54 protein-coding genes (2 of these 54 running past the window's edge) are annotated in these 55,098 nt (G+C 68.9%); 26 read left to right on the top strand and 28 right to left on the bottom strand.

The window, feature by feature from the left end; all coding sequences use genetic code 11:
- The 4 genes from ABL840_RS02365 to ABL840_RS02350 form a co-directional block, all read right to left on the bottom strand.
- On the bottom strand, positions 1-736 hold the 5' portion of the coding sequence (locus ABL840_RS02365) for an amino acid ABC transporter substrate-binding protein (RefSeq protein WP_093301359.1). The gene continues 167 nt to the left of window position 1, outside the view; the window shows 736 of its 903 coding nt (coding positions 1-736); its start codon is at positions 734-736; its stop codon lies off the left edge, out of view.
- Between the two features lie 100 nt (positions 737-836).
- A complete protein-coding gene (locus ABL840_RS02360; RefSeq protein WP_093301357.1) occupies positions 837-2,375 on the bottom strand; it encodes an aldehyde dehydrogenase family protein in 1,539 nt (512 codons plus the stop codon).
- 162 nt (positions 2,376-2,537) lie between these two features.
- A complete protein-coding gene (locus ABL840_RS02355) occupies positions 2,538-2,957 on the bottom strand; it encodes an MAPEG family protein (RefSeq protein WP_093301356.1) in 420 nt (139 codons plus the stop codon).
- 14 nt (positions 2,958-2,971) lie between these two features.
- The gene (locus ABL840_RS02350; RefSeq protein WP_093301354.1) at positions 2,972-3,841 is read right to left on the bottom strand and encodes an IclR family transcriptional regulator; all 870 of its coding nucleotides are present in this window, start codon (positions 3,839-3,841) and stop codon (positions 2,972-2,974) included.
- A 218-nt stretch (positions 3,842-4,059) separates the two neighbouring features.
- Between ABL840_RS02350 and ABL840_RS02345 the strand changes: the two genes are divergently transcribed.
- Genes ABL840_RS02345 through ABL840_RS02315 form a run of 7 tightly spaced genes read left to right on the top strand, consistent with a single transcriptional unit; the run spans position 4,060 to position 10,750 of the window.
- The gene (locus ABL840_RS02345; RefSeq protein WP_093301353.1) at positions 4,060-5,133 is read left to right on the top strand and encodes an ABC transporter ATP-binding protein; all 1,074 of its coding nucleotides are present in this window, start codon (positions 4,060-4,062) and stop codon (positions 5,131-5,133) included.
- Entirely contained in the window at positions 5,130-5,990 is an 861-nt protein-coding gene (locus ABL840_RS02340) for an ABC transporter permease (protein WP_093301351.1), read from the top strand. Before ABL840_RS02345 ends, ABL840_RS02340 begins: the two co-directional genes overlap by 4 nt.
- A gap of 4 nt (positions 5,991-5,994) precedes the next feature.
- Positions 5,995-6,789, top strand: coding sequence for an ABC transporter permease (locus tag ABL840_RS02335; RefSeq protein WP_093206933.1), 795 nt, complete (start codon positions 5,995-5,997; stop codon positions 6,787-6,789).
- 12 nt (positions 6,790-6,801) lie between these two features.
- Positions 6,802-7,101: a (2Fe-2S)-binding protein gene (locus tag ABL840_RS02330; protein ID WP_093301349.1), complete on the top strand. Its 300-nt coding sequence runs from the start codon at positions 6,802-6,804 to the stop codon at positions 7,099-7,101.
- Complete coding sequence (locus tag ABL840_RS02325) at positions 7,098-8,501, top strand: NAD(P)/FAD-dependent oxidoreductase (RefSeq protein ID WP_093301348.1); 1,404 nt, start codon at positions 7,098-7,100, stop codon at positions 8,499-8,501. Before ABL840_RS02330 ends, ABL840_RS02325 begins: the two co-directional genes overlap by 4 nt.
- Positions 8,498-9,679 carry an NAD(P)/FAD-dependent oxidoreductase gene (locus tag ABL840_RS02320; RefSeq protein WP_093301346.1) on the top strand — a complete coding sequence of 394 codons (1,182 nt, stop codon included), beginning with the start codon at positions 8,498-8,500 and terminating at the stop codon, positions 9,677-9,679. The genes ABL840_RS02325 and ABL840_RS02320 overlap by 4 nt, the downstream gene beginning before the upstream one ends.
- Positions 9,680-9,700: 21 nt before the next feature.
- Positions 9,701-10,750: an ABC transporter substrate-binding protein gene (locus ABL840_RS02315; RefSeq protein WP_418116178.1), complete on the top strand. Its 1,050-nt coding sequence runs from the start codon at positions 9,701-9,703 to the stop codon at positions 10,748-10,750.
- Positions 10,751-10,757: 7 nt separating this feature from the next.
- On the opposite strand, the gene tet is transcribed toward ABL840_RS02315, so the two are convergent.
- The gene (gene tet, locus ABL840_RS02310) at positions 10,758-11,969 is read right to left on the bottom strand and encodes a Tet(A)/Tet(B)/Tet(C) family tetracycline efflux MFS transporter (protein ID WP_093301343.1); all 1,212 of its coding nucleotides are present in this window, start codon (positions 11,967-11,969) and stop codon (positions 10,758-10,760) included.
- An 89-nt stretch (positions 11,970-12,058) separates the two neighbouring features.
- Here tet and tetR point away from each other — a divergent pair, with 89 nt between their 5' ends.
- Positions 12,059-12,751, top strand: a complete 693-nt coding sequence (gene tetR / locus ABL840_RS02305) for a tetracycline resistance transcriptional repressor TetR (RefSeq protein ID WP_093301342.1) — start codon at positions 12,059-12,061, stop codon at positions 12,749-12,751.
- Here the strand turns inward: tetR and ABL840_RS02300 are convergent.
- Together ABL840_RS02300 and ABL840_RS02295 are read right to left on the bottom strand one after the other, a co-directional pair.
- Complete coding sequence (locus ABL840_RS02300) at positions 12,699-14,324, bottom strand: GMC family oxidoreductase (RefSeq protein WP_093206921.1); 1,626 nt, start codon at positions 14,322-14,324, stop codon at positions 12,699-12,701. The genes tetR and ABL840_RS02300 overlap by 53 nt on opposite strands.
- A gap of 79 nt (positions 14,325-14,403) precedes the next feature.
- Complete coding sequence (locus tag ABL840_RS02295) at positions 14,404-15,912, bottom strand: CoA-acylating methylmalonate-semialdehyde dehydrogenase (RefSeq protein WP_093301340.1); 1,509 nt, start codon at positions 15,910-15,912, stop codon at positions 14,404-14,406.
- 119 nt (positions 15,913-16,031) lie between these two features.
- On the opposite strand from ABL840_RS02295, the gene ABL840_RS02290 reads away from it, so the two are divergent.
- From ABL840_RS02290 to ABL840_RS02265, 6 genes are all read left to right on the top strand, one after another.
- The gene (locus tag ABL840_RS02290) at positions 16,032-16,964 is read left to right on the top strand and encodes a LysR family transcriptional regulator (RefSeq protein ID WP_093301339.1); all 933 of its coding nucleotides are present in this window, start codon (positions 16,032-16,034) and stop codon (positions 16,962-16,964) included.
- Between the two features lie 133 nt (positions 16,965-17,097).
- Entirely contained in the window at positions 17,098-18,264 is a 1,167-nt protein-coding gene (locus tag ABL840_RS02285; protein ID WP_093301337.1) for an MlaE family ABC transporter permease, read from the top strand.
- 12 nt (positions 18,265-18,276) lie between these two features.
- Complete coding sequence (locus ABL840_RS02280; protein ID WP_093206914.1) at positions 18,277-19,119, top strand: ABC transporter ATP-binding protein; 843 nt, start codon at positions 18,277-18,279, stop codon at positions 19,117-19,119.
- A 16-nt stretch (positions 19,120-19,135) separates the two neighbouring features.
- Positions 19,136-20,095 (top strand): MlaD family protein, encoded by a 960-nt coding sequence (locus ABL840_RS02275; protein WP_093301336.1) that lies wholly within the window; start codon positions 19,136-19,138, stop codon positions 20,093-20,095.
- Between the two features lie 26 nt (positions 20,096-20,121).
- Positions 20,122-20,799, top strand: coding sequence for an ABC-type transport auxiliary lipoprotein family protein (locus ABL840_RS02270; protein WP_093301334.1), 678 nt, complete (start codon positions 20,122-20,124; stop codon positions 20,797-20,799).
- A 37-nt stretch (positions 20,800-20,836) separates the two neighbouring features.
- Positions 20,837-21,058 (top strand): hypothetical protein, encoded by a 222-nt coding sequence (locus ABL840_RS02265; protein WP_093301333.1) that lies wholly within the window; start codon positions 20,837-20,839, stop codon positions 21,056-21,058.
- A gap of 6 nt (positions 21,059-21,064) precedes the next feature.
- On the opposite strand, the gene ABL840_RS02260 is transcribed toward ABL840_RS02265, so the two are convergent.
- On the bottom strand, positions 21,065-21,835 hold the full coding sequence (locus ABL840_RS02260; protein ID WP_093301331.1) for an SIR2 family NAD-dependent protein deacylase: 771 nt from the start codon (positions 21,833-21,835) through the stop codon (positions 21,065-21,067).
- The gene (locus ABL840_RS02255; RefSeq protein WP_093301330.1) at positions 21,832-22,704 is read right to left on the bottom strand and encodes an IclR family transcriptional regulator; all 873 of its coding nucleotides are present in this window, start codon (positions 22,702-22,704) and stop codon (positions 21,832-21,834) included. The genes ABL840_RS02260 and ABL840_RS02255 overlap by 4 nt, the downstream gene beginning before the upstream one ends.
- 146 nt (positions 22,705-22,850) lie before the next feature.
- Here ABL840_RS02255 and ABL840_RS02250 point away from each other — a divergent pair, with 146 nt between their 5' ends.
- The 6 genes from ABL840_RS02250 (at position 22,851) to fahA (ending at position 29,558) form a co-directional block, all read left to right on the top strand.
- Positions 22,851-23,810 (top strand): MBL fold metallo-hydrolase, encoded by a 960-nt coding sequence (locus tag ABL840_RS02250; protein WP_093301328.1) that lies wholly within the window; start codon positions 22,851-22,853, stop codon positions 23,808-23,810.
- 137 nt (positions 23,811-23,947) lie between these two features.
- Positions 23,948-25,585, top strand: coding sequence for an FAD-dependent oxidoreductase (locus tag ABL840_RS02245; protein WP_093301327.1), 1,638 nt, complete (start codon positions 23,948-23,950; stop codon positions 25,583-25,585).
- Positions 25,586-25,590: 5 nt separating this feature from the next.
- Positions 25,591-25,800 (top strand): DUF2783 domain-containing protein, encoded by a 210-nt coding sequence (locus tag ABL840_RS02240; protein WP_093206988.1) that lies wholly within the window; start codon positions 25,591-25,593, stop codon positions 25,798-25,800.
- A gap of 64 nt (positions 25,801-25,864) precedes the next feature.
- Complete coding sequence (hmgA, locus tag ABL840_RS02235) at positions 25,865-27,178, top strand: homogentisate 1,2-dioxygenase (RefSeq protein ID WP_093206903.1); 1,314 nt, start codon at positions 25,865-25,867, stop codon at positions 27,176-27,178.
- A complete protein-coding gene (locus tag ABL840_RS02230) occupies positions 27,175-28,149 on the top strand; it encodes a Bug family tripartite tricarboxylate transporter substrate binding protein (protein ID WP_093206901.1) in 975 nt (324 codons plus the stop codon). Before hmgA ends, ABL840_RS02230 begins: the two co-directional genes overlap by 4 nt.
- Before the next feature lie 143 nt (positions 28,150-28,292).
- Positions 28,293-29,558 (top strand): fumarylacetoacetase, encoded by a 1,266-nt coding sequence (gene fahA / locus ABL840_RS02225; protein ID WP_093206900.1) that lies wholly within the window; start codon positions 28,293-28,295, stop codon positions 29,556-29,558.
- Between the two features lie 133 nt (positions 29,559-29,691).
- On the opposite strand, the gene mrdA is transcribed toward fahA, so the two are convergent.
- The 4 genes from mrdA to ABL840_RS02205 form a co-directional block, all read right to left on the bottom strand.
- Positions 29,692-31,662, bottom strand: a complete 1,971-nt coding sequence (gene mrdA, locus ABL840_RS02220; RefSeq protein WP_093206898.1) for a penicillin-binding protein 2 — start codon at positions 31,660-31,662, stop codon at positions 29,692-29,694.
- A 55-nt stretch (positions 31,663-31,717) separates the two neighbouring features.
- Complete coding sequence (gene mreD / locus ABL840_RS02215; protein WP_093206897.1) at positions 31,718-32,239, bottom strand: rod shape-determining protein MreD; 522 nt, start codon at positions 32,237-32,239, stop codon at positions 31,718-31,720.
- On the bottom strand, positions 32,236-33,195 hold the full coding sequence (gene mreC, locus ABL840_RS02210) for a rod shape-determining protein MreC (protein WP_093206895.1): 960 nt from the start codon (positions 33,193-33,195) through the stop codon (positions 32,236-32,238). The genes mreD and mreC overlap by 4 nt, the downstream gene beginning before the upstream one ends.
- Positions 33,196-33,281: 86 nt before the next feature.
- Positions 33,282-34,325: a rod shape-determining protein gene (locus ABL840_RS02205; protein ID WP_007833435.1), complete on the bottom strand. Its 1,044-nt coding sequence runs from the start codon at positions 34,323-34,325 to the stop codon at positions 33,282-33,284.
- A gap of 215 nt (positions 34,326-34,540) precedes the next feature.
- Here ABL840_RS02205 and gatC point away from each other — a divergent pair, with 215 nt between their 5' ends.
- From gatC to gatB, 3 genes are read left to right on the top strand one after another with little or no spacing between them, the layout of a single operon-like run.
- A complete protein-coding gene (gene gatC / locus ABL840_RS02200) occupies positions 34,541-34,840 on the top strand; it encodes an Asp-tRNA(Asn)/Glu-tRNA(Gln) amidotransferase subunit GatC (protein ID WP_093206894.1) in 300 nt (99 codons plus the stop codon).
- Complete coding sequence (gene gatA, locus ABL840_RS02195; RefSeq protein WP_093301325.1) at positions 34,840-36,354, top strand: Asp-tRNA(Asn)/Glu-tRNA(Gln) amidotransferase subunit GatA; 1,515 nt, start codon at positions 34,840-34,842, stop codon at positions 36,352-36,354. Before gatC ends, gatA begins: the two co-directional genes overlap by 1 nt.
- A 1-nt stretch (position 36,355) precedes the next feature.
- Positions 36,356-37,846 (top strand): Asp-tRNA(Asn)/Glu-tRNA(Gln) amidotransferase subunit GatB, encoded by a 1,491-nt coding sequence (gene gatB, locus ABL840_RS02190; RefSeq protein ID WP_093301323.1) that lies wholly within the window; start codon positions 36,356-36,358, stop codon positions 37,844-37,846.
- Positions 37,847-37,949: 103 nt separating this feature from the next.
- On the opposite strand, the gene ABL840_RS02185 is transcribed toward gatB, so the two are convergent.
- Complete coding sequence (locus ABL840_RS02185; protein ID WP_176947455.1) at positions 37,950-38,648, bottom strand: DUF4124 domain-containing protein; 699 nt, start codon at positions 38,646-38,648, stop codon at positions 37,950-37,952.
- A gap of 19 nt (positions 38,649-38,667) precedes the next feature.
- A complete protein-coding gene (gene pyrE, locus ABL840_RS02180; RefSeq protein ID WP_093206889.1) occupies positions 38,668-39,354 on the bottom strand; it encodes an orotate phosphoribosyltransferase in 687 nt (228 codons plus the stop codon).
- A 12-nt stretch (positions 39,355-39,366) separates the two neighbouring features.
- Between pyrE and ABL840_RS02175 the strand changes: the two genes are divergently transcribed.
- Positions 39,367-40,170 (top strand): exodeoxyribonuclease III, encoded by an 804-nt coding sequence (locus tag ABL840_RS02175; protein WP_093206888.1) that lies wholly within the window; start codon positions 39,367-39,369, stop codon positions 40,168-40,170.
- Positions 40,171-40,191: 21 nt separating this feature from the next.
- Here the strand turns inward: ABL840_RS02175 and ABL840_RS02170 are convergent, their stop codons facing one another.
- The gene (locus tag ABL840_RS02170) at positions 40,192-41,097 is read right to left on the bottom strand and encodes a LysR family transcriptional regulator (RefSeq protein ID WP_093301322.1); all 906 of its coding nucleotides are present in this window, start codon (positions 41,095-41,097) and stop codon (positions 40,192-40,194) included.
- Positions 41,098-41,199: 102 nt separating this feature from the next.
- Between ABL840_RS02170 and ABL840_RS02165 the strand changes: the two genes are divergently transcribed.
- Positions 41,200-42,438 carry a flavin-dependent oxidoreductase gene (locus ABL840_RS02165; RefSeq protein WP_093301321.1) on the top strand — a complete coding sequence of 413 codons (1,239 nt, stop codon included), beginning with the start codon at positions 41,200-41,202 and terminating at the stop codon, positions 42,436-42,438.
- 44 nt (positions 42,439-42,482) lie between these two features.
- The gene (locus ABL840_RS02160) at positions 42,483-43,460 is read left to right on the top strand and encodes a Bug family tripartite tricarboxylate transporter substrate binding protein (protein WP_093301319.1); all 978 of its coding nucleotides are present in this window, start codon (positions 42,483-42,485) and stop codon (positions 43,458-43,460) included.
- 41 nt (positions 43,461-43,501) lie between these two features.
- Here the strand turns inward: ABL840_RS02160 and ABL840_RS02155 are convergent, their stop codons facing one another.
- The 12 genes from ABL840_RS02155 to atzF all read right to left on the bottom strand — a co-directional run.
- Positions 43,502-44,248: a GntR family transcriptional regulator gene (locus ABL840_RS02155; protein WP_093206882.1), complete on the bottom strand. Its 747-nt coding sequence runs from the start codon at positions 44,246-44,248 to the stop codon at positions 43,502-43,504.
- Between the two features lie 38 nt (positions 44,249-44,286).
- Positions 44,287-44,958, bottom strand: coding sequence for a cysteine hydrolase family protein (locus ABL840_RS02150; protein ID WP_093301318.1), 672 nt, complete (start codon positions 44,956-44,958; stop codon positions 44,287-44,289).
- A 92-nt stretch (positions 44,959-45,050) separates the two neighbouring features.
- Positions 45,051-46,640, bottom strand: a complete 1,590-nt coding sequence (locus ABL840_RS02145; protein ID WP_093301316.1) for an ABC transporter ATP-binding protein — start codon at positions 46,638-46,640, stop codon at positions 45,051-45,053.
- A 5-nt stretch (positions 46,641-46,645) separates the two neighbouring features.
- The gene (locus tag ABL840_RS02140) at positions 46,646-47,338 is read right to left on the bottom strand and encodes a cysteine hydrolase family protein (RefSeq protein ID WP_093206877.1); all 693 of its coding nucleotides are present in this window, start codon (positions 47,336-47,338) and stop codon (positions 46,646-46,648) included.
- A 5-nt stretch (positions 47,339-47,343) separates the two neighbouring features.
- Complete coding sequence (locus tag ABL840_RS02135) at positions 47,344-48,267, bottom strand: ABC transporter permease (protein WP_093301315.1); 924 nt, start codon at positions 48,265-48,267, stop codon at positions 47,344-47,346.
- Positions 48,264-49,331, bottom strand: coding sequence for an ABC transporter permease (locus tag ABL840_RS02130; RefSeq protein ID WP_418116177.1), 1,068 nt, complete (start codon positions 49,329-49,331; stop codon positions 48,264-48,266). Before ABL840_RS02130 ends, ABL840_RS02135 begins: the two co-directional genes overlap by 4 nt.
- Before the next feature lie 19 nt (positions 49,332-49,350).
- Positions 49,351-50,475, bottom strand: a complete 1,125-nt coding sequence (locus ABL840_RS02125; protein ID WP_093301312.1) for a BMP family ABC transporter substrate-binding protein — start codon at positions 50,473-50,475, stop codon at positions 49,351-49,353.
- A gap of 53 nt (positions 50,476-50,528) precedes the next feature.
- Positions 50,529-50,915, bottom strand: a complete 387-nt coding sequence (gene hpxZ / locus ABL840_RS02120; protein WP_093301310.1) for an oxalurate catabolism protein HpxZ — start codon at positions 50,913-50,915, stop codon at positions 50,529-50,531.
- Complete coding sequence (locus ABL840_RS02115; protein WP_093301309.1) at positions 50,912-51,745, bottom strand: ABC transporter ATP-binding protein; 834 nt, start codon at positions 51,743-51,745, stop codon at positions 50,912-50,914. Before ABL840_RS02115 ends, hpxZ begins: the two co-directional genes overlap by 4 nt.
- Before the next feature lie 123 nt (positions 51,746-51,868).
- On the bottom strand, positions 51,869-52,696 hold the full coding sequence (locus ABL840_RS02110) for an ABC transporter permease (protein ID WP_093301307.1): 828 nt from the start codon (positions 52,694-52,696) through the stop codon (positions 51,869-51,871).
- A gap of 5 nt (positions 52,697-52,701) precedes the next feature.
- Positions 52,702-53,709, bottom strand: coding sequence for an ABC transporter substrate-binding protein (locus ABL840_RS02105; protein WP_093301306.1), 1,008 nt, complete (start codon positions 53,707-53,709; stop codon positions 52,702-52,704).
- Between the two features lie 12 nt (positions 53,710-53,721).
- Positions 53,722-55,098, bottom strand: the 3' portion of a protein-coding gene (gene atzF, locus ABL840_RS02100; protein WP_093301305.1) for an allophanate hydrolase. 360 nt of this gene lie beyond the right edge of the window; only the last 1,377 of its 1,737 coding nucleotides appear in the window; the start codon falls outside the window, past its right edge; it ends in the stop codon at positions 53,722-53,724.

Genomic DNA, 55,098 nt, shown 5'->3' with positions numbered 1-55,098 from the left:
AGTCGTCCACCGCGGCCTTGAAGGCCGGGTCGTCCTTGCGGAACAGCAGCGCGATCGGCTCCGAGCCCAGCGGCTCGCCCACGATGCGATAGGCCGACGGGTTCTTGGAGTTCGCGATGATCCCGGCCAGCAGGTTGTCGTCGAGCACGAAGGCATCGGCGCGGCCCGACTCCATCAGCAGAAAGCTTTCCAGGTGGTCCTTGCCTAGCATGGTGTTGTACGAGACGTTCTGCGCGCGCTCGCGCTTGCGCAGCAGCTGCACCGCCGTGGTGCCGGTGGAGGCCGACACATTGCGGCCCGCGAGCTGGTCGAGGTTGGTGATGCCCGAGTCGACCTTGGTCGCCATGCGCACCTCGCTCACGTAGGTGGTGAGCGCGAAGGCCACCTGCTGCTGGCGCGCCGTGTTGTTGGTGGTGGGGCCGCAGCCGATGTCGAGCGTACCGTTCTGCACCAGCGGAATGGTGTTCTGCGCGGTCACGGCCATGTACTCGAGCTTCGCCTGCGGAGCGATGTCCTTCAGCACGCGCTCGCACAGCTCGACGTGGTAGCCCACGTACTTCTCGCCCGCGCCCAGCATGTAGGCCATGGGCGGCGAGGCTTCGCGCACGCCGAGCACCACCTTGCCGCTGGACTTGATCTTGTCGAGCGTGCCGCCGGCGGCGGTCTGGGCCGTGGCGCCGAGCGAAAGTGCCAGCAGCGCGGCTGCGGCAGCGATGGCCTTGAAGGAAATCCTCATTTTTTCTGTCTCCTGGTTGTGGTTCTGGTTGCGATGAATGCATGCGGCTGCCCGCCTGGCGCGCGAAGCGGCAGGCCTGGACAGTCCGCAAAGCGATCGGTCAGTCGCCGATGTCGAAGGTCACGCCCTGCGCCAGCGGCAAGGCGGTCGAGTAGTTGATGGTGTTGGTGGCGCGGCGCATGTACGCCTTCCAGCTGTCGGAGCCGGCTTCGCGTCCGCCGCCGGTTTCCTTCTCGCCGCCGAAGGCACCGCCGATCTCGGCACCGCTCGGGCCGATGTTGACGTTGGCGATGCCGCAGTCCGAACCCGAGCTCGACATGAAGCGCTCGGCCTCGCGCATGTTCAGCGTGAAGATCGACGACGACAGGCCCGCGCCCACCGCGTTGTGCTGTTCGATGGCCTCGTCGAGCGAGCTGTAGCGCACCACGTACAGGATGGGCGCGAAGGTCTCGCGCAGCACCGGGCCTTCATGCGACTTCAGCTCCACCAGCGCGGGACGCACGTAGTAGGCGTCGTTCGTGCCGATGCCTTCCACGCGCTGGCCGCCGTGCACCTTGGCGCCGGCCTCGCGGCTTTCGCCGAGCGCCTTCTGCATGCCGTCGAAGGCGGCGCGGTCGATCAGCGGGCCGACCAGCGTGCCGGCCTCGCGCGGGTCGCCGACCCGCACGTTGCCGTAGACCTTGGCGAGCTTGGGCACCAGCTGGTCGTACACGCTGTCGTGCACGAAGAGGCGGCGCAGCGTGGTGCAGCGCTGGCCGGCCGTGCCCATGGCGGCGAAGGCGATGCCGCGCAGCGCGAGGTCGAGGTCGGCCGAGGGCGTGACGATGGCGGCGTTGTTGCCGCCGAGCTCCAGAATCGCGCGGGCAAAGCGCGCGGCCAGCTTCGGCCCCACCTGGCGGCCCATGGCGGTCGAGCCGGTGGCCGAGAGAACCGGCACGCGGTGGTCGTCCACCAGCAGCTCGCCGATGTCGCGCTGGCCCAGCAGCAGCCCCAGCAGGCCTTCGGGCGCGTCGCCGAAGCGCTCGATGGCGCGCTGCGCGATGGCGTGCACGGCCAGCGCGGTCAGCGGCGTCTTCTCGGAGGGCTTCCACACCACCGGGTCGCCGCACACCAGCGCCAGCGCGGCGTTCCACGACCACACGGCCACCGGGAAGTTGAAGGCAGAGATCACGCCGCACACGCCCAGCGGATGCCAGGTTTCCATCATGCGGTGCTCGGCGCGCTCGGTGGCCAGCGTGAGGCCGTAGATCTGGCGCGAGAGGCCGACCGCGAAGTCGCAGATGTCGATCATTTCCTGCACCTCGCCCGCGCCTTCGGACGGGATCTTGCCGGCCTCCAGCGTGACGAGGCGGCCCAGGTCGCCCTTGGCGGCGCGCAGCTCCTCGCCCAGCAGGCGCACCAGCTCGCCGCGGCGCGGAGCCGGCACGTTGCGCCAGGCCTTGAAGGCCTCGTGCGCGCGGCCGATCACCGCCGTCGCCTCGGCCGGCGAGGTCTGCGGCACCTGCGCCACCACCTCGCCGCTGACCGGCGAACGCACCGTCAGCTCGCCGCCGGTGTGGGCGCTGCGGGGCACGCCGAGGCGCTGCAGCAACTGTTCGATTTCGGTGGCGACGGAAACGGGGGATTGGGATTCGGACATGGACGCGCTCCGGGAGGCAGATGAAAGAGAAAGGGAACGGGAAGGCAACGAGGGCCGAGGGGCGTAATCCGGCCAATATCAGCGAATCCCGCCCGATTGCCTAATGAAAATATGGAAGGACCTGATGCGTTTCAGGAAGGATCTCGAGCCGTTGACGTGCGCCTAGCGCACCAACCGGGTCGCCGCCAGGATCCACAGCATCACCAGCACCACGTTGCTCGCCGCGAACAGGCCCAGCCGATGCAGCACGTGGTTGTAGGTCAGGTGCACCGCGCTGTGCAGCGCCCGCAGCCCGACGTAGGCCCAGGCCAGCCACACCGCCGCGGGCGTCGCCTGCGCCGCCACGTAGAAGAGCAGGCACACCACGTAGAACAGCACAGGCAGCTCCAGCAGGTTCATGTAGTTGCGGTTGGGCAGACGCACCGCGTCCGGCACCGCGTCCGACTCGCCCAGCCTGAAATCGGCCGCCCGGATTTCGCGGCGCAGCACGGCGCGAACGCGCGTGAAGGGAATGAGCAGCAGCACCATGCCGGTGAGGGCCGCGAGGGCGAAGACGGGGTAGAGGATCGAGGGGTTGTTCATGGTCGGCTCCTTGTTCAGCCCGGCCCCGGCGCCTCGGGCAACGGAATCTTCTGCCCCGCCGGCGACCCCGCCAGGCTCTGCGCGGGCCGCCTCAGCGTCGCATCGAAGGGATTGATCTTCGGCCCGATGGTCGCGGCCTCCCGTTTCAGCAGTTCGACCACCGTCGGCATGCGGTCCGCATTAAGCCGGTCGGCAATCGTGCCCACGCTCAGCGCGGCCACTGCGCGGCCTTCGCGGTCGAGGATCGGCACGGCCACGCCGGCCATGCCTTCGAGCAGGCCGGTGTTGCGCCCCGCGAAGCCGGCCTGGCGCACGCGCTCGATCTCGGTGCGCAGGTAGACCTCGTCGTACACGCCGTACTCGCGCACGCGCGGCAGGTTGAAGCGGATCACCTCCTCGCGCTCGGCCTCGGGCAGGAAGGCGAGGATCGCGAGCGCGCCCTGCCCCACGCCCAGCGCGATGCGCCCGCCGATGTCGCCGGTGAATGAGCGGATGGGGAACGGCCCCTCGCTCCGGTCGAGGCACACGGCGTCGAAGCCGCTGCGCGCGAGCAGGAAGATGCTGTCGCCCAGGCTGGCGCACAGGCGCAGCAGCACGGGCCGGCAGATGGAGCGCAGGTCGCCCGGGTTGCCCGCGCTCGCGGCCAGCGCGAAGAAATCGATGCTCAGGCGGTAGAGCTTGCTGCGCTCGTCCTGTTCGACCATGCCCTCGGCCATGAGCGACTGCAGCAAACGGTGCGTGGTGGCCTGCGTTAGGCCCACCGAACGAGCGATCTGGGTCACGCGGCCACCCTCGGCCTGCACCGCGCCGAGCGCGCGAATCACCGAAAAGACGCGCGGCACGCCGCTGCTGCTGACGGCGGGTGCCACCGAAGTGCTCTCCATACCTTCCTCCTGCGGAATTCGATTTGGCTGATTCGGCCATCATATTCCGTTAAACGGAATAATTTAAAGAAATATTCTGATTAGTGGAATACCCGAGGCAATCTGGCGCAATCGTTGCAATAGAGTGAATCAAGAACAGCAAGCTGTCCATGGCCTGCACCAAGCCGAGGCAAGGTGCCCGAAGCCATCTTTTTCGCCCCCGAAGAAAGGCCCGTTCCATGTCATTCCTACGGCTCACCGACGTGACCAAGTTCTATGGCGCCACCCGCGCGGTGTCCGCCATGAATCTCTCGGTGGAAAAGGGCGAGTTCGTCTCGCTGCTCGGCCCCTCGGGCTGCGGCAAGACGACCACGCTGCAGATGATCGCGGGCTTCGAGGCCGTGAGCAGCGGCCGCATCGAGCTCGCGGGCAAGGACATCACGCACGCCAAGGCCAACACGCGCGGGCTGGGCATCGTGTTCCAGACCTACGCCCTCTTCCCGCACATGACGGTGGCCGACAACGTGAGCTTCGGCCTCGAGATGCGCAAGATGCCCAAGGCCGAGCGCACCGAGCGCGTGAAGCAGGCGCTGGCGCTTGTGCACCTCGACCGGCACGCCGGGCGCTACCCGCGCGAGCTCTCCGGCGGCCAGCGGCAGCGCGTGGCGCTGGCGCGCGCACTGGTGATCGAGCCGCCGGTGCTGCTGCTGGACGAGCCGCTGTCCAACCTCGACGCCAAGCTGCGCGAGGAGATGCAGTTCGAGCTGCGCCAGATCCAGCGCAAGGTCGGCACCACCACGGTGATGGTCACGCACGACCAGAGCGAGGCGATGTCGATCAGCGACCGCGTGGTGGTGATGGAAGGCGGATGCGCCACGCAGATCGACCACCCGCAGCGCGTGTACGAGCACCCGAGCACGCGCTTCATCTCCACCTTCGTGGGCAAGGCCAACCTGCTGGACTGCCGCGTGTCCGGCAGCGGCGCGGAACGCACCTGCGTGGAGGTCGGCACGCTCTCGCTCGACGTGGACGACACGGGCTTCAGCGTCGACGCCGCCGCGCTGCTGAGCGTGCGGCCCGAGAAGCTGCAGCTGGTGGCGCCGGGCCGGGGCCGCATCGACGGCGAGGTGCTGGAGCGCTTCTTCCTCGGCAGCCAGTGGCTCTACCGCGTGGCGACTTCGGTGGGCGAGCTCACGGTGCTGAGCCCCAACGACGGGCGCGAGGCCCTCGCGGAAGGCAGCCGCACCGGCATCGACTGGCCCGCGCACTGCATGCGGCTGCTGCCGGCGGAAGAAAAGGCCGTTGCAGCATGAGCGCCTCGAAGAGCAAGGCCGCCCCGTGGTGGCTCTCCGGCCCCGCGCTGCTGCTGTTCACGGTACTGCTCGTGGTGCCGCTCGGTCTCACCGCCGTGCTGTCGTTCAACGCCTACGACCCGGCCACGGGGCCGAAGGCGGGCGAGTTCACGCTCGCGCATTACGCGCTGGTGTTCTCCGACTCGTATTACCTCGGCATCTTCTGGCGCACCTTCTGGGTCTCCGCGCTGGTCACGCTGATCTGCGTGCTGATCGGCGCGCCCGAGGCCTATGTGCTCAGCCGCATGCGCAACCCGTGGCGCTCGGCGCTGCTGCTGGTGGTGCTGGCGCCGCTGCTGGTGTCGGTGGTGGTGCGGGCCTTCGGCTGGAGCATGCTGCTGGGCCCCGAGGGCGCGGTGAACGGGCTGCTGCAGCTGCTGGGCATCGGCCCGGTGAAGATCCTCTACACCAACGCGGCAGTGGTCATCGCGCTGGTGCACGTGATGCTGCCCTTCATGGTGATCCCGGTGTGGACCTCGCTGCAGAAGCTCGACCCCGGCGTGGAGAACGCGGCCCTCTCGCTCAATGCCACGCCCTTCACCACGCTGCGGCGCATCGTGCTGCCGCAGGTGATGCCGGGCATTCTCTCGGGCAGCCTGATCGTGTTCGGCCTGGCCGCGAGTTCGTTCGCCATTCCGGGTCTGCTGGGCGGACGGCGGCTGAAGATGGTCGCGACCATCGTCTACGACGAATACCTGAGCGAGCTCAACTGGCCGCTGGGCGCTGCCGTGGCGCTGGTGCTGCTGGTGGCCAACCTCGCGGTGATGCTGAGCTACAACCGGCTTGTAGAGGGCCGCTACAAGAAGGCACTGGGGTGAACCGATGAACAAGAACGGCCCCATCGCCCTTGCGTTCAACGCGCTCGTCATCGTCTTCATGCTGGCACCGCTGGTGGTGGTGTGCGTGGTGGCGTTCACGCCCGAGAACACGCTGACCATTCCGACCACGCACTTCTCGCTGCGCTGGTTCGAGGCAGTGTTCGCGCACCCCGACTTCATGCAGTCGTTCTGGAACAGCCTGTGGCTCGCGCTGAGCTCGGCCACCATCGCGACGCTGCTCGCGGTGCCGGCCGGCATGGCGATCACGCGCTACGAGTTCCCGGGGCGCAATTTCCTCAACGGCCTGTTCCTCTCGCCGCTGATCGTGCCGCACCTGGTGCTGGGCGTGGCGCTGCTGCGCCTGTTCTCGCTGGTGGGCGGCACGGGCAGCTTCGGCTGGCTGGTACTGGCGCACGCGCTCATCGTCACGCCCTACACGCTGCGGCTGGTGGTGGCGGCGCTGGTGGGCTTCGACCGCAGCGCCGAGCAGGCCGCGCTCTCGCTGGGCGCGAGCCAGGCCACGGTGTTCCGCCGCATCACGCTGCCGATGATCCTGCCGGGCGTGACGGGCGGCTGGATGCTGTCGTTCATCAACAGCTTCGACGAAGTGACGATGTCGATCTTCGTCACCTCGCCGAGCACGGTCACGCTGCCGGTGCGCATGTACATGTATGCGACGGAGTCCATCGACCCGCTGATGGCCGCCGTGTCGGCGCTGATGGTGGCGGTGACGGCCTTCGCGATGGTGCTGCTCGACCGCGTGTACGGGCTCGACCGCGTCCTGGTGGGGCGCAGATAGATGAAGACGACCATGACCGCACACGCATTGCTTCACCGCGTGGCCGAGAAGACCGGCCGCGAGGCGGTGCCCTTCACGCTCGACGGCGTGCCCACGAGCGCGCTGGCCGGCGACACCGTGCTGACCGCCGTGCTCACGCAGTGCGGCCAGCTGCGCCGCAACGAGTTCAGCGGCCTGCCGCGCGCGGGCTTCTGCATGATGGGCGCCTGCCAGGACTGCTGGATCTCCACCAGCGAGGGCGAGCGCTTCCGCGCCTGCTCGACCTTCATCGCACCGGGCATGGAACTGCTCACGGGAAGGAACGACGCATGACGGCGCCGAATGAAGTCCGCCCCGTGATCGTCGGTGCCGGTCCGGCCGGCGTGCGTGCGGCGCAGGCGCTGGTGGCGCATGGCCTGCGGCCCGTGGTGATCGACGAGGCACCGCGCGCCGGCGGCCAGATCTACCGCCGCCCGCCCGCGCGCCTTGCGCAGCGGACCGCGCGAACGCTCTACGGCTTCGAGTCGAAGCGCGCCGACGCGGTGCACGCGGCCTTCGACGCGCTGCGGGGCAGCATCGAGCACCACCCCGACAGCCTCGCGTGGAACGCACAGGACAAGGTGCTCGACGTGATGCACAACCCCACGCTCGGCAACCGCCGCGTACCCTACAGCCATCTCATCGTGGCAACGGGCGCCACCGACCGCGTGCTGCCCGTTCCGGGCTGGACGCTGCCGGGTGTCTACACGCTGGGCGGCGCGCAGGTCGCGCTCAAGTTCCAGGGCTGCGCCATCGGGCGCCACGTGGTGTTCATGGGCACGGGGCCGCTGCTGTACCTGGTGGCCTATCAATATGCGAAGGCCGGCGTGGACGTGGCCGCGGTGCTCGACACCGCGCGCCTCGCCGACCAGATCGCCGCCGCGCCCGCAATGCTGGCGCAGCCCGCCGTGCTCGCCAAGGGCATGTACTACGTGGGCTGGCTGCGCGCGCACGGCATCGCGCTGCACGGCGGCGTGCGTCCGCTGCGGGTGCTCGGCGACGAGCAGCAGGGCCGCGTCACCGGCGTGGCCTGGCTCGACGGCGAGACGGAGCGCACGATCGATTGCGATGCGGTGGGCTTCGGCTACGCGCTGCGCTCCGAGACGCAACTGGCCGACCTGCTCGGCTGCCGCTTCGACTACGCGCCGCTGCACCGCGCGCACCTGCCGGTGCTCGACGCGGCGGGGCGCTCCAGCGTGGAGGGCGTGTACCTCGCAGGGGACGGCGCCGGCATCATGGGCGCGGATGCGGCCGAATGGGCGGGCGAGCGCGCGGCGCTGGCGCTGCTGCAGGACGCGGGCATCGCCATCGACGCGGCGCGCGCATCCGTGCTCGAACGCAAGCTCGACAAGCTCGCCGGCTTCCGCCAGGGCCTCGAACGCGCCTTCCCCGTGCCTCAGGACTGGGCGGAGAACGCAAGCGACGACCTCGTCATCTGCCGCTGCGAGAACGTCACCGCCGGCACGCTGCGCCAGACCATCGCCAGCACCGGCGCCGACGAGATGAACCGCCTCAAGGCCTTGTCGCGCGTCGGCATGGGCCGCTGCCAGGGCCGCATGTGCGGCGCGGCCGCTGCCGAAATCCTCGCGCACGCGACGCGGCAGCCGCTGCAGCAGGTCGGCCGGCTGCGCGGGCAGGCGCCGATCAAGCCGATTCCGATCAGGCTCGTGCCGGTCGAAGGGAGCGGCGCATGAGTTCGATCAAAAAGCTGCGAACCGATGTCGCCATCGTCGGCGGCGGCATCGTCGGTTCTTCCGCCGCGCTGGCCCTGCGCCGCATGGGCATCGGCGTGGTGCTGCTGGAGCGCGACCTCTGCGGCTCGCGTTCCAGCGGCGTGAACTACGGCGGCGTGCGCCGCCAGGGCCGGCCGGTGAGCCAGCTGCCGCTGGCGCAGCGCGCACACCGCATCTGGGGCGAGCTGGCCGCGCTGCTGGGCACCGACGGCGAATACATCCGTTCGGGCCATTTCAAGATCGCGCGCAGCGAATCAGACATGGCCTCGCTCGAACGCTACCGCGCGCTGAGCAGCGACTTCGACCTGGGCCTGGAGCTGATCTCCGGCGCGCGGCTTCGCGAGCAATGCCCGTGGCTAGGCACGCGCGCAGTGGGCGGCTCGCTGTGCGCGGAAGACGGGCAGGCCAATCCGCGCCTGGTGTCGCCGGCCTTCGCACTCGCGGCGCAGCGTGCCGGCGCGCAGGTCTTCGAGCGCCACAAGGTCGACGAGGTGGCGCACGACGGTGCCATGTTCATGGTGCGCAGCGGCAATGCACTCGAAGTGCAGGCGCCGGTGCTGCTCAACTGCGCGGGCGCCTGGGCCGGCGCCATTGCCGGCCAGTTCGGCGAGACGCCGCCGATGTTTGCGCGCAGCCCGCTGATGGCAGTGACCGAGCCGGTGCCGCATTTCATGAAATGGAGCCTCGGCGTGGAAGGCGGCGGCATCTACTGCCGGCAGGTCGAGCGCGGCAACGTGGTGCTGGGAGGCGGAACGGGCATCACGCTCGACGCCGAACGCTCGCGCGCCGAGCGCGAGGGCATCGCCGCGCTGGCGGTGCAGGCCATCGAGCTGCTGCCCGCGCTGCGCCACGCCCACATCATCCGCACCTGGGGCGGCACCGAGGGCTACCTGCCCGACCGCGAACCGGTGCTGGGCCCGAGCCGCACCACGCCCGGCCTGTTCCACGGCTTCGGCTTCGCGGGCGCGGGCTTCCAGATCGGCCCTGCCGCCGGCGAGGTGCTTGCCGAGCTCGCGCGCGACGGCCGCACCGACACGCCCATCGACGCCTTCGCCATCGAGCGCTTCGACGACGAGCAGGCGAAAGCGAAAGCGCAGGCCCCAAAGCCCCTCACCCTCACTCCCGCATCCCCCACCTGAACTTGAATGGAGAGCATCGCCATGTCCCCGAAGTCCACGATCAGAACCCTCCCGCTCCTGGCCGCGCTGCTCGCGGCCGCCGGCATCGCCGGTGCGCAGACCAAGACCCTCTACATCGGCATGAACGGCGGCACGATGGAGAAGGCGTACACGCAGTACGTCTTCCCCGCCTTCGAGAAGGCCTACGGCGCGAAGGTGGTGGTGGTGCCCGGCACCTCGTCCGACATCCTCGCGAAGGCCCAGGCCAACAAGGACAGGCCGCAGATGCACGTGATGTTCCTCGACGACGGCGTGATGGTGCGCGCCATCGGCATGGGCCTGTGCCAGAAGCAGAAGCCCAGCCAGTCGCTCTCCGAGATCTACCCGGCCGCACGCTTCAAGGACGACATGGCCAGCGGCGTGAGCCTGGGCATGACGGGCCTGGCCTACAACGCGAAGATGTTCAAGGAGAAGGGCTGGGCCGCGCCCACCTCGTGGATGGACCTGGCCGACCCGAAGTACAAGGGCAAGGTGGTGTTCCAGTCGATGTCGTCGTCTTCCTTCGGGCTGCACGGCTTCCTGATGTTCAACCGCATCCAGGGCGGCAACGACAAGAACGTGGAGCCCGGCTTCAAGGCCTGGCCCACCTCCATCGGGCCGAACGTGCTGGAATACATCCCGAGCTCGGCCAAGCTCTCCGAGATGGTTCAGACCGGCGAGGCGGCCATCTTCCCGCTCACGCCCACGGCCGTGGCGGCGATGAAGAGCAAGGGCATCCCGGTGGAATACGCGCCGCCCAAGGAAGGCGCGGTGGTGCTCATGGTCGGCCAGTGCGTGATCGCCAACAACACCGAGCCCGAGCTGTCGCAGAAGCTCGCCGAGTTTTTGCTGAGCCCGCTGGCGCAGGCCAACGTGCTGCAGTACGGCGCCCAGATCCCGACCAACCCGAAGGCGCCGGTGGTGGGCGACGGCGTGGCGCAGGTGGCGGACATCAACAGGTGGATGAAGACCGCCGTGACCATCGACTGGGAAAGCATCAACGCGAACCGCCCGGCTTGGAACGCGCGCTGGAACAAGACGATAGAGAAGTGATGCTTCTTCAGCCGCGCGCTTCGCGCCTGCGCAGCAGCACCGGCATGCACAGCAGGTAGACCACCGCACCCGCCAGCCACACGATGCCGGGAAAGCGCACGCGGAAGGCGAAGTAGAGCTGGCTGATGAGCAGCGGCCCGAACACCGAGGCCAGGCTGGACAGGCTCGCGAGCACGCCCTGCAGCCGCCCCTGCTCGGCTTCGCCCACGCGGGCCGAGAGCATCGACTGCAGCGCGGGCGCGCCGATGCCGCCCGTGCACAGGAGCGGCAGCAGCGCGAGCGCCATCCAGCCCCGCGTGGCGAAGGCAAGCAGCGCGTAGGCGGTGCAGTCGGCCGCGGTGCCGATGGCGAGGGCGGCGCGCTCGCCCCATCGCTCGACCAGCGGGCCCGCCACGAAGCCCTGCATCAGCGCCTGGATCAGGCCGAAGACCGCGAGCGAGACGCCGACCATGGTGCCGTTCCAGGCGAACTTGTCCTCGCCGTAGAGCACCCAGGTCGTGCCGGCGACCTCGCCCACCAGCATCAGCACCGTGAACACGCCGAGGATGGGAAGCAGCGCGGGAAAGCTCTTGGCCCAGCGCAGCGGCGCGAGCGGATGCAGCACGCCGCGGTCGAAAGGCTGCGAAGCGAGCTTCGCGGGGCGCGACTCGCGCAGCAGCAGCAAGGCCGCGAGGAAGGTCAGGCCGTTGAGCACGGCGGCGGCGATGAAGGGCAGCCGCACGCCGTGGTCGCCGAGCACGCCGCCGAGCGCCGGCCCCGCGATGAAGCCGATGCCGAAGCAGGCGCCCATGCGGCCGAACCAGCGCGCGCGCTGGTTCTCGGGCGTGAGGTCGGCGATGGCGGCCGAGGCCACCGCCATGTTCGCGCCCGTCATGCCGGCGATCGCGCGGCCCACGAACAGCAGCCACAGCGAGGGCGCGAAGGCCATGAAGAGCGCGTCGACGGCAGCGCCCGCCACCGACACCAGCAGCACCGAGCGGCGGCCGAAGCGGTCGCTGAGCGCGCCGAGCACGGGCGCGCAGAGGAACTGCATCAGCGCATAGAGCGAGAGAAAGGCGCCGAAGCGCCAGCCGAGGTCGCCGGTGTGGCCGACCTCGCGCAGCAGGCTCGGCACGATGGGCATGACCAGGCTGATGCCAACGGCGTCGAGCGTGACGATCGCCAGGATCACGGCATGCGCGTGGCGACCGCCGGCGAATGGGGTGGATGTGGAAGACATGTTGGAATTTATCGTTGATAAGTAATTATCAGCGATAAATTTCAGGCCGTGAAGTACCCTCCCGGCTCGATACCGGCAAGCACACCCGAATGAAACTGGACCGCGAAGTGATCCTCGAGACAGCCCTCACGCTGCTCGACGAGGTCGGCATGGACAAGCTCAGCACCCGGCTGCTGGCCGAACGGCTCGGCGTGCAGCAGCCGGCGCTGTACTGGCATTTCAAGAACAAGCGGGCGCTGCTCGACGCGATGAACAGCGAGATCCTGCGCCGCACCCACGAGCGCAAGCTGCCGCTGCCCGACGAGTCGTGGGAGACCTTCCTGCGCGAGAACGCGCGCAGCTTCCGGCGCGCACTGCTGGCGCGGCGCGATGGCGCGCGCCTGCACGCCGGCACCGAGCCCGATCCGGGCGACCTGGAGATGGTGGAGGCGCAGCTGGCGGCGGTGGTCAGCCGCGGCGTGCCGGCGCCGCAGGCGATGACGCTTTTGATCGCGCTGGGCCGCTACACCGTGGGCTGCGTGCTCGAGGAACAGGCGGCGCCGCCCGACGCCGAGGCGCGGCAGCAGGCGCTCGATGCCTCGGCCGCCTCGCGCCCCCTGCTGGCCGAGGCCTTCGCGCGCTACCGCGAGGCCGGCCCGGATGCGATGTTCGAGATCGGCGTCGACCTGATGATCGAGGGCGCGAAGGCGCGCCTCGAAAGCCAGGCCGAGGACGCCAAGGGCGCCAAGGCTAGGCCGCGCCGCGGATCCAGCCGGCCGCCTTCTCCGCCATCATCAACGTAGGGCTGTTGGTGTTGCCGCTGGTGATGGTGGGCATTGCGCCCGCATCCACCACGCGCAGGCCCTGAATGCCGCGCACGCGCAGCCGCGAATCGAGCACGGCGCCCGGGTCGTTGTCGGCGCCCATCTTCGTGGTGCCCACCGGGTGGAAGATGGTGGTGGCGATGTCGCCGGCCAGGCGCGCCAGTTCCTCGTCGGTCTGGTACTGCACGCCGGGCTTCCATTCCTGCGGCTTGAACTTGGCGAGCGCGGGCTGCGCGGCGATGTTGCGCGTGACGCGCAGCGAATCCGCCGCCACCTTGCGGTCCTCGTCGGTGCTCAGGTAGTTGGGCGCGATGGCCGGCGCGTCCTCGAAGCGCTTGCTCTTGATGCGCACCGAGCCCCGGCTCGTCGGGTTGAGGTTGCACACGCTCGCGGTGAAGGCCGGAAAGCTGTGCAGCGGATCGCCGAAGGCATCGAGCGACAGCGGCTGCACGTGGTACTGCAGGTTGGGCCATTCGCGATCGGGCGAACTGCGCGTGAAGGCACCGAGCTGCGACGGCGCCATGCTCATCGGGCCGCTGCGCTTGAGCAGGTACTCGAGGCCGATCTTCGCCTTGCCGACCATCGAGGAGGCCATCACGTTGAGCGTGGGCGCGCCCTCGATCTTGTAGACAGCGCGGATCTGCAGGTGGTCCTGCAGGTTCGCGCCGACGCCGGGCGCGTCGAGCACCACGTCGATGCCGTGCTGGCGCAGCAGTTCAGCCGGGCCGATGCCCGAGAGCTGCAGGATCTGCGGCGAACCGATGGCGCCCGCGCTCAGCACCACCTCGCGCGTGGCCTGCGCGGTGACCATCTCGCTGCCGTTCCATACCTCCGCGCCGGTGCAGCGGCGCGTGCCGTCGGGCAGCGTCTCGAACAGCAGGCGCGAGACCTGCGCGCCGGTCCAGAGCTCGAAGTTGGGCCTGCCGTAGCAGGTCGGACGCAGGAAGGCCTTGGCGGTGTTCCAGCGCCAGCCGTTCTTCTGGTTGACCTGGAAGTAGCCCACGCCCTCGTTGTTGCCACGATTGAAATCGGCCGTGTGCGGCACGCCGGCCTGCGAAGCGGCTTCGGCGAACGCGTCGAGGATGTCCCAGCGCAGGCGCTGCTTCTCGATGCGCCACTCGCCGCCCGCGCCGTGCATCTCGTCGGCGCCGAGGTAGAAGTCCTCGTGCTTCTTGAAGGCCGGCAGCACGCTCTGCCAGCGCCAGTCGTCGTCACCCGTGAGGTCGGCCCAGTGCTCGTAGTCGCGCGACTGGCCGCGCATGTAGATCATGCCGTTGATGCTGGAGCAGCCGCCCAGCGTCTTGCCGCGCGGATAGCGCAGCACGCGGCCGTTGAGGCCGGCGTCGGGCTCGGTGCTGTAGAGCCAGTCAGTGCGCGGATTGCCGATGCAGTACAGGTAGCCGACCGGGATGTGGATCCAGTGGTAGTCGTCCTTGCGGCCCGCCTCGATGAGCAGCACGCGCTTGCTCTTGTCGGCGCTGAGCCGGTTGGCCATGAGCGAGCCGGCGGTGCCGGCGCCGATGATGATGTAGTCGAATTGGGTGTCGCTCATGGCGTCTTGCCTTGTCTCTCTTTTTTGTTCGACGGAATTCCCGGGCGGAATCGCGGCGCCCCTCGCGCCGCGCCCGATGCTACTTGGCTGTCGGCATGACGAACTCGGCGCCCTTGCCGATGCTCTCGGGCCAGCGCTGCATGACCGACTTCTGCTTGGTATAGAAGCGCACGCCCTCTTCGCCATAAGCGTGCATGTCGCCGAACAGCGAACGCTTCCAGCCGCCGAAGCCGTGCCAGGCCATGGGCACCGGAATCGGCACGTTGATGCCGACCATGCCCACCTGGATGCGGCGGCTGAACTCGCGCGCCACGTTGCCGTCGCGGGTGAAGCAGCTCACGCCGTTGCCGAACTCGTGCGCGTTGACGAGGTCGATCGCGTCCTTGAAGTTGGCCACGCGCACGCAGCTGAGCACCGGGCCGAAGATCTCTTCCTTGTAGATGCGCATCTCGGGCGTGACGTGGTCGAACAGCGTGCCGCCCATCCAGAAGCCGTCGCCGCAGCCTTCGCCGGCGGCGTTGCCGTCGAACTTGCGACCGTCGACCAGCAGCTTCGCGCCTTCCTTCTCGCCCTGGGCGATGTAGCCGGTGATGCGCTCGTGCGCGGCGCGGGTGACGATCGGGCCCATCTCGGCCGCGAGGTTCTCGCCGTTCAGCACCTTCAGCGTCTTCGTGCGTTCGATGAGCTTGGGAATGATCTTGTCGGCCACGTCGCCCACCAGCACCGCCACGCTGATGGCCATGCAGCGTTCGCCGGCCGAGCCGTAGCCGGCGCCGATCAGCGCGTCGACCGTCTGGTCGATGTCGGCGTCGGGCAGCACCACCATGTGGTTCTTCGCGCCGCCCAGGGCCTGCACGCGCTTGCCGTTGCGGGCGCCGGTCTCGTAGATGTAGTTGGCGATGGGCGTGGAGCCGACGAAGCTGACGGCCTTGACGTCGGGGTGCTCCAGCAGAGCGTCGACGGCCGCCTTGTCGCCCTGCACCACGTTGAACACGCCATCGGGCAGGCCGGCTTCCTTCAGCAGCTCGGCCATGCGCAGCGAGGGCGTCGGGTCGGTCGGGCTAGGCTTGAGCACGAAGGTGTTGCCCGCGGCGATGGCCACCGGGAACATCCACATCGGCACCATCACCGGGAAGTTGAAGGGCGTGATGCCCGCGACCACGCCCAGAGGCTGGCGCAGCGTCCAGTTGTCGATGCCGGTGCTCACCTGGTCGGTGAAGTCGCCCTTGAGCAGCTGGGGAATGCCGCAGGCGAATTCGACGATATCGATGCCGCGGCTGACTTCGCCCTGCGCGTCGGTGAAGACCTTGCCGTGCTCGGCGGTGATCATGTGGGCCAGCTCGTCCTTGTGCTCGTTGAGCAGCTGCAGGAACTTGAACATGACGCGCGCGCGGCGGATCGGCGGGGTGTCGGCCCAGGCCGGGAACGCGGCCTGCGCGGCGGCGACGGCGGCGCCGACCTGGTCGGCATTCGCCAGGCCGGCCTTGCCGGTGACTGCGCCGGTGGCGGGGTTGGTCACGTCCTGCGTGCGGCCGGAGGTGTTGGCGACGAGCTTGCCGCCGATGAAGTGGTCGATGGAAGTAGGCATGGGGAGGGCTCTGGAAGGAGGTTCGCTGACGAAGGAGTGCGGCCAGTTTAGGCAGCGTGTTGTTCCTCGCCTAGTCACGAAGACTGAACTTATTGTTCAGAATAGCGAACAATCGAACCATGAAACCCCAAAATATCGAGTCGCTCTGGACGCACCTGCACTGGCTCACGGTGCTCGCGCAGCAGGGCAGCTTCACGGCAGCCGCGCTGCGCCTGGGCGTGAGCAAGGCGGCCATGAGCCAGCGCATCGCCGAGCTCGAACGCGCGGCCGGCGCGCCATTGGTGCAGCGCACAACGCGCAGCGTGCGACTCACCGAAGCCGGCCAGCGGCTGGTGGAAGACATGCGCGAACCCTTCGAGCAGATCGCCCACAGCTTCGCCGGCGTGCGCGACCTCGCTGGCGTGCCGCGCGGGCTGGTGCGGGTGACGGCGCCGGTCGCCTTCGCGCGCCAGCAGCTGGTGCCCAGGCTGGCCGACTTCCTGCGCGCGCAGCCCGAGGTGCGCATCGAGCTCGACCTGTCCGACCGGCTCAGCTCGCTGGCAATGGAAGGCTTCGACCTCGCCATCCGCCACACCGCCGCGCCGCCCGACACGCACGTCGCCTGGACGCTGTGCGAAACCCGCTCGGTGCTGGTGGCCAGCCGCGCCTACCTGCGCCGCCGGGGCACGCCGCGCGAACCCCAGGCGCTGGCCGGCCACGACTGCCTGCACTACCCGCGCGCGCAGGAAACGCCGACCTGGCACTTCGAAGCCCGCAAGGCCTCGGCGCCGCGCATCACGGTGCCGGTGTCGGGTCCGCTGGTGGCGAACAACAGCGAGGCGCTGCGCGACGCGGCGCTGAGCGGACTGGGCATCGCGCTGGTGCCCGACTTCAGTGCGCAGGCGGCGCTGCAGTCGGGCAAGCTGCAGCAGGTGCTGCCGCAGTGGCGCTCGGTGGGCGCGTTCGGCGAGCGGCTGTATGCAATTCGCCCGTACGCCACGCACGTGCCGCAGGCGGTGACCGCTTTCGTGGGCTGGCTGCGCGAGGCGTTGTCGGAAGGTTTCGAACCCTGAAGAAATCATGAAGAAACGGCGTCGTGCCCTACGCGAACGAAGGGTCTGGAGCACCTTGACTCCGGATGCACGCGGTTACGATGCGCGCTTGCACCCCTGCTTTTGTTAACTTTCCCGCTCACCTGCCTTGTCTATGTCTCCCGCCACATCGCCTGCCGACGCTTCCGCCGCCGACAGCGCGTGGCCCCGCATCGGGCAGCGGGAGCAGGATGGCCGGCAGTGGACGGTGGCCAGCGGCTGCTGGACCACGCTGGCGATGTCGTCCAAGCCGGCCTGGATGGCGCTGGCGAAAAGCCTGGAAGCCGCCCCACCCGCCGACGACCGGGCCTGGGACCTGCGCCCCATCGGGCAGCTCGACCACATCGGCGCGCAGCTGCTGTGGGAACACTGGCGCCACCAGTGGCCGGCCACCCTCGAAATGCTGCCGCAGCACAAGGCCGTGCTCGACCAGGTGGCGCAATACACCGTCGCCACGCCGGACGAGCCCTCGCCCTCGCTGAACGAGCGCATCCGCGCGTTCTCGCACAACGGGCCGCGCGCCATGTACGTGATGCGCGACTTCACGATGCTCGTCGGCCAGCTCGCGCTCGACCTGGGCCGGCTGGTGCGCGCGCCGCACCGCGGGCCGTGGCGCGATTTCTCGGGGCACCTCTACCAGTTCGGCGCGACGGCGCTGCACATCACGGCGCTGGTCGGGCTGCTGATCGGCGTGGTGCTGGCCTACCTGATCTCGCAGCAGCTGCGGCAGTACGGCGCCGAGACTTTCGTGGTGAACATCCTCGGGCTCTCGCTGATCCGCGAGCTGGGGCCGGTGCTGGCGGCGGTGCTGATCGCCGGGCGCTCGGGCTCGGCCATCACGGCGCAGATCGGCGTGATGCGCGTGACCGAGGAGCTCGACGCGATGCGCGTGATGGGCATCCCGCACGGCTTCCGCCTCGTGATGCCGCGCGTGCTGGCGCTGGCCATCGCGATGCCGCTGATCAGCCTGTGGACCTCGATGGCCGCGCTCGCCGGCGGCATGCTGGCGGCCGACGCGGCGCTCGACATCTCGCCGGCCTATTTCCTCTCGGCGCTGCCGCGCGCGGTGCCGATCTCGAACCTGTGGCTGGCCATGGCCAAGTCGGCGGTGTTCGGCATCCTGATCGCGCTGATCGGCTGCTATTTCGGCATGAAGGTGAAGCCGAACACCGAGAGCCTCGGGCGCGGCACCACCTCGTCGGTCGTCACCTCGATCACCGCCGTGATCCTGGTCGACGCGCTTTTCGCCGTGCTCTTCAAGGGCATAGGCTTCCGGGCATGAGGGCGTGAAACCATGAGCATGCCCGTGCGCCCCGACACCGACGCCACCGTGGTGGACATCCGCGGCCTGTGGACCGTGTTCCAGAGCGCCGACGGCGAGCAGGTGGTGCATCGCGACCTGCAGCTGCACATCGACCGCGGCGAGGTGCTCTCGCTGGTGGGCGGCTCGGGCACGGGCAAGACGGTGCTGCTGCGGCAGATCCTCGGCCTCGAGAAACCCACGCGCGGACATGTCGAGGTGCTGGGCCAGGAGCCCGGCGAGCTCAGCGCGTCGGGCGCGGCCAACGTGGGCATGCTGTTCCAGCACGGCGCGCTGTTCTCGGCCTTCAGCGTTCTGGAGAACATCGCCTTCCCGCTGCGCGAGCTGAAGCTGCTGCCCGACGAGCTCATCCGCCACGCGGCGCTGGTGAAGCTGCAGATGGTGGGCCTGGGCCCGCAGCATGCCAACAAGAGCCCGGCCGATCTTTCGGGCGGCATGATCAAGCGCGTGGCGCTGGCGCGCGCGCTCATCATGGATCCGCCGCTGCTGCTGCTCGACGAGCCCACGGCCGGCCTCGACCCCGAGGCCTCTGACAGCTTCTGCGACCTGCTGCGCGGCCTGCACCGCGAGCTGGGCCTCACGGTGGTGATGGTCACCCACGACCTGGACACGCTGTTCGACCTGAGCACCCGCATCGCGGTGCTGGCCGACCAGAAGGTGATCGTCACCGGCGCGGCGCGCGAGGTCATCGCGTACCCGCATCCCTTCATCCACGAATACTTTCTCGGCGGGCGCGGCCAGCGCGCCCTCGAAGCGCTGCATGACAAGCCAGCCGGACAATCCCCCGCGCAACAGGCCCCCGCGGCCGGGCGCTGAAAGGTAGGTAGCCACCATGGAAAACAAGGCCCACGCCATCGCCGCCGGCGCCTTCGTGCTCGGACTGATCGCCGCGCTCGTCGCGCTGGTGGTCTGGTTCACGCGCGACAGCACCGTGCGCAACATCTACGAGCTTTCCACGCGCGACGCGGTCAGCGGCCTGCAGCCGCAGGCCATGGTGCGCTACCGCGGCATCGCGGTGGGCAAGGTGGCGTCGATCGACTTCGACCCGAAGGTCAAGGGCAACGTGCGGGTGCGCATCACGGTCGACGAGCGCGTGCCGCTCACCACCTCCAGCTTCGCCACGCTGAGCTACCAGGGCGTGACCGGCCTGGCCTTCATCGCGCTGGACGACAAGGGCGAATCGACCGTCTCGCTCAAGCCGAACAACGACGACCCGCCGCGCATCCCGCTCAAGCCCTCGATGCTGGCGCAGCTGCAGGACCGCGGCGAGGCCATCATCAACCAGGTCGAGGAAGTGACGAAGCGCGCCAACCAGTTGCTGAGCGACCCCAACCAGAAGCGCGCGGCCGATGCGCTGGAGAACATCGCGGCCGCCTCGGCCAGCGCCAACACGCTGCTCAAGACGCTCGACAACACGGTGAAGACCGGCCTGAACCCGGCGCTGACGAAGCTGCCCGACACCATGGCCTCGGTGAAGAAGGCGGCGGGCGACGTCTCGCGCGTGGCCAACAACTTCAACACCACCGTGGGCAGGCTGAACGCGCCCGACGGTCCGGTCGAGCGGCTGAGCGACGGCACCAAGGCGCTGGCGCAGGCGGTCGATTCGTTCAACGCCGCCACGCTGCCGCGCGTGAACCGCGTGGCCGACGACACCTCGCACGCCGTGCGCCGGCTGGGCCGCGCGGCGGACAGCATCAACGACAACCCGCAATCGCTGCTGTTCGGCAACGGCGCCGCGGCCGCGGGCCCGGGCGAGCCGGGCTTCCAAGCGCCGGCCGCGACGCGGCCTTGAACCAGCCCCGGGGAGGATCACCGACCATGAACGCCATTCGCTCCTTGACGACGAAGACCCCTGCAGCCATCGCGCTCGGCTGCGCGATGCTGCTGGCGGCCGGCTGCGGCGCGCTGCCCGACAAGCCCGCGCGCGCCACGCTCTACGACTTCGGCCCCGGCCCGGCGGCATCCGCCTCGGCGCCCTCGCCGGCGACGCTGCCCACGCTTTCGCTGGCGGAGTTCGAGAGCAACTCGCGCCTGGAAGGCACGCAGATCCTCTACCGGCTGGGATATGCCGACGTCAACGAGCTGCGCCCCTACGGCCAGTCGCGCTGGAGCCTGCCGCCCTCGCAGCTGCTGCGCCAGCGGTTGCGCGACACGCTGTCGGAGCGCCGCATGGTGCTGGGCCCCGAAGAGGCCGCAACCATCTCGCGCGGCCGGGGCGAGGCGCCCGACACACTGCGCATCTCGCTCGACGAGTTCAGCCACTACTTCGATTCGGCGAACACCAGCACGGGCCTGGTGCGCCTGCGCGCCACGCTGGTCCGCACCACGAGCGGCGGCGACCGCGTGCTGGGCCAGCGCCTGTTCACCGTGCGCCGCCCGGCGCCCAGCGCGGACGCGCCCGGCGGCGTGAAGGCGCTGGTCGCGGCCAGCGACGCCGCCGTGGCCGAGGTGGTGCAGTGGGTGGACCAGTTGCAGCAGCAACAGCCACGGCAGTAATCTCCGGCAAGGACACGGAAGGAAGGATCATCGACCCATGAACGCAACTCGCATCGTCGGCATCCTGCTGATCGTGGCCGGCATCGCCGCCCTGGCCATGGGCAGCTTCAGCTTCACCAAGGAAACCCACCAGGCCAAGCTCGGGCCGCTGGAGTTCTCGGTGAAGGAGAAGGAAACGGTCAACCTGCCGGTGTGGGCCGGCGTGGCCGTGATTGTGGTCGGCGGGGCGCTGGTGCTGCTCGGGGGCAGGAAGGGCTGAGCCCCCTCAGCCTCTCGAGCCCGGCACGCCCGCCAGCAGCTGCGGCAGCAGCTCTTCGGAAGTACCGCGCAGCACCACGGCCGCCGCGTCGTCCAGGTGCGGCAGCGGCTCCAGGTTCAGCGTGATGAGCCGCGCGCCGTGCGACAGCGCGGTCTGCGGCAGCTCGGCCGCCGGATAGACGATGGTGGTGCTGCCCACCACCATGAACAGATCGCACTCCTGCGCCGCCACCTGCGCGTCGAGCAACACGCCTTCGTTCAGCATCTCGCCGAACATCACCACGTCGGGCCGCGCGTGCGAGCCGCAGCGCAGGCAGCGGTGGAAGGGCCAGGGGCCGCTGCGGTTGCCGCAACGATCGCAGCGCCAGCGGCGCAGCGAGCCGTGCAGCTCGAGCACGTCCTGGCCGCCGGCCAGCGTGAGCAGCCCGTCGACGTTCTGCGTGACCAGCCGGGTGGCCGGGCGCAGCCGCTGCAGCAGCGCGAGCGCGGTGTGGCCCGGATTGGGCTGCGCCGACTCGATCATCGACAGGCGCTGCGCCCAGAACTTCGTGAAGCCGGCGGGGTCGCGCTGCAGGTCCTCGGCGTGGGAGAACTGCAGCGCGTTCTGGCTCTTCCACAGGCCGTCGGCGTCGCGGTAGGTCGGAATGCCCGAGGCGCGCGACAGGCCTGCGCCCGAGAACACGACGATGCGCCGGGCATTGCGAAGCAGCTCGGTGGCCGCCTGGATGGCAGAAGCGGGGGAAGAGGGAGAAGAGATGTCTGTTGTGACTGGCGTCATCGCTCTGGTCTGAGGGAATTGGCTGCTGCTGCCGCCGCCTGCGCCGGCGAGGCGCCGAGGCGTTGCGACACGGTGTCGGCGCAGGCCTTGAGCGCGCGGGAAATCTCGCCGTCCCACGCGGTGTCGAAGATGCCGGCCGGGCCGATGGCAGTGACGGCCAGCACGATGGCGCCAGTGTGGTCGAAGACGGGCGCGGCCATGGCGCTCACGCCCTCGATGACCTCGCCGTCGGAACGGCTGATGCCGTGCGCGCGCACTTCCTGCAGCTGGCGCTCGAAGTCGCTCCACGAAGGCAGCGGCTGCACCGGCGGCATGCCGGCTGCGGGAGCGGGCTCCGCGCCCTTGCGCTGCTTCTGGCGCTGGCGCTCCTCCTCGAGCAGCTGGCGCACCACGCCGGCGTCGAGGTAAGCGGCGAATACCCGGCCCGAGGCGGTGTTGGTCAGCGAGAACACCGTGCCGTGCCGCATGTTCACGTGCACCGGCGAGGGCGATTCGGCCGTGCGCACGATGGTCGCGCCGCGCGCGCCCCACACGGCCAGCGCCACGGTGTGGCCGATCTGCTGCGCGAGCTGGCCGATCAGCGGGGTGGCGATGTGCACCGGGTCGGCCTGCTGCAGGCTGATGAGGCCCAGTTGCAAGGCGAGCGGGCCGAGCAGATAGTGGCCGCTGGCGCGGTCCTGCTCGATGAGGCCCAGCCGCCCGAAGCTGACCATGTACGGATGCGCCTTGGCGGCCGTCATGTCGGCCTCGCGCGCCAGGTCCTTCAGCGCCATGGGCCGGCCGTGATGCACCAGCGCGCGCAGCAGCTGGCCGCCGACTTCGATGCTCTGGATGCCGCGCTGGGCGCGGTCGTTGTCACTGGCTGCCATGGCCTGCCTCGCCTTCTGGTCGTTCGTTCATGAAGAAGGGATTAGACATTAACTGATCTGCGGCTTACACTGCGGCCATTCGTTAACTGCAAATTCGTTCGACTTAAACGAATTTCAAGATTCAACCCCACCGACGGAGACACCCGATGAGCCAAGCCAAGAAATTCGCCAGCCAGGCCGACATGGAAGAGAAGAAGGTCACCTTCAGCCAGATCTCCGAACATGCCTGGGCCTACACCGCCGAGGGCGACCCCAACACCGGCATCGTGATCGGCGACGACTGCGTGCTGGTGGCCGACACCCAGGCCACCCCCGCCATGGCGGCCGACGTGGTGCGCCGCATCCGCGAAGTGACCGACAAGCCCATCAAGTACGTGGTGCTCACCCACTACCACGCGGTGCGTGTGCTGGGCGCCGCAGGCTACGGCGCCGAACATGTGCTGGCCAGCCAGGACACGCGCGACCTGATCGTCGAGCGCGGCGAGCAGGACAAGGCCAGCGAGATCGGCCGCTTCCCGCGCCTGTTCCAGAACGTCGAGACCGTGCCGCCGGGCCTGACCTGGCCCACCATGACCTTCACCGGCAAGATGACCCTGTGGCTGGGCAAGCTCGAAGTGCAGCTGATCCAGCTCGGCCGCGGCCACACCAAGGGCGACACCGTCGTCTGGCTGCCGCAGGAGCGCACGCTGCTGTCGGGCGACCTGGTCGAGTTCGGCGCCACGCCGTACGCCGGCGACGCCTACTTCAAGGACTGGCCGCAGACGCTGGACAACATCGCCGCGCTCAAGCCCGTGGCACTGGTGCCGGGCCGCGGCGCGGCGCTGACCACGCCCGAGGCCGTGTCCGAAGGCCTCACCGGCACGCGCGACTTCATCTCCGACGTCTACGCCAGCGTGCAGGCAGGCGTGAAGGCCGGGCGCGACCTGAACGCGGTCTACAAGGAAACCTACGAGAAGCTCAAGCCCAAGTACAGCCAGTGGGTGATCTTCGACCACTGCATGCCCTTCGACGTGAGCCGCGCCTACGACGAGGCCTCGGGCCATGCCGACCCGCGCATCTGGACGGCCGAGCGCGACGTCGAGATGTGGAAGGCCCTCGAAGGCTGATCGAACTGCTCCCTCCCCCTCTGGGGGAGGGTTGGGGTGGGGGCAGGCAGAGCGCCCGAAGTGACGGCAGCTTGCCCCCATCCCGGCCTTCCCCCAGCGGGGGAAGGAGCGAAGACCAAAGACACGGAGACAAGTACGTGATCGACTATCAGAGCCTGCGCTTCGACTACCGCCGCCACGCCGACCAGGACGCGGCCACGCCTGCGCGCCACCCGGTGGTGGTGGTCGGCGCCGGCCCGGTCGGGCTGACGCTGGCCATCGACCTCGCGCTGCGGCAGGTGCCCGTGGTGCTGCTGGACAACGACAACACCCTTTCGAGCGGCTCGCGCGCGATCTGCTTCGCCAAGCGCACGCTCGAAGTGTTCGACCGCCTGGGCTGCGGCGACCGCATGGTCGACAAGGGCGTGTCGTGGAACGTGGGCAAGGTGTTCTTCCACGACGAGCAGGTCTACCGCTTCGACCTGCTTCCCGAGCCCGGCCACGAGCGCCCGGCCTTCATCAACCTGCAGCAGTACTACGTCGAGGGCTACCTCGTCGAGCGCGCGGCCGAGCTGCCGCTGGTCGACCTGCGCTGGAACAACAAGGTCACGGGCATCGAGCAGCGCGAGGACGGCGCGGTGCTGACGGTGGAAACGCCCGAAGGCAGCTACCGGCTCCAGGCGGACTACGTCGCCGCCTGCGACGGCTCGCGCTCCAACCTGCGCCAGATGCTGGGCCTGGAAGCCAAGGGCCGCGTGTTCCGCGACCGCTTCCTGATCGCAGACATCACGATGGACGCGCACCTGCCCACCGAACGGCGCTTCTGGTTCGACCCGTCGTTCCACCCCGGCCAGAGCGTGCTGCTGCACAAGCAGGCCGACGGCATGTGGCGCGTGGACTTCCAGCTCGGCTGGGACGCCGACCCGGTGGAAGAACGCAAGCCCGAGAACATCACGCCGCGCGTGCGCGCCCTGCTCGACAGCATCGGCTTCGAGGGCGTGCAGTTCCAGATCGGCTGGGCCAGCGTCTACACCTTCGCCTGCCAGCGCATGGAGCGCTTCCGCCACGGCCGCGTGCTGTTCGCGGGCGACTCGGCGCACGGCGTGTCGCCCTTCGGCGCGCGCGGCGCCAACTCGGGCGTGCAGGACGCCGACAACCTCGCCTGGAAGCTCGCCGCCGTGGTGCAGGGCCAGGCGCCCGAGGCGCTGCTCGACAGCTACGCCAGCGAGCGCGAGTACGCCGCCGACGAGAACATCCGCAACTCCACGCGCGCGACCGACTTCATCACGCCCAAGAGCGAGGTGAGCCGGCTCTTCCGCGACGCGGTGTTGGAGCTGACGAAGCGCCACGCCTTCGCGCGCACGCTGGTCAACAGCGGGCGGCTGTCCGTGCCTTCGGTGCTGCGCGATTCGCCGCTGAACACGCCGGACGCCGACGCCTTCTCGGGCGCGATGGTGCCTGGCGCCGCCGCCGCCGACGCGCCCGTGGCACACGCGGACGGCAGCACCGGCTGGCTGCTGCGCGAATGCCATGTCTCGCAGTTCACCGCGCTGGTGTTCGGCCAGGGCGAGGCGGCCGAGCGCAGCCTCGGCGAGCTGAAAGCCAGCGACCTGCCGTTGCACGTGGTGCGCGTCGAGGACGGCGCCAAGGGCAGCGAGCTGGCAACGCAGCGCTACGACGCGCGGCCCGGCACCGTATATCTGCTGCGGCCCGACCAGCATGTGTGCGCACGCTGGCGGCAGCCTTCGGCAGCGGACATCCGCACGGCCGTCGACCGCGCACTGGCAAAGGCGTGAACACCATGCAGCAGCATCAACAACAGCAACACCTCATCACCGCGCCGAACCTCGAGGCGCCCGACGACTTCTACGAAGCGCTCATCGAGGCGCACCAGGGGCTTTCCACCGAGGAGAGCCACGCCTTCAACGCGCGCCTCGTGCTCGTGCTGGCCAACCACATCGGCTCGCTGGCCGTGCTGCGCGAGGCCTTCGACGCGGCGCGCGCCGGCTGAGCGCCGCCCCTGCCCGGCCCGGAACACATTCCAACCTCATCGCGACTCCCGAAAGAGCAAGCACATGACCCAAGCAACCCCGTCCTCCGAACGGCGCTACCAGAGCGGCTTCGGCAACGAATACGCCTCCGAGGCCGTGCCCGGCGCACTGCCGCAGGGCCGCAACAACCCGCAGCGCGGCCCCTTCGACCTGTACACCGAGCTGATCTCCGGCACCGCCTTCACCGCGCCGCGCCACGAGAACCGCCGCACCTGGCTGTATCGCCGCCAGCCCTCGGTGGTGTCGGGCCGCTACCAGCCATATGCGCAGCCGCTGTGGACCACCGGCGCCGACCGCGAAGTCGCGCTGCCGCCGGAGCCGCTGCGCTGGCATCCCCAGCCGCTGGACGAGTCGGCGGCGAAGGCCGACTTCATCGACGGCATGCGCACCATCGCGGCCAACGGCGATGCCGAGTCGCAGGTCGGCATCGGCTCGCTGATGTACCTCGCGGGCCGCTCGATGGAGCGCCGCGCCTTCGTGAACGCCGACGGCGAGATGCTGGTGGTGCCGCAGCAGGGCCGCCTCGTCATCACCACCGAACTCGGCGTGCTCGACGTGAAGCCCGGCGAAATCGCGGTGCTGCCGCGCGGCATGGCCTTCAAGGTGGCGCTGCCCGACGGTCTCTCGCGCGGCTACGTCTGCGAGAACTACGGCGCGCACTTCCGCCTGCCCGAGCTCGGCCCGATCGGCTCGAACGGCCTGGCCAATGCGCGCGACTTCCAGGCGCCGGTGGCGGCCTTCGAAACGGAAGAAGGCGGCTACGAGATCGTCAAGAAGTTCGGCGGCCGCTTCTGGCAGGCGCCGATGAAGCAGTCGCCCTTCAACGTGGTCGCATGGCACGGCAACCTCTCGCCGGTGAAGTACGACACGGCGCACTTCATGGTGATCGGCTCGATCAGCTTCGACCATCCCGATCCGTCGATCTTCACCGTGCTGACCTCGCCCAGCGACACGCCCGGCACGGCCAACTGCGACTTCGTGATCTTCCCGCCGCGCTGGATGGTGATGGAGAACACCTTCCGCCCGCCGTGGTTCCACCGCAACCTGATGAGCGAGTTCATGGGCCTGGTGCTGGGCGAGTACGACGCCAAGCCGGGCGGCTTCAAGCCCGGCGGCGCGAGCCTGCACAACTGCATGGTGCCGCACGGCCCCGACGAGGAAGCCTTCGACAAGGCCACCCACGCCGACCTGAAGCCGCACAAGCTGGACAACACGCTGGCCTTCATGTTCGAGAGCCGCTACCGGTTCATTCCGACGAACTTCGCGCTGAAGAGCCCGGCACTGGACACCGACTACGCCGACTGCTGGGCCGGCCTCAAGGATCAATTCAAGGCATGAAGACCGTGTTCACCCTCACGCGTCGCGCAGCGGCCGTGGCCCTGCTCGCCGCGCCCTTCCTCACGCATGCGGCCGACTATCCGTCCAAGCCCATCCGCTTCATCGTGCCCTACACCCCCGGCGGCACCACCGACCTGGTGGCGCGCACCGTGGGTCAGAAGGTGTCGGAGAAGCTGGGCCAGCCAGTGCTGATCGACAACCGCGGCGGCGCGGGCGGCAACATCGGCATGGACGCAGTGGCCAAGGCCGCGCCCGACGGCTACACGATCGGCTTCGGCGCGATCTCGACCAATGCGCTGAACCCGCACATCTACAAGTCGATGGCCTTCGATCCGCGCAAGGATTTCACCGCCATCAGCCTGCTGGGCACCTCGACCATCGTGCTCGAAGTGCCGGCGGCCTCGGCCGTGAAGTCGGTGCCCGACCTGATCGCCGCCGCGAAGAAGAACCCGGGCATGCCCTATGCCACCGCGGGCGCCGGCACCTCGATGAACCTGGCCGGCGTGATGTTCGCGCAGATGACCGGCACGGATCTCGTGCACGTCGCCTACAAGGGCAGCGGCCCGGCCATCACCGACATGCTGGGCAACAACATCGGCGTGATGTTCGACAACCTGCCGGCATCGCTGCCGCACATCCAGGCCGGCAAGCTGCGCGCGCTGGCGGTGGCGGGCCCCACGCGCTCGCCCTCGCTGCCCGACGTGCCGACGATGGCCGAGGCGGGCCTGAAGGGCTATGCGCTGGAGCCGTGGTTCGGCGTGTACGGGCCGGCGAAGCTGCCGGCGCCGGTCGTGAAGGCGCTGAACGAAGCCTTCGTCGAGGCGCTCGCGATGCCCGACGTGAAGGCCAAGCTGGCGCAGGCCGGCTTCTCGCCGCGCGGCTCGACCGCGCAGGAGCTGACGACGCTGACCGAGACCGAATACAAGCGCCTGGGCGACGTGGCCAAGAAGGCCGGCATGACCGCAGAGTAAAGCTCACCCCCAGGCTTGCCCACTTCGTGTGACCGCCAACCCCCTTCCGGGGGCAACACCTGCGGCCCGGCAAAGCCGGTTCCGCGGTGTTCCCCGAAAGAGTCCGGACCCTTTAGAACATTTGCCTGAAAGACACATCCTCCATGACCGCACTGAACGCCACCCATGACCCGAAGCTGCGCAGCTGGGTCGCATCGGCCAACGAGGCCGGCACCGACTTCCCGATCCAGAACCTGCCCTTCGGACGCTTTCGCACGGCCGGCAGCAGCGAGGCCTTCCGCATCGGCGTCGCCATCGGCGACCAGGTGCTGGACCTGCGCGCCGCGGGCCTCGTCGACACCGACGACATGAACGCGCTGATGGACGCCGGCACGAAGGAGCGCCAGGCGCTGCGCGCCGCCATCTCCGCCGGCCTCGCCGAAGGCAGCGACAAGCAGGCCGCATGGTCGAAGGCCCTGCTGCCGCAGGCAAAGGCCGAGATGACGGTGCCCTGCCGCATCGGCGACTACACCGACTTCTACACGGGCATCCACCACGCGACCACCATCGGCAAGCTGTTCCGCCCCGACCAGCCGCTGATGCCCAACTACAAGTGGGTGCCGATCGGCTACCACGGCCGCGCATCGTCCATCGGCGTGAGCGGCCAGGTCTTCAAGCGCCCGCAGGGCCAGACCAAGGCGCCCGACGCGGCCGAGCCGAGCTTCGGCCCCTCGAAGCGGCTGGACTACGAACTGGAGCTGGGCTTCCTGGTGGGCCGCGGCAATGCGCAGGGCGCGCCCATCGCCATCGCCGATGCCGAGGAGCACCTGTTCGGCGTGACGCTGCTCAACGACTGGTCGGCGCGCGACCTGCAGGCCTGGGAATACCAGCCGCTCGGCCCCTTCCTCTCGAAGAACTTCGCAAGCACGCTGTCGCCGTGGATCGTGACGATGGAAGCGCTGGCGCCCTTCCGCGCGAAGTTCGAGCGGCCCGCCGGAGACCCGCAGCCGCTGCCCTACCTCGACTCGGCCTCGAACCGCGAGAGCGGCGCGCTCGACATCACGCTCGAAGTGCTGCTGCAGACCGCGAAGATGCGCGCCGAGGGCGTGGAGCCCGTGCGCCTGACGCGCGGCAACACCACCGAGGCTGCCTACTGGACGGCCGCGCAGCTCGTCGCGCACCACACGGTGAACGGCTGCAACCTGCAGCCGGGCGACCTGCTGGGCTCGGGCACGCTGTCGGGCCCCAAGCCCGACGAGGCCGGTTCGCTGATCGAGCTGACGCTGGGCGGCAAGCAGCCGATCACGCTGCCGAACGGGGAGAAGCGCACCTTCCTGGAAGACGGCGACACGCTGGTGATCCGCGGTTATTGCGAACGCGCAGGCGCGGTGCGCATCGGCCTGGGCGAAGTCAGCGGAACGGTGGTCTGAGTGTGTTTTCCCCTCTCCCTCTGGGAGAGGGCCAGGGTGAGGGCCCCGTGCCCCCGATGAAGCACGGCTTCGAAGTCGATGCCGATGCCCTCACCCCAACCCTCTCCCAGAGGGAGAGGGAGAAATACAGGGATCAGGGCGCCGCGGCTGGCGTTGCCGAGGCTGCGGGCCAGGCCACTTCGCTCGCCACGCGCGGCTTGCCGATCGGTGCGGTCGCCTTGCCGATCTTGATGGCGGCCATGTCGGCCTCGCTCGGGTACTGGTCGGCGAGCCAGTAGTCGAACACGCGGCGCGCAATGGGGGCCGCCGCGCCGGCGCCCCAGCCGGCGTTTTCCACGATCACCGCCAGGGCGATCTTCGGGTCGTTCACCGGCGCGTAGGCCATGAAGAGTGCGTGGTCGCGCTGGTGCTCCTCGAGAGCGCGCGCGTTGTACTTGGTGTTCTGGCCCATCGACACCGCCTGCGCGGTACCGGTCTTGCCGGCCGCCTGGTAGCTGGCGCCGGCGAACACGCCGCGCGCGGTGCCGCTGGTGACCACGCTGGTCAGGCCCTCGCGGATCACCGCGATGTTGGCGGCCGTGAAGCCCAGGTTCTCCGCCGCGGGCTGCGGCAGGGGCACCACGTTGCCGCTCACGGTGTCGCGCGTGGCCAGCGCGAGGTGCGGCTTGTGCTTGAGGCCCCCATTGGCGATGACGGCGGTGGCCTGCGCCAGCTGCAGCATGGTGAAGTTGTTGTAGCCCTGGCCGATGCCCAGCGAGATGGTCTCGCCCGCGTACCACTTCTTCTGCTCGGGCCGCTTGTAGGTGTTGCGCTTCCACTCGGTGCTGGGCAGCACGCCTCGCACCTCGCCGCCGAGGTCGATGCCGGTGATCTGGCCGAAGCCCAGCGGCTTCATGAAGTCGTGGATCAAGTCCACGCCCATCTCGTTGGCCAGCGAGTAGTAGTAGATGTTGCTCGACAGCTGGATCGAGCGGCGCATGTCGACGCCGCCCAGGTTGCCCTCGGGGCTGCCGAAGCGGTGGCCGCCGAAGTTGAAGTAGCCGGGGTCGTTCACCACCACGCTGGGGCCGCGCTTGCCGGTCTGCAGCGCCGCCAGCGCCATGAAGGGCTTGTAGGTGGAGCCCGGCGGGTAGGTGCCGCGCAGGGCTCGGTTCAGCAGCGGCTTGTCGATGGACTCGGTGAGCGCCGCCCAGCTTTCGTTGTCGATGCCTTCGACGAAGAGGTTCGGGTCGAAGGTGGGCTTGCTCACGAAAGCCAGCACCTCGCCGGTCTTGGGGTCGATGGCAACCAGCGCACCGCGGCGGTCGCCGTACATGTCCTCCACCAGCTTCTGCAGCTTGATGTCGAGCGACAGCATGACCGTGTTGCCCGGCGTGGCGGGATGGCTGGCGAGGCGGCGCACGGCGCGGCCGCCTGCGGAGGTTTCCATCTGCTCGACGCCGGTCTGGCCGTGCAGCGTCTTCTCGTAGCTCTGCTCGACGCCCAGCTTGCCGATGTAGTCGGTGCCCTTGTAGTTGGCCTGGTCCTCCTCGTCCCAGTCTTCCATCGCGGTCTTCTCGCGCTGGTTGATGCGGCCGATGTAGCCGAGCACGTGCGAGGCCAGCTCGCCCTGCGGGTAGTTGCGGAACAGGCGCGCCTTGATCTCCACACCCGGGAAGCGGTAGCGCTGGGCGGCGAAGCGGGCGACTTCCTCGTCGCTCAGGCGGGTGCGGATCGGAATGGAGTCGAAGCTGCGCGAGTCCTCGCGCAGGCGCTTGAAGCGGCGGCGGTCGCGCGGCGAGACTTCGAGCACCTGCGTGAGGCTGTCGATGGTCTCCTCGACGTCGCCCACCTTCGAGGGCGTGATCTCCAGCGTGTAGGCCGAGTAGTTGGAAGCCAGCACGATGCCGTTGCGATCGAGGATGAGCCCCCGGTTGGGCACCACCGGCACCACCGCCGTGCGGTTGCTCTCGGCCTGCTCGGCCAGGTCCTCGTGGCGCGTGACCTGCAGGTAGAACAGCCGTGCGCCCAGCAGCCCGAACGCGAAGAGCACCGCCAGTCCGATGACGATCACGCGGCGCTTGAAACGCGCGAGATCGGCGGCGACGTTGCGGATTTCGGTCATGGCGATGGGAGCTTAGGCGCGCGCAGGTGCGAAGGCAAATGCGGGGAGGCTGGGCTTAGAGGGGCCGATTCTCGTCCGGTTCCGGCGTTCTTCGCTGGGGAGCCAGCAGCAGCGCGGTGGCCAGCGGCCAGAGCGCTGCCTCGATGGCCGGCGAGGCCAGCACCGTCCAGCCCGGGAACACGCCGCCGCCGATCATCCGCGTGAGCACCTCGATGAGCTGCGACAGCGCGAAGAGCGGCAGCACCTGCAGCGCCTGCGAAGCCACCGGATACCAGAGCAGCCGCCGGTGGATGGTGATCGCGAAGAAGCCCAGCGTGGTGTAGGACAGCGCATGCTGGCCCAGCAGCGACGACTGGTGCACGTCCATGCACAGGCCGAACACGAAGGCCGCGCCGATGCCCACGCGCGCGGGCTGGTGCACGCCCCAGAACACGATCACCAGCGCCAGCAGGTCGGGCATCCAGACGGCGCGGCCGATCGGGATCATGTTGACGAGCAGCGCGACCACGAGGCTGCTCCACATGAAGACCGGGCTGACGGGCAGCAACAGCTGCTGCTGGCCTGGACGCTTGATCATGGGCGCACTCCCGGTTTCTTCTCGTTCTTGCCGGCACCGGGCTTGCCCTCGGGGCGCTTGCGCTGGGTGACGGCTGGCGCCGCGGGCGGCGGCGCGGCCGGCGTGCCCGTGGGCTCGAGCACGAGCACGTAGCGCGCGGCCGTCACGTGCGCCAGCGGCACGCAGTAGATGCGGGCGAAGGCCGAGTCGGCGCGGCGCTCGATGCGCTCGATCTTCGCCACCGGCAGGCCCGCGGGGTAGATGCCGTCGACGCCGCTGGTGGAGAGCAGGTCGCCCTCCTGCAGGTCGGCATTGGCGGCCATGAAGCGCAGCTCCAGTCCGCCGCCATGGGCCGAGGCGTCGCCGAAGGCCACGCTGCGCACGCCGGTGCGGGTGTTCTGCACGGGAATGGAAAGGTCGCGGTCGATCACCAGCGTGACCTCGCTCGTGAAGGGCAGCACCTGCGTGACCTGTCCGAGCACGCCGCGTGCGTCGATCACCGGCGAACCGGGCTGCACGCCCTGGGCCAGGCCCTGGTCGATGACGATCTTGCGGGTGTAGGGGTCGGCCGCGTCGTAGAGCACCTCGGCGGCGCGGCCCGGCGTGGTGGTGGTCTGGCGCAGCTCGAGCAGCTCGCGAAGGCGGGCGTTGTCCTGGGCCAGCGTGTCGGCCTGCGCGGCGCGCTCGGCCTGCATCATCAGCGCCTTGCGCGCGTCTTCCTCGTTGCGCTGGGCGGTCTGCAGGTCTTCGAGGTAGCGTCCGCCGCCGAGCACGGCCTGCACCGGCTTCAGCGCCACCCATTGCACCGGGTACAGCACCGCGCCGATGGCCGAGCGCACCGGTTGCACGATATGGAAGCGCGCATCGGCCACCATGAGGAACAGCGAAAGCGCGCCGAAGAAGATCAGCTTGCTGAGTGCCGACTGCCCCTGGTTGAACAGGGGTGGCGCTGTGCGATCGAGCGTGCCCAGAGGCATGAATTCAGACCCGACGGTGGTGCGGAATCAAATAACAAAAAGCCGGCCTGCGCAAGCAGAGGCCGGCCGATGATGGCTTTCGCCTTTTACTCGCTCGTGAAGATGCTGCCCAGGCGGTCCATGCGCTCGAGTGCGATGCCGCAGCCTCGCACCACGCAGGTCAGCGGATCTTCGGCCACCAGCACCGGCAGGCCGGTTTCCTCGGCCAGCAGGCGGTCGAGGTCGCGCAGCAGCGCGCCACCGCCGGTCAGCATCATGCCTCGCTCGGCGATGTCGGCGCCCAGCTCGGGCGGCGTCTGCTCCAGCGCGTTCTTCACGGCCGAGACGATGTTGTTGAGCGGATCGGTCAGGGCTTCCAGCACTTCGTTGCTGCTGATGGTGAAGCTGCGCGGCACGCCTTCGGAAAGGTTGCGGCCCTTGACTTCCATTTCCTTGACTTCGGAGCCCGGGAAGGCCGAGCCGATGTTCTTCTTGATGACTTCGGCCGTCGGCTCGCCGATCAGCATGCCGTAGTTGCGGCGGATGTAGTTGATGATGGCTTCGTCGAAGCGGTCGCCGCCCACGCGGACCGAGCCCTTGTAGACCATGCCGCCCAGCGAGATGACGCCCACCTCGGTGGTGCCGCCGCCGATGTCCACCACCATCGAGCCCGAGGCTTCGCTGACGGGAAGGCCGGCGCCGATGGCCGCGGCCATGGGTTCTTCGATCAGGTAGACGGAGGTGGCGCCCGCCGCCTCGGCCGCGTCCTTGATGGCGCGGCGCTCGACCTGGGTGGAGCCGCAGGGCACGCAGATGATGATGCGCGGGCTCGGCGTGAGCAGCGTGCGCGGGTGCACCATCTTGATGAACTGCTTGATCATCTGCTCGGTGATCACGAAGTCGGCGATCACGCCGTCCTTCATCGGGCGGATCGCCTCGATGTTGCCGGGCACCTTGCCCAGCATGGCCTTGGCTTCGCGGCCGACGGCCTGGATCACCTTCTTGCCATGGGGGCCGCCTTCGTGGCGGATGGCGACGACCGAGGGTTCGTCGAGGACGATGCCCTTGTTGCGGGCGAATATCAGGGTGTTGGCGGTGCCGAGGTCGATCGCAAGGTCGGTGGAAAAGTACCGACGGAAAGCTCCAAACATGTGCGGAATCCTCTGAGCACGGCCTGCGCATCGGCAGGTCGTCGCTCTATTTTTTGGGTCGTTTGACGGGGTGAATTGATCGTTTTTGGCGCAAAAGCCGGCGCGTTCGCGGGGGTTGCGGCAAAGGCGGGATAATACCCGAATCCCCTCTGATTCCCGTATTAGCACCCGTTCCGGCGTGCGATTACCCCCGCTTTTTTGGGCCGTTCCGACCTATGTCACTTTCCGCTTCCGATATTGCGCGCATCGCCTCGCTGGCGAGGCTGCAGCTGGCTCCCGACGAAAGCGAGCGCATGCTCAGCCAGATCAATGGCTTTTTCGACTTAGTCGAACGTATGCGTTCCGTGGACACCGCCGGCGTCGAACCGCTGGCCCATCCGGTCGCGGCCATCGAGGACATCACGCTGCGTCTGCGCGACGACGTGGTGAGCGAGCCCGACAACCGCGAAGCCAACCAGAAGAGCGCCCCGGCCGTCGAAGCCGGCCTGTTCCTCGTGCCCAAGGTGATCGAATGATGAGCAGCAGCGGTGAATTGCACCAATTGAGCGTCGTCGAGCTGGCGAAGGCGCTGGCCGAGCGCAAGGTTTCGGCCGTCGAGGCCTCGCAGGCCTTCCTGGGCCGCATGAAAGCCCACGAGTCGCTGGGCACCTTCGTCGACGTGAACGAGGAAGCCACGCTGGCGCAGGCCCGCGCCGCCGACGCGCTGATCGCCAGGGGCGACGCCCCCGCGCTGGCCGGCGTGCCCATCGCGCACAAGGACATCTTCGTCACCACCGACTTCGCCACCACCGCCGGCTCGAAGATGCTCGCGGGCTACCGCTCGCCCTTCGATGCGACCGTGGTGCGCCGCCTGGCAGAAGCCGGCGCGGTCACGCTGGGCAAGCTGAGCTGCGACGAGTTCGCCATGGGCTCGGCCAACGAGAACGTCGCCGTGCCCGCCGTGGGCCACGACAAGGTCGTGCCGGTGCAGAACCCGTGGAACCGCGAGCGCATTCCGGGCGGCTCGTCCGGCGCCAGCGCGGCAGCCGTGGCGGCACGCCTCGCTCCCGCGGCCACCGGCACCGACACCGGCGGCTCGATCCGCCAGCCCGCGTCGTTCTGCGGCGTGACGGGCATCAAGCCCACCTACGGCCGCGCCTCGCGCTACGGCATGGTGGCCTTCGCGTCGAGCCTCGACCAGGCCGGCCCGATGGCCCGCTCGGCCGAAGACTGCGCGCTGCTGCTGTCGGCCTTCTGCGGCCCCGACCTCGACCGCGACTCCACCTCGCTCGACAAGCCCGCCGAGAACTTCGGCCGCTCGCTGAACGACTCGCTCGAAGGCCTGCGCATCGGCGTGCCGAAGGAGTTCTTCGGCGAAGGCGTGGCACCCGGCGTGCGCGCGGCCATCGACGCCGCGCTCGCGCAGTACGAGAAGCTCGGCGCGAAGCGCGTCGAGGTCACGCTGCCGCGCACCGAGCTGTCGATTCCCGTCTACTACATCATTGCCGCGGCCGAGGCCTCGAGCAACCTGAGCCGCTTCGACGGCGTGAAGTTCGGCCATCGCGCCAAGGACTTCATCGACCCCGCGAGCAAGAAGAGCGCGCTCACGCAGATGTACGAACGCACGCGCGCCGAAGGCTTCGGCGACGAAGTGAAGCGCCGCATCATGATCGGCACCTACGTGCTCTCGCACGGCTACTACGACGCCTACTACCTGCAGGCGCAGAAGGTACGCCGCATGATCGCCGACGACTTCCAGCAGGCGTTCAAGCAGTGCGACGTCATCGTCGGCCCCGCTGCGCCCACCACCGCGTGGAAGCTCGGCGAGCACGGCGACGACCCGGTGGCCGACTACCTCGCCGACATCTTCACGCTGCCCGCATCGCTGGCCGGCCTGCCCGGCATGAGCGTGCCCGCGGGCTTCGACGGCGGCATGCCCGTGGGCCTGCAGCTGATCGGCAACTACTTCGGCGAAGCGAAGCTGCTCAACGCAGCTCACCGCTTCCAGCAGGCCACCGACTGGCACGCACGCACGCCCGAGGGCTTCTGAAATGAGCGAGACAGTGAACACCTTCGAAGCACAACAACAGGGCCGCCCGACCGGCCCGCTGGTGCGCGGCTATGAAGTCATCATCGGCTTCGAGACGCACGCGCAGCTCTCCACCGCGAGCAAGATCTTCAGCCGCGCCTCCACCGCCTTCGGCGCCGAGCCCAACACGCAGGCCTGCGCGGTCGACCTGGCGCTGCCCGGCACGCTGCCCGTGATGAACAAGGGTGCCGTCGAACGCGCCATCAAGCTCGGCCTGGCGCTGGGCTCGCACATCGCGCCGCGCAGCGTGTTCGCGCGCAAGAACTACTTCTATCCCGACCTGCCCAAGGGCTATCAGATCAGCCAGTTCGAGATCCCCGTGGTGCAGGGCGGCGCGGTGTCGTTCTTCGTGGGCGAAGAACAGAAGACGGTGCGCCTGGTTCGCGCCCACCTCGAGGAAGACGCAGGCAAGTCGCTGCACGAGGACTTCATCGGCCAGAGCGGCATCGACCTGAACCGCGCCGGCACGCCGCTGCTGGAGATCGTGACCGAGCCCGACATGCGCTCCACCGCCGAGGCCGTGGCCTACGCGAAGGAGCTGCACAAGATCGTCACCTGGATCGGCATCTGCGACGGCAACATGCAGGAAGGCAGCTTCCGCTGCGATGCCAACGTGTCGGTGCGCAAGCCCGGCGAGAAGCTCGGCACGCGCCGCGAGATCAAGAACCTGAACAGCTTCAAGTTCATGCAGCAGGCGATCGACTACGAGATCCGCTGGCAGATCGACGAGATCGAGGACGGCCGCGAGATCGAGCAGGCCACCGTGCTGTTCGACCCCGACACCGGCGAGACGCGTGCGATGCGCGCCAAGGAAGACTCGGCCGACTACCGCTACTTCCCCGACCCCGACCTGCCTCCGCTGGTCATCGCCGCCGACTGGATCGAGCGCGTGAAGGCCGCCATGCCCGAGCTGCCACGCGCGATGGCCGAGCGCTATGTGCGCGACCACGGCCTGTCGGAATACGACGCGGCGCAGCTCACCCAGAGCGCGGCGCTCGCCGGCTACTTCGACGAAGCCGTGAACGCGGGCGCCACGCCCAAGCTCGCGAGCAACTGGATCACCGGCGAGATGGCGCGCCGCCTGAACGCCGCCGAGATCGGCATCGAGGCCGCTCCCGTGAAGGCGCAGCAACTGGCCCAGCTGGTCAAGCGCATCGCCGACGGCACCCTGCCCAACAACGCCGCGCGCCAGGTGTTCGAAGCCCTGTGGACCGGCGAAGGCAGCGACGTCGACGCGATCATCGAGGCCAAGGACCTGAAGCCGATGAACGACGCCGGCGCACTCGACAAGATCCTCGACGAGGTGATCGCGAAGAACGCCAAGAACGTCGAGGAATACCGAGGCGGCAAGGAGAAGGCGCTCAACGCCCTCGTGGGCCAGGTCATGAAGGCCAGCGGCGGCAAGGCCAATCCGGCGCAAGTGACCGAACTGCTCAAGGCCAAGCTCAGCTGAGTCTTTTCGGGAAACACCGCGGAACCGGCTCCGCCGGGCCGCAGGTGTTGCCCCCCGGCAGGGGGTTGGCGAAGCGGTACGCAGTGCCGCGCAGCCTGGGGGGTTACCTGGGATTTCCGCCGTTCTGCGGCGTCCAGAGCGTCTTCAGGCGCGTGCGCTCTTCGTCGAAGCGCGCATTCACCCGCTTCTTCTCTTCTTCCTGCTCCGCGATGAAGCGGTTCTGCACCGCCACGCTCTGCGTGTTGTCGTCGAGCTTGCGACGCACCGCCCCCGGCGCCTTGCTGACGTCCTGCTTGTAGAACTCCAGCTCCTCGTCGATCTTCTTGCGGTCCTCGCCCAGCTCGGCAATGCGCTTCTTCGCGGCCTGGGTCACCGCATCGATCTGCGCCAGCGCTTCGCTGCGCTCGCGGTCGTGCGTGGCGAGGTTCGGGTAGCGCACCAGCAGTGCGCGTTCGCGGCGCCGCTCGTCGGTCAGGCGCGCGGCCTGGATGGCGGCTTCGCGGGCGCGGTCCTCGCGCTCCTGCAGCTCGCGCGCGGTGTAGGTCGGCTCGACCTTGCGGCGCACGGAGCCGCTCGGGTTGAGCTCGCGCTGCTCGCGGTCGCTGCACTCCGCGATGGGCCGGTCGGCCGTCAGGGTGCGGCCGCGGGCGTCGGTGCAGGTGTAGATGCCGGCGGAGGCGCCTTCCACTTTCTGCGGTTGCGCCTGCAACGCGCCGCAGAACGAGGAGGCAATGAGAAGAAATGATGCCGCCGCCAGCAGGCGGGCCGGTGTACCGTGATCGTCGCGTGCGGGATGGTGCATGTTCGGCGGCCCTGCCTCTTCAGCTGGCGCCGTAGCGCGCGCGGTAGGCCAGCACGCGTTCGCGGTGAGCGCCCAGGTCGGCCGCGGCATCGCCGGAAAGATAGCTAAGCAGGTCGTCCAGCGTGGCGATGGCGATCACCGACAGGCCCAGCTGGTTGCGCACGTACTGCACGGCGCTGTGGTCCACGTCGACGCCGTTCTCGGTGGCCTTTTCCTGCCGGTCGAGCGCGATGGCCACGGCATGCGGCGTGGCGCCAGCGGCCTCGATGGCGGCGATCGACTCGCGCACCGCGGTGCCGGCGGACATCACGTCGTCGACGATCAGCACGCGCCCCTTGAGCGGCGCGCCGACCAGGTTGCCGCCTTCGCCGTGCGCCTTGGCTTCCTTGCGGTTATAGGCAAAGGGATAGTTGCGGCCCCGGCGGGCCAGCTCGGCCGCCACCGTGGCGCCCAGCGGAATGCCCTTGTAGGCGGGGCCGAAGATCATGTCGAACTCGAGGCCGCTCTCGATCAGGCGGTCTGCATAGAATCCGGCGAGCCGGGCAATCTTGCCGCCGTCGTCGAAGAGTCCCGAATTGAAGAAATAGGGGCTCATCCGACCGGCCTTGGTCTTGAACTCCCCAAAGCGCAGTACGCCGGCATCCAGTGCGAACTGGACGAAATCCTGTGCGATCGCGCTGCTTTTCTTCTCACCATCTACAGCCATCGGAAATTCCTTGTGTTCAAACTGACCAGTCTCAATCTCAATGGCCTGCGTTCGGCCGCAACCAAAGGCGTGGCCGACTGGGTGGCCGAACTTGCGCCGGATTGTATTTGCATGCAGGAGATCCGCGTCCAGGCCAGCGACATCGAGGGCCGGTTCGAGGAAATGGCCGGCCTCAAGGGCCATTTCCACTTCGCCGAGAAAAAGGGCTACGCCGGCACCGCCGTCTACACCAAGCACGCTCCGAGCCAGGTCGTGGTGGGCTGGGGCGACCCCGAGTTCGACGCTGAGGGCCGGTATCTCGAACTGCGCTTCGACACGCCCAAGCGCAAGTTCTCCGTCATCAGCTGCTACTTCCCGAGCGGCAGCTCGGGCGAGGAACGCCAGGAGGCCAAGTTCCGCTTCCTCAAGGGCTTCTTCCCCCACCTCGTGGCACTCAAGAAGGAGCGCGAGTTCGTGCTGTGCGGCGACATCAACATCGCCCATAAAGAGATCGACCTGAAGAACTGGCGCGGCAACCAGAAGAACAGCGGCTTCCTGCCCGAGGAACGCGCCTGGATGACGAAGCTGCTCGACGCCGGCGCCGAAGGCGCGGGCCTTGTTGACGTGTATCGCATGCTCAAGCCCGACACCACCGGCGAGGCCTACACCTGGTGGAGCAACCGCGGCCAGGCCTACGCGAACAACGTGGGGTGGCGGCTCGACTACCACCTCGCCACGCCGAAGACCGCGGCGCTGGCGCGCACCGAGCAGATCTACAAGACCGTGAAATTCAGCGACCACGCGCCGATCACGGTGGATTACGACTTCAAGCTGTAGGCCGCCCAGGCGCCCGCCCGATCATCGCGACAGCTCGGGTAGCGCCTTCTCCAGCGTGGCGACGAAGGCCTGCATGGCCTCCGTCTCGTACGCCCCGCGCTTGGTGATGCGATAGAAGTCCAGCCCCACCTTCGGCTTGGTCAGCACGTCGGTGCGCACGCGGTGGCGGCGGCAGGCGGCGAGCGCGAAGGTGGGCATCACCGCGGTGCCGAAGCCCGCCTCCACCATCGAGATCAGCGTGCCGAAGAAGTTGAAGGAGGTACGTTGCGCGTCGGCGCGGCCGATGGCGGCGAGATGCTGGTCGATCACCTTCTGGATCGGGTTGCCGGGCGGCAAGCCTACGAGCTCGGCGCCGCGCAATGCCGACCAAGGCGCGGAGCCGACGGCCCCCGGTTCCCCGGCCTCATCCATCGGCGCGACGCGCATCAGGTGAAAGCGCCCCACCGGCTCGCGCGCCAGCCCCGGCGCGGCCTTGAAGAAGAAGCCCAGCCCCACGTCGGCCTCGCCGGCCGTCACCATCGCCTCCACGTCGCGCAGGTCGGCGTCGAACAGGCGCAGGCTCACCTGCGGATGCGCCTCGCGGAAGCTGGCGAACACCTGCGGCAGGAGATGCGAGGACACCAGCGGCGTGGCCGCGATGCGCAGCGTCTGGCGTGCGGCATCGCCCTCGGCGCCCAGCTCGGCAGCCACGTCGTCGAGGTCGGTCACCATGCGCTCCACCACCGGCAGCAGGCGCCGGCCCGCGGGCGTGAGGCTCACCACGCGCGTGGTGCGGTCGAAGAGGCGGCAGCCCAGCTGCTTTTCCATCTCGCGGATCAGGATGCTGAGCCCCGCCTGCGTGATGTGCGCCTGCTCGGCGGCGCGCGTGAAGTTGCCCACGCGCGCCACCTGCAGGAAGGCGCGCAGCTGGCGGGTCGATAGATTCATATGAATTCATGATAAATCCATATCACATCTAAATTTCCCAAATGATCGATCCAAGTTCCTAATGCGGGCCGAGACAGGAACGCACTGCAACGACCGATCATCATGAGCAACGAAGTCATCATCCTTGGCGCCGGCATCGGCGGCCTGACCCTCGCGCTGAGCCTGCACCAGGCCGGCATTCCCTGCCGCGTGTACGAAGCCGTGCCCGAGCTGAAGCCGCTGGGCGTGGGCATCAACCTGCTGCCGCACGCGGTGCGTGAACTCACCGAACTCGGGCTGCTGGAGGCCCTCGACAAGGTGGGCGTGCGCACGCAGGAAGCGGTCTTCTTCTCCGAGCACGGCCAGCTGGTCTTCCGTGAAGCCGCGGGGCAGCACGCGGGCTACGACTGGCCGCAGTTCTCCATCCACCGCGGCGACCTGCAGACGGTGCTGTACGAAGAGACGCTGAAGCGCCTCGGCCCCGACAGCGTGGTGTGCGGCCGTCGCTGCACGCATGTGGAGCAGGACGAAGACGGCGTCACGGTGCATTTCGCCGACGCGCCACCGGTGCGCGGCGCCGTTGCCGTGGGCTGCGACGGCATCCATTCGGCACTGCGCAAGCAGCTCTATCCGAACGAGGGGCCACCGCGCTACTCGGGCGTGAACATGTGGCGCGGCACCGCGCGCTGGAAGCCTTTTCTCTCGGGCGGCAGCATGGTGCGCGCGGGCTGGCTCTCGGTCGGCAAGATGGTGATCTACCCGATCCGCGACAACATCGACGCCGAGGGCAACCAGCTCGTGAACTGGGTCGCCGAGATCCACGCACCCCAGCCCGCCATGCGCGACTGGAGCCGCGCGGGCCGCCTCGAAGACTTCCTGCCCGCCTTCGCCGACTGGCATTTCGACTGGCTCGACGTGCCCGCGCTGATCCTCGCCTCCGACACCATCCTCGAGTACCCGATGGTCGACCAGGACCCGTTGCCGCGCTGGACCCATGGCCGCCTCACGCTGCTGGGCGACGCCGCGCACCCGATGGTGCCGCGCGGCTCCAACGGCGCGGGGCAGGCGATCATCGACGCGCGCTACCTCGCGGGCGCGCTGAAGAAGACGGGCGTCGGTACCACCGCGCTCGAAGACTACGACCGCGTGCGCGTCAAGGCCACCACCGACGTGGTGCTGACCAACCGCAGCAACCCGCCCGACGCCATCCTGCGCGAAGTGTTCGAGCGCTCGGGCGGCAAGCGCTTCGACAACATCGACGAGGTCGTGCCCGTCGCCGAGCTGCAGGCCATCTCGGACAACTACAAGCGCGTGGCCGGCTACGACCCCGCGGCCCTGAAGGCCCGCGCTTCCTACCTTTGAACCTGAACAGGCAACCCACAGAAGAACACGGAGACAGACAGACCATGCGCTCGCTGATCAAGAAGACCCTCGCCACCCTGCTCGTCGCGGCCAGTACCGCGACTGTCGCCACCAGCGCATTCGCCTGGCCCGACCAGCCCATCACGCTGGTGGTGCCCTACACCCCCGGCACCGGCATCGACCTGGTCGCCCGCCAGCTCTCGGCCCGCCTGCCCGCCAGGCTGGGCCAGTCGGTGATCGTGGAGAACGTCGCCGGCGCCAGCGGCAACATCGGCAGCGAGCGCGTTGCCCGCGCCAAGCCCGACGGCTACACGCTGCTGGTGCAGGTCAACACGCTGGTGATGAACCGCAGCCTCTACCGCTCGCTGAGCTACGACCCGGTGGCCGACTTCGCGCCGGTGTCGCTCACCTCGTGGGGCACGCTGCTGCTGGTGACCAACCCGAACGTGCAGAAGGCCTCGTCGGTGCAGCAGATGGTGAGCGCGGCCAAGGCGGAGCCCGGCAAGCTGACCTACGCCACGCCGGGCGTGGGCACGCCGCACCACCTCTCGATGGCGCTGCTCATGCAGGGCACGGGCACCGAGCTGCTGCACGTGCCCTACAAGGGCACGGCCGGTGCGGTGACCGACCTGCTCGGCGGGCGCATCGACTACATGTTCCTGCCGGTGCACGTGGCGCTGCAGCACATCCAGGTCGGCAAGCTCAAGGCCATTGCCACCGGCAGCGGCAAGCGCCTGCCGCAGCTGCCCGACGTGCCGACGCTGGCCGAAGCCGGCGTGACCGCCGACAACGTCGACATGTGGTACGGCGTGCTCGCCCCCAAGGGCACGCCACCGGATGTGGTGGCACGGCTCAACAAGGAGATCGCGGCGGTGCTGAAGCAGCCCGAGGTGGCGAAGTCCTTCGAGTCGCAGGGCATGGTGCCGGCGAGCTTGACGCCGGCGGAGTTCGGCACGCTGCTGAAGAAGGATGCCGACCGCTGGGCGGGTGTGGTGAAGCGCGGCAACATCACCGCTGACTGATCGGCCCTCCCCGGTGTTCCCGGACTCGGGGGACCTTCCGGTCAGCGCGTGGTCGAGGCCTTCCCCGCATGCCGCGCCAGATGCACCTGGTGCAGCGTGATCTTGCGCACCTCGGCCTGGCTGGTCTCGATGTGCGCGCGCAGCAGCATCGCGGCCTGGTCACCACGGTTGGCGCGCACGGCCTTCAGGATCTTGGCGTGCTCGTCGTAGGTGGCGTCGATGCGCGGCTGCTTGGTGAAGTCGAGCCGGCGGATGATGCGGATGCGGTCGGTCACGTCGCCGTGCACGCGGGCCATCTCGGCATTGCCTGCGGCGGCCACCAGCGAGCAATGAAAGGCCTCGTCCCACTGCGCCACCTGCGCCATGTCGGTGCTGCGCTGCGCCGCGGGTACGAGCCAGATGTCGGCCAGCGTATCGAGCAGGCCGCGGTCGATGTGGCGGTCGGTCTCGCACAGCCGGTGCACGGCGGTGGTCTCCAGCACCATGCGCAGGTCGTAGAGCTGCTCGAACTGGTCGAAGTCGAAGGGCAGCACGCGCCAGCCGCTGCGGAACAGCACCTCGACGAAGCCCTCCTGCTGCAGCCTGAAGAGCGCCTGCCGCACCGGCGTGCGCGACACGCCGAGCCGGTCGCTGATCTCGCCTTCGGTGAAGCGGTCGCCGGGCACGAGGATGAAGTCGGCCACGTCGCGCTTGAGCTGCGCGTAGACCTCGTCGGCACGCGTGCGGAAGGCGGACGCGTCGGCGGCGGCTGGAGCGGAAGCTTCTGGGCGGGGGCGAACGGTAGACACGGATGGGATGTTAGTCGCTGGGCGGTGGGCCATGGTCGTCATTGCGGCTTCCCAAGCGCCGCGACGAGCGCGGCGCCCGGCGCCGTCCAGCCGACGATGGCGCCCTGCGCGCGCACCATGTCGAGCGTCGCCGCCTTGAACGCCGGAAAGTAGCTCTCGGTGCAGTCCTCGAGCAGCAGGCTGTCGTAGCCGCGGTCGTTGGCTTCGCGCATGCTGGTCTGCACGCAGACCTCGGTCGTGACGCCGCCGAAAAGCAGATGGGTGATGCCGCGCGCCTGCAGAAGCTCGTGCAGGCCGGTGGCGTAGAACGCGCCCTTGCCCGGCTTGTCGATCACGATCTCGCCCTCGACGGGCGCGAGCGCCTCGATGATCTGGTTGCCCGGCTCGCCCGCGACGAGGATGCGCCCCATGGGCCCTTCGTCGCCGATGCGCAGCGTGGGGTTGCCGCGATTGCGCTTGGCCGGCGGGCAGTCCGAAAGATCGGCCTTGTGCGCCTCCCGCGTGTGCACGACGAGGCCACCTGCCTCCCGCCATGCTTCCAGCACGGCCTTCGTCGCAGGGACGATGGCCTCCAACAGCGAAACGTCATTGCCCAGCGTCTCGCCGAAGCCGCCAGGCTCGATGAAGTCGCGCTGCATGTCGATCAGCACCAGCGCGGTCCGATCAATGTCGAACTCGTAGGGGAACGGATCGGCCAGTTCTATGCGCATGCTCGTCCTAGTGTGTTTCCAAGGCTGCGGCAATCACTCCACGACCGCGCCGTGCCGCCCGCCGGGCGCTCTCAAGACGACAGCAAGAGCACTCATGCGACCACCTCGTGATGCCCGCCACCCATGTGCGCCCCAATGACGTGCCGCTCGGCTCCGGAAGCCGAAGTCTCGAACACGATCCGCCCCTCGCTCATCACCACGATGCGATCCGCCAGCTCGAGCAGCTCGTCGAGGTCCTCGCTGATGAGCAGAACGGCCCCGCCCTTCTCCCGCACCTGCACGATGCGCGAATGGATCTCCGCGACGGCCGCGAAGTCCAGCCCGAACACCGGGTTCGCCGCGATCAGCACGTTGATGTCGCCCGCCAGCTCGCGCGCCAGCACCGCGCGCTGCACGTTGCCGCCCGAGAGGCTGCGGATAGGCGCCCCCTCGCCCCGCGTCTTCACGCCGTATTCGGTGATCCACTCGCGCGCGCGGCTGCGCCAGTACGGAAAGCTCAGCACGCCGCCGCGCGACAGGGGCGGCTGGTCGAAGTCGCGCAGTGCCATGTTCTCCGCGACGCTGAGATCACCCACGCAGGCGTTGCGCAACGGTTCCTCCGGCAGGCTGCGGACCTTGAGCTCGCGGTTCTCCGCGCGATGCGCGCCGTAGGGCTGCCCCATCACCGTGACCTTGCCCGCCAGACGCGGACGTTGCCCGACGAGAGTCTCCACCAGCTCTCGCTGCCCGTTGCCGGAAACGCCGGCCACGCCGAGGATCTCTCCGGCGCGAACCGACAGGCTCAGCTCGTGCAGCGCCAGCGTGCCGCGATCGCCCTGCGCCTTCAGGCCCTCGACCTTCAGCGCGACCGGCGCGCTGGCAGCCACCGGCTTCCTGTCGACTGGCCTCTGCGCCGGCGACGAGGCGACCTGCTCGCCCCCCATCATGGCCTGCGCCAGTTGCGCCGGGCTGGTGTCGGCCACGCGGCAATGGTGCACCGCCTTGCCGCGCCTGAGCACCGTCACGCTGTCGGCATACGCCATCACCTCGCGGAACTTGTGCGTGATGATGAGCACCGTGCACAGCCCGCTGCGTGCAAACTCGCGCACGTGGCCCAGCACCTCGTCGGCCTCCTGCGGCGTGAGCACGGAGGTCGGTTCGTCGAGGATCAGCAGGCGCGGCTTCAGGTACAGCTGCTTGAGCAGTTCGAGCTTCTGCTTCTCGCCCGCCGCGAGCTCCGAAGGCCGCACGTCGAGATCGAGGCTGAACGGCGTGGTCGCCAGGAACGCCTCCAGCTCCGCGCGCTTGCGCTTCCAGTCGATCAGCGCCGGCGTCTTGCCGCCCGCGAGCAGCAGGTTCTCGGCCACCGTCATGCCCGGCGCCAGCGTGAAGTGCTGGTAGACCATGCCGATGCCCAATGCGCGCGCCACGATCGGGTTGGCAATGTCCTGCTCGCGCCCGTCGATCAGGATGCTGCCCTCCTCCGCGCGCTGGAAGCCGGCCACGCACTTCACCAGCGTGCTCTTGCCCGCGCCGTTCTCGCCGAGCAGCGCGTGCACCGTGCCGGGCTCCGCGCGCATCGTCACGCGATCCATCGCCGTGAAGTCGCCGAAGCGCTTGGTGAGCTCGTAGGTGTCGAGCGCGAGCGCGCCGCTGCCCGCGGGCAGGCCGCCGATGGCGTGAGAAGAAGGCGCGGCGCCCATCGCGGTCAGCCGAGCGCGGCCAGCAGCGCCTGCGAGGTGGCATGCGCGCCGAACACGCCGCCCTGCATGGTGATCATCTTCAGCGCGGCGAGGTGATTGCCATGGTCGGTGGCGGCCGTGCAGTCGGACAGCAGCAGGCACTCGAAGCCCCGGTCGTTGGCATCGCGCATCGTGGTGTGCACGCACACGTCCGTCGTGATGCCCGCGAGGATGATGTTCTCGACGCCGCGCGTGCGCAGGATCAGCTCGAGGTCGGTCGCATAGAACGAGCCCTTGCCGGGCTTGTCGATCACCACCTCGCCCGGCAGCGGCGCCAGCTCGGGAATGATTTCCCAGCCCGGCTCGCCGCGCACCAGGATGCGCCCGCACGGCCCGTCGTCGCCGATGCCCACGCCGTTCGCGCCGATCTGCCGCGAGCGCCAGCGCTTGTTGGCCGGCAGGTCGGCGAGGTCGGGCCGGTGGCCTTCGCGCGTGTGGATGACGTGATAGCCCAGCGGCCGCAGCGCCGCCAGCGTGCGCGCGATCGGCTGGATGGGTGCCTGCACCAGCGACAGGTCGTAGCCCATCACGTCGACATACCCGCCCTTGCCGCAGAAATCGGTCTGCATGTCGATGACGATCAGCGCCGTGTTCTCGGGGCGCATGTTGGCGTTGTAGGGCCAGGCATAAGGCTCGGCGGCGACGGTCTTTGTCGTCATGGCTTTCAGTTCCTTGTCGATGAGAGTTCGCCGGGGCTGCCGGCGGCGGCGCTGCCCGGCCTGCAGGTGAGCACGAGGATCACCAGCGTGAGCACGTAGGGCACGGTGTTGAAGAGGTGGTAGCCCCAGCCGATGCCGATGGACTGCAGCGCCGGCCCGATGGCACCCGCGCCGCCGAAGAGCAGCGCCGCGCCCACGCAGCGCAACGGACTCCAGCGCGCAAAGATCACCAGCGCCACCGCGATCAGCCCCTGGCCGCTGGAGATGCCTTCGTTCCAGCTGCCCGGATAGAACAGCGTGAGCGATGCACCGCCCAGCCCCGCGATGAAGCCGCCGGCGGTGGTGGCCGCGATGCGCAGGCCCGAGACCGAATAGCCGAGCGCGCGCGTGGCCTGAGCCGAATCGCCCGCCATGCGCACCAGCAGCCCGGCGCGCGTGCGCGCGAAACCCCACCACAGCAGCACCGCGAGCGCCACGCCCACGGGCACCAGCGCGTTGAGCTGTAGGGCGGACCGCACCACCGGGTTGTCGCTCCAGAAGCCCAGCGGAATCGCTGGAATCTGCGGCGCCTGCGGCTGGATCAGCGGCTTGCCGAGGTAGAAGGCCAGCCCGGTGCCGAGCAGCATCAGCGCGATGCCGGTCGCCACGTCGTTCACGCGATCGAGCGAGCACAGCAGCCCGTGCAGCAACGCAAGCGCGGCACCGGCCAACGCGCCGATCAGCACGCCGAGCCACGCGGAGTCGGTGAGGTAGGCGCCACCGAAGGCCGCCATTGCAGACAACACCAGCACGCCTTCGAGCCCGAGGTTGATACGGCCGGACTTCTCCGTGAGGCACTCGCCCAGGCTCACGAAGAGGAACGGCGCACCCACGCGCAGCGCACCGCCGACGATGCCGGCGAGCAGCGCGATCCACTGGTCGGCCGTCATGTGTAGCTCCTGGCTTCGGGCAGCATGCGGTCGCCGAACTTCTTCCAGTCGACGGTGCGCAGGCCTTCGCTCGCGAGGATCAGCACGAAGGCGATGCCCTGCAGCACCAGCACCGATGCATCGGGCAACCCGACGCGCCGCTGCAGCAGGCTACCCGCCGCACCGAAGCCGCCGAACAGAATGGCCACCGGCACGATGGCCACAGGGTTGTGCCGCGCGATGAACGACACCAGGATGCCTGCGTAGCCGTAGCCCGCGATCAGCGAAGCGTTCGCGTTTGTGTGCACCGCCGCCACCTCGATGGCGCCCGCCAGCCCGGCGCATGCGCCGCCGAGCCCGCAAGCCGAAAGAATGAGCCGCGTCGCCGGCAGCCCCACGAGCTGCGCGGTACGCGGATTGCCGCCCACCACCCGCACCGAGAAGCCCGAGGCCGTGGCGCGCAGCCACCAGCCGAGCCCCAGGCAGGCCACCACGCCGATCACAAGGCCCCAATGCACGTCGGAGCCGCCGATGCCGCCGATCAGCAGCCCGTCGGCAAGCGCATGGGTCGACGGTTTGTTGAGGCTGGCCGGGTCGCGCAGCGGCCCTTCGACCAGATGCTTGAAGATGCCGATGGCGATGTAGGCCAGCAGCAGGCTGCTGATGGTCTCGTTGATGCCGCGGTACTGGCGCAGCCAGCCCGCGAGCACGATCCACAGCGCACCGGCGACGGCACCCGCGATGCACACGGCCGCCGTGCCGATGGCATTGCCGGGCAGCGGCACTGCGTGCGCCAGCGCCGCGCAGGCCAGCCCGCCCAGAACCAGCGCACCCTCGCCGCCGATGACGATGAGCCCCGCGCGCGCGGGCAGCGCAACGCACAGCGCGGTGAGCATCAGCGGCGCGGCGCGCTGCAACGTGTTCTGCCAGGAGAACCAGTCGCCGAACGCGCCCTTGAACAGCGTGGCCCACACCTCCACCGCGTCGATGCCGGCGAAGGCCACCACCAGCCCGAACAGCAGCAGCGCCGCCGCGATGGCGAACACCGGCAGGGCCAGTTCCTTGAAGAGCGCGGGGCGCAACATGTCGTCGACGGAGTGAAGGTCAGACGCTGCCCACGACGCCTTCGACGAGGTAGTTCATCTTCTCGAGCTCGAGGTCGGTCTGCTTCAGGACCTTGCCCGCGGGCACCACGACCGCGCCCTTGTTGTCCTTGATGCCGTCCTTGAAGATGTCGAAGCTGCCCGCGATCATCTTCGCCTTGATCTCGTCGGCATGCTTCTTCGCGGCGTCGGGCACCATGGGGCCGTAGGCCGACATCTTCACGTAGCCTTCCTTCAGGCCGCCGCGCAGGAAGTTGGGGTGCGGCTTGCCGCTCTGCGCGGCCTCGATGGCGGTCTTGTAGGCGGTGAGCCAGTTCCACTCGGCGCCTGTGAGGTAGGCATTGGGCGCCAGCTTGGCCTGGCTCGCGTGGTAGCCGCAGACCATCTTGCCGCGCTTGGCCGCCGTCTCGACAACCACCTTGGGGCCGTCCACGTGCATGGTGAACACGTCGCAGCCCTGGTCGGCCAGGCTGTTGGTGGCCTCGGCTTCCTTCACCGCCATCGACCAGTCGCCCGTGAAGATCACGCTGCAGGTGATGTTCGGCTTGACCGAGCGCGCGCCGAGCGTGAATGCGTTGATGTTGCGCAGCACCTGCGGAATGGGCTTGGCGGCGACGAAGGCGATCTTGTTGCTCTTCGTCATGTGCGCGGCGATCACGCCGTTGAGATACTGACACTCGTCGATGTAGCCGAAGAAGCTGCCGACGTTCTTCGGGTGCTTGCCCTCGGTCCAGAGCCCGCCGCAGTGCGAGAAGCGCACGTCGGGGTTCTTGGGCGCCACCGCGAGGATGTGGGGGTCGAAGTAGCCGAACGAGGTGGGAAAGAGCAGGCCCGCGCCGTCCTGCGAGATCATGCCGGTCATGGTCTTCTGCACCGCGGCGGTCTCGGGCACGTTCTCTTCTTCCACCACCTTCACGCCGGGCAGCTTCTTGATCTCGGCCGCGGCCATGGCGTGCGCCTGGTTGTAGCCGTAGTCGTCGCGCGCGCCGACGTAGATCACGCCGACGGTGAGCGGCTTGGGCTTGGCTTGCGCGCTGGCGAGTGCGCTCCAGCTCCCCAGGCTGCCGGCCGCGCCCAGCGCGGCAAGGGTCTTGAGCGAATCGCGGCGGTTGAATTGGCTGGTCATGGCTTTCTTCTCCGTTACAGGTTGAGGTGCAAAAAACGTGCCCTTGCCGGGGCTCAGCCGAGCAGGCTCACATGGGCGGCAACGACGCGCCAGCCTTCGGCCGTGCGCATCCAGGTCTGGCTCTGGCGGCCGGTCTGGTTGCTGCCGCTGCCTTCGCGGCGGAACTCGACGTTCGCGGTCGCGAAGTCGCGGCCGTAGGTGGTGATGACGGTGCGAAGCAGCTCGCGCGGCGGGCTCTGCAGGGGCAGCGAGGCGCGGAAGGCGGCGATGTCGGCGTGGCCGTAGTGGTTCTCCGAGAAGCCGTAGCGCAGCGTGTGCGGGCTGTTCCAGAAGAGCTCATCGAGCGTGGCGCGGTCGTTGCCGACCAGCGCCGCTTCGTAGCGTGCGAACACGGCCTGCACTTCAGCCAGCACCTCGGGAATGTTGATCTCGGGCGTCACCGGCGGACCTCGCGCTGGAAGATGTCGAGGCTGAGCTTCTTGGTCGCGACGAAGCTCTCGGTACTCAGCGTCTCGACGGTGCGCGGGCGCGCGTCGCCGTAGCGCAGGATCTCGGCGACTTTGGTGGGCCGCTTGGTGAGCAGCAGCACCTCGTCGGCGAGGTACACGGCCTCCTCGAGGTCGTGCGACACCAACAGCATGGTGGTGCCGGTCTGCATGAACACCTCCTGCAGCTTCTCGCGGATGAAGAGCGTCATCTCGAAGTCGAGCGCCGAGAAGGGCTCGTCGAGAAACAGCACCTCAGGGTTGGGCGCAAGCGCGCGCATGATCGACGCCGTCTGCTGCTGGCCACCCGAGAGCTCGTACGGAAAGCGCTTCAGGTCGAACTTCACGTCGAAGGACGCCACCAGCTCTTCCATGCGCCGGTCGACCTCGGCCTTGCTGCGTCCTTCTAGCTTCAGCGGATAGGCGATGTTGTCGATGGTGCGCATCCACGGGAACATCGCCTCGCGGTAGTTCTGGAACACGTAGCCGATCTTGGTGTCCTTGCGCTGCTTGCCGTCGAACAGGATCTCGCCCGAGTCGATGGGGATGAGCCCCGCGATCATGTTGATGAGCGTGGACTTGCCGCAGCCGTTGGGCCCGAACACCGAGACGATCGCGTGCTTCGGGATGTCGAGGTCGAAGTTCTCGTACAGCGGCCAGCCCGCGAAGTACTTGGTGAGCCCACGGATCGTGATGTGCGTGCCTGCCGGGCCGGGCCTGAAGGCGGGCTTCGGAACGTCGGCGTACACCGGGCCGTTGATGACGATGTCAGTTGAAGCTCGCATGGATGCGCTCCTGTCGGGATCTTTGCGTGAGCTGCCGCGGAACCGGCTTTGCCGGGCCGCAGGCAGCGCCCCCTCGCAGGGGGTTGGCGGCTACGCGTAGCGAGCAAGCCTGGGGGTGGTCCATTACCTTCCGCTCCAGTGCACGATGCGACGCTCGGCGATCAGGAAGAGGATGTTGAGCGCGTAGCCCAGCGCACCTGCTGCGAGGATCGCCGCGTACATGCTCTTCACGTTGAGCACCTGCTGCGCGTCGATGATGCGATGGCCCAGCCCCGTGTCGGAGCCGATGAACATCTCGGCCACGATGACGATCACCAGCGCCATCGACACCGCCGAGCGCAGGCCCACGAAGCTGGGCTGCAGGCTTTCCCACACGAGCACGTCCTTGAAGATCTGCCAGCGCGAGGCGCCCATGACGCGTGCCGCCATCACGCGCTGCTTGCGGGCGTTGATGACGCCGTAGGCGCTGTTGAACACCACGATGAGCAGCGCGCCGAAGGCCGCGATGGCGACCTTGTTGACGTCGCTCACGCCGAAGATCAGCAGGAACAGCGGAATGAGCGCCGACGACGGCGTGGAGCGGAAGAAGTCGATCAGGAACTCCACGCTGCGGTACGCCTTCTCGTTGCTGCCGAGCAGCACGCCCAGCGGCACGCCGACGACCGCCGCGATGACGAAGGCCTGCACGGTGCGCCACACGGTCATGGCGAAGTCGGTGAGCAGCGGGCCGCCGGCCAGGCCGGTGATGAGCGCTGCGATGGTGTCGGCGGGCGTGGGCAGCAAGATCGGCTTGATGAAGCCGAGCCGCACCACCAGGTCCCACACGATGAACAGCGCCACCGGGCCGATGAAGGGCAGCATGCGGTCGCGCAGCGGCGGCTTCGGTGCTGCGGTGGCAGCACTTGCCGGCGGGGTCCACGGCGCGGCCGTGGTCGTGCTTGCTTCGGCCATGGTCGTCAGGCCTTGTAGAGCAGGGTATCCACCGCGACCTTCTTCTCGAAGATGCCTTTCTCGGTGAACAGGTCGTAGAACTTCTGGAAGTACGCGACGTCGCTGGGCTTGAACTCGTTGTAGAGCATGTACGACGCGAGCGGCACCTCGGCCGTGAGCTTGCCTTCGATGGCGGTGTAGCCCTTCATGAACTGCCGCGCCTCGTCGGGCTTGCTGCGCACCAGCTCCACGCCGCGCGCGTAGGCGGCGATGTACTTCTTCGCGATCTCGGGGTTCTTCTTGATGAACTCGCTGGTGAGGCTGGCCGCGCCGCCGTGCCAGGGCGCCATCGGGTCGCCGAGAATGTATTTGGCGACCACGCCGGCCTCGACGACGCGCGTGGTGCCGTTCATGCGGCCCACCGTGCCGGTGGGCTCCAGCGTGTAGCAGGCGTCGACCTGGCCCGCGACCAGCGCAGCCACGTGCTGGCCGATGGGCAGCTCGCTCACGGTCGCGCCCTTGGCGCCCGCGCGCTCCAGCATGGTCTTGCACAGCGTGACGTTCTGGATGCCGGGGCCCGAGGCCACCTTCTTGCCGGCCAGCTCGGCCACGCTCTTCACGGGGCTGTCCTTGGCGACGATGAATTCGTCGAGCACGTACTTCGCGTTGCTCGGGTTGGTGCAGAAGATCTTGAACAGGCCGGGCTGCGCGATCTCGCCGATGGCGAGGTTGGCCGAGCCGGTGCCGTTGGCGCTGCCGTCGCAGCGGCCGGCGAGCATGCCTTCCATCACCTGCTGCGCGCCGGCGAACTTCAGCGGCTCGACTTCGAGGCCGGCCTCCTTGAAGTAGCCCTTGTCGACCGCCGCGAAGAACGGCAGGCCGGCGGCCACCGGCCAGAAGCCGATGCGCAGCTTCGTCGCCGCACCCTGCGCCCGCACGATGGCGGGCGCGGCCAGCACGGCCAGGCCAGCGGCGCCGGCCTGCAGCAGTTGGCGTCGTTGGCGAGCGGCGGGAGAGTTTTCTTGAATGCTCATCGGAACTCCTGATCAGTTGGAACTCGGGGTGGCCAGGCTCGCGACGTAGGCGCGCCAGCCGCCGTGATGGGTCACGTCCTGCGCGCCGGCCAGCACATGGCCTTCGCAGATGAAGCCCTTCACCCAGCTGCCGTCGGCCAGCTCGACGCTGCCCAGCCCCAGCGGCGACGGGATGAGCGCGAGAAAGCTGCCGACCTGGGCGAGCGGCACGGCCCACACCTCGAGCGCGATGGCGGCACCGCCTTCGTCTGCTCCGACGGCCACGCGCCGCAGCCCGGGCTTGGGAGGCACCGTGCCCGGCAATGCATGCAGCCGGTAGAAGGGCGAAGTCGTTGTGGCGCGCAGCAGCGTCGCGCCGCGCTCGGTGAGCTGGCCGTTGAGCGGCATGCCCGAGAGATGCGCGCCGACCACTGCGATGGGCAGCAGGCCGGTGCCCGGCGCGGCGAGCCCCGGAATGGCGCGCGGCGCGGGCAGCGGCTGGCCGGTCGCGCCCTGCGCGAGGCCGGTCGCGTGGTGATAGCGCTGGCCCAGTTCGGCCAGTGCGAGATCGCTGCCGCAGGGGCCGATCAGCGTGATGCCGAAAGGCAGGCCGTCCGCGCGCAGGCTGCTGGGCACAGAGAGCGCGGCGTAGTCGAGCAGGTTGACGAAGTTGGTGTACGCGCCGAGGTTGCGGTTGAGCACGACCGGGTCGGCGCGCATCTGCTCGCGGGTGTAGTGCGTGGGCGCGGTGGGCACGAGCAGCACGTCGATGTCGCGCCACATCGGCTCGACCTTCTGCGCGATGGCGCGCAGCCGCGCCTGGGCCTCGAACACGTCGGCGGCGTCGTATTGGCGCCCGCTCTCGAGGATGCCGCGCACGGGCTCGATCACGTCGTCGGCGTGCGCGTCGAAGAATTCGCGCACCGCGGCGTAGCGCTCGGCGACCAGCGCGCTTTCGTAGAGCATCCCGGCGGCTTCGGCGAGCGGCGCGTAGGCGATGGTGACGGGCGTGCCGCCCATGGCGAGCAGCCGCGCGACCGCTTCGCCGAATGCCTGTTCGGCGGCGGCGTCGCCGAAGAAGCTCAGCCTGTCGGGCACGCCGAAGCGGAAGCGCGCGGGCAGCGGTTCACGGCGCAGGTCGATGTCGCGCGAGTACGGGTCGCGCACGTCGTGGCCGGCGGCGGCGAGCAGCACGTCGACCGCGGTGGCGACGGTGCGCGCGAAGATGGAGACGCAGTCGGCGCTCTGCGCCGCGGGCACCACGCCGAAGGCGCTCAGCAGGCCGCGCGAGGGCTTGAGACCGACGATGTTGTTGAGCCCGGCCGGCACGCGGCCCGAGCCGGCGGTGTCGGTGCCGAACGCGAAGTCGACCTCGCCGCTCGCCACCACGTAGGCCGAGCCCGAACTGGA

It is taken from the genome of Variovorax sp. NFACC27, from assembly GCF_048301545.1.
Taxonomy (GTDB): domain Bacteria; phylum Pseudomonadota; class Gammaproteobacteria; order Burkholderiales; family Burkholderiaceae_C; genus Variovorax; species Variovorax gossypii.
Note: the sequence above shows the minus strand (reverse complement) of the source record. Positions and strands in the feature narration are given on the sequence as shown.

Excerpts from the sequence above, each read along its gene's own strand:
- ABL840_RS02330 (WP_093301349.1), top strand. The coding sequence starts at position 6,802 with ATGACCGCACACGCATTGCTTCACCGCGTGGCCGAGAAGACCGGCCGC.
- ABL840_RS02270 (WP_093301334.1), top strand. The coding sequence starts at position 20,122 with ATGAACGCCATTCGCTCCTTGACGACGAAGACCCCTGCAGCCATCGCG.
- ABL840_RS02325 (WP_093301348.1), top strand. The coding sequence starts at position 7,098 with ATGACGGCGCCGAATGAAGTCCGCCCCGTGATCGTCGGTGCCGGTCCG.
- gatB (WP_093301323.1), top strand. The coding sequence starts at position 36,356 with ATGAGCGAGACAGTGAACACCTTCGAAGCACAACAACAGGGCCGCCCG.
- ABL840_RS02140 (WP_093206877.1), bottom strand. The coding sequence starts at position 47,338 with ATGACGACAAAGACCGTCGCCGCCGAGCCTTATGCCTGGCCCTACAAC.
- ABL840_RS02240 (WP_093206988.1), top strand. The coding sequence starts at position 25,591 with ATGCAGCAGCATCAACAACAGCAACACCTCATCACCGCGCCGAACCTC.
- ABL840_RS02290 (WP_093301339.1), top strand. The coding sequence starts at position 16,032 with ATGAAACCCCAAAATATCGAGTCGCTCTGGACGCACCTGCACTGGCTC.
- ABL840_RS02105 (WP_093301306.1), bottom strand. The coding sequence starts at position 53,709 with ATGAGCATTCAAGAAAACTCTCCCGCCGCTCGCCAACGACGCCAACTG.
- pyrE (WP_093206889.1), bottom strand. The coding sequence starts at position 39,354 with ATGGCTGTAGATGGTGAGAAGAAAAGCAGCGCGATCGCACAGGATTTC.
- gatC (WP_093206894.1), top strand. The coding sequence starts at position 34,541 with ATGTCACTTTCCGCTTCCGATATTGCGCGCATCGCCTCGCTGGCGAGG.
- ABL840_RS02265 (WP_093301333.1), top strand. The coding sequence starts at position 20,837 with ATGAACGCAACTCGCATCGTCGGCATCCTGCTGATCGTGGCCGGCATC.
- ABL840_RS02295 (WP_093301340.1), bottom strand. The coding sequence starts at position 15,912 with ATGCCTACTTCCATCGACCACTTCATCGGCGGCAAGCTCGTCGCCAAC.
- mreD (WP_093206897.1), bottom strand. The coding sequence starts at position 32,239 with ATGATCAAGCGTCCAGGCCAGCAGCAGCTGTTGCTGCCCGTCAGCCCG.
- mreC (WP_093206895.1), bottom strand. The coding sequence starts at position 33,195 with ATGCCTCTGGGCACGCTCGATCGCACAGCGCCACCCCTGTTCAACCAG.
- ABL840_RS02335 (WP_093206933.1), top strand. The coding sequence starts at position 5,995 with ATGAACAAGAACGGCCCCATCGCCCTTGCGTTCAACGCGCTCGTCATC.
- ABL840_RS02125 (WP_093301312.1), bottom strand. The coding sequence starts at position 50,475 with ATGACCAGCCAATTCAACCGCCGCGATTCGCTCAAGACCCTTGCCGCG.
- hmgA (WP_093206903.1), top strand. The coding sequence starts at position 25,865 with ATGACCCAAGCAACCCCGTCCTCCGAACGGCGCTACCAGAGCGGCTTC.
- ABL840_RS02355 (WP_093301356.1), bottom strand. The coding sequence starts at position 2,957 with ATGAACAACCCCTCGATCCTCTACCCCGTCTTCGCCCTCGCGGCCCTC.
- ABL840_RS02360 (WP_093301357.1), bottom strand. The coding sequence starts at position 2,375 with ATGTCCGAATCCCAATCCCCCGTTTCCGTCGCCACCGAAATCGAACAG.
- ABL840_RS02255 (WP_093301330.1), bottom strand. The coding sequence starts at position 22,704 with ATGGCAGCCAGTGACAACGACCGCGCCCAGCGCGGCATCCAGAGCATC.
- ABL840_RS02280 (WP_093206914.1), top strand. The coding sequence starts at position 18,277 with ATGAGCATGCCCGTGCGCCCCGACACCGACGCCACCGTGGTGGACATC.
- ABL840_RS02345 (WP_093301353.1), top strand. The coding sequence starts at position 4,060 with ATGTCATTCCTACGGCTCACCGACGTGACCAAGTTCTATGGCGCCACC.
- ABL840_RS02250 (WP_093301328.1), top strand. The coding sequence starts at position 22,851 with ATGAGCCAAGCCAAGAAATTCGCCAGCCAGGCCGACATGGAAGAGAAG.
- ABL840_RS02350 (WP_093301354.1), bottom strand. The coding sequence starts at position 3,841 with ATGGAGAGCACTTCGGTGGCACCCGCCGTCAGCAGCAGCGGCGTGCCG.
- ABL840_RS02130 (WP_418116177.1), bottom strand. The coding sequence starts at position 49,331 with ATGTTGCGCCCCGCGCTCTTCAAGGAACTGGCCCTGCCGGTGTTCGCC.
- ABL840_RS02320 (WP_093301346.1), top strand. The coding sequence starts at position 8,498 with ATGAGTTCGATCAAAAAGCTGCGAACCGATGTCGCCATCGTCGGCGGC.
- ABL840_RS02170 (WP_093301322.1), bottom strand. The coding sequence starts at position 41,097 with ATGAATCTATCGACCCGCCAGCTGCGCGCCTTCCTGCAGGTGGCGCGC.
- ABL840_RS02160 (WP_093301319.1), top strand. The coding sequence starts at position 42,483 with ATGCGCTCGCTGATCAAGAAGACCCTCGCCACCCTGCTCGTCGCGGCC.
- mrdA (WP_093206898.1), bottom strand. The coding sequence starts at position 31,662 with ATGACCGAAATCCGCAACGTCGCCGCCGATCTCGCGCGTTTCAAGCGC.
- ABL840_RS02135 (WP_093301315.1), bottom strand. The coding sequence starts at position 48,267 with ATGACGGCCGACCAGTGGATCGCGCTGCTCGCCGGCATCGTCGGCGGT.
- ABL840_RS02285 (WP_093301337.1), top strand. The coding sequence starts at position 17,098 with ATGTCTCCCGCCACATCGCCTGCCGACGCTTCCGCCGCCGACAGCGCG.
- ABL840_RS02260 (WP_093301331.1), bottom strand. The coding sequence starts at position 21,835 with ATGACGCCAGTCACAACAGACATCTCTTCTCCCTCTTCCCCCGCTTCT.
- ABL840_RS02185 (WP_176947455.1), bottom strand. The coding sequence starts at position 38,648 with ATGCACCATCCCGCACGCGACGATCACGGTACACCGGCCCGCCTGCTG.
- ABL840_RS02230 (WP_093206901.1), top strand. The coding sequence starts at position 27,175 with ATGAAGACCGTGTTCACCCTCACGCGTCGCGCAGCGGCCGTGGCCCTG.
- ABL840_RS02300 (WP_093206921.1), bottom strand. The coding sequence starts at position 14,324 with ATGAGCGACACCCAATTCGACTACATCATCATCGGCGCCGGCACCGCC.
- ABL840_RS02150 (WP_093301318.1), bottom strand. The coding sequence starts at position 44,958 with ATGCGCATAGAACTGGCCGATCCGTTCCCCTACGAGTTCGACATTGAT.
- tetR (WP_093301342.1), top strand. The coding sequence starts at position 12,059 with ATGAAACTGGACCGCGAAGTGATCCTCGAGACAGCCCTCACGCTGCTC.
- ABL840_RS02205 (WP_007833435.1), bottom strand. The coding sequence starts at position 34,325 with ATGTTTGGAGCTTTCCGTCGGTACTTTTCCACCGACCTTGCGATCGAC.
- ABL840_RS02110 (WP_093301307.1), bottom strand. The coding sequence starts at position 52,696 with ATGGCCGAAGCAAGCACGACCACGGCCGCGCCGTGGACCCCGCCGGCA.
- ABL840_RS02115 (WP_093301309.1), bottom strand. The coding sequence starts at position 51,745 with ATGCGAGCTTCAACTGACATCGTCATCAACGGCCCGGTGTACGCCGAC.
- ABL840_RS02340 (WP_093301351.1), top strand. The coding sequence starts at position 5,130 with ATGAGCGCCTCGAAGAGCAAGGCCGCCCCGTGGTGGCTCTCCGGCCCC.
- gatA (WP_093301325.1), top strand. The coding sequence starts at position 34,840 with ATGAGCAGCAGCGGTGAATTGCACCAATTGAGCGTCGTCGAGCTGGCG.
- ABL840_RS02165 (WP_093301321.1), top strand. The coding sequence starts at position 41,200 with ATGAGCAACGAAGTCATCATCCTTGGCGCCGGCATCGGCGGCCTGACC.
- ABL840_RS02315 (WP_418116178.1), top strand. The coding sequence starts at position 9,701 with ATGTCCCCGAAGTCCACGATCAGAACCCTCCCGCTCCTGGCCGCGCTG.
- tet (WP_093301343.1), bottom strand. The coding sequence starts at position 11,969 with ATGTCTTCCACATCCACCCCATTCGCCGGCGGTCGCCACGCGCATGCC.
- ABL840_RS02145 (WP_093301316.1), bottom strand. The coding sequence starts at position 46,640 with ATGGGCGCCGCGCCTTCTTCTCACGCCATCGGCGGCCTGCCCGCGGGC.
- ABL840_RS02275 (WP_093301336.1), top strand. The coding sequence starts at position 19,136 with ATGGAAAACAAGGCCCACGCCATCGCCGCCGGCGCCTTCGTGCTCGGA.
- fahA (WP_093206900.1), top strand. The coding sequence starts at position 28,293 with ATGACCGCACTGAACGCCACCCATGACCCGAAGCTGCGCAGCTGGGTC.